A 55,224-nucleotide genomic window follows, 5' to 3' on the forward strand; every position below is an offset into this window, starting at 1 on the left:
GGCTTGCTCGCGAAAGCGGTGTATCAGTCAACATTTTTGCTGTCTGACCCACCGCTTTCGCGAGCAAGCCCGCTCCCACAGTCTCCTGCGGAGATGGCCCGGGATTTTTTTCTGTAAGTTCTGAGATTAAGGAGTGACACCATGCTGGTGATGCGCCCCGCGCAAATGGCTGATCTGGGCGAGGTACAGCGTCTGGCTGCGGACAGTCCGATTGGTGTCACTTCCTTGCCGGATGACGTTGAGCGCCTGAGCGACAAGATCGCGGCAAGCGAAGCGTCGTTCGCCGCCGAAGTGAGTTTCAACGGTGAGGAAAGCTATTTCTTCGTCCTCGAAGACTCCACCACCGGCAAGCTGGTCGGTTGCTCGGCCATCGTGGCGTCGGCCGGTTACTCCGAGCCGTTCTACAGCTTTCGCAACGAAACCTTCGTGCACGCTTCCCGCGAGCTGAAGATTCACAACAAGATTCACGTGCTCTCCCAGTGCCACGACCTGACCGGCAACAGCTTGCTGACCAGCTTCTATGTGCAGCGCGAGTTGGTGGGGTCGCCTTGGTCGGAGCTCAACTCCCGTGGCCGTTTGCTGTTCGTGGCCAGCCATCCGGAGCGTTTTGCCGATTCCGTGGTGACCGAAATCGTCGGTTACAGCGATGAAAACGGCGACTCGCCGTTCTGGGATGCCATCGGCCGCAACTTCTTCGACCTCAACTACGCCGAAGCCGAGCGTCTGTGCGGGCTGAAAAGCCGTACGTTCCTTGCCGAACTGATGCCGCATTACCCGATCTACGTGCCACTGCTGCCGGACTCCGCTCAAGAAGCCATGGGCCAGGTGCACCCGCGCGCGCAGATCACCTTCGACATTCTGATGCGCGAAGGTTTCGAGACCGATCACTACATCGACATCTTCGACGGTGGCCCGACCCTGCATGCCCGTGTCTCGGGGATCCGTTCGATCGCCCAGAGCCGTGTGGTGCCGGTGAAGATCGGTGAGCCGGTCAAAGGCGTCGGTCGCCAGTACCTGGTTGCCAATGCCCAGTTGCAGGATTACCGCGCGGTCATGCTCGAGCTCGATTACGCGCCGGGCAAACCGGTGACCCTGGACCTGGAGGCGGCCGAAGCCCTGGGTGTCGGCGAGGGTGCCAGCGTGCGCCTGGTCGCGGTTTAACAGCGACCTGGCCTGATTGCTCGTTTAGAAAGCAGCGAAGTTTCACGGGTGGCGCAAGCGGCCCGTTTGAGGAGATAGCATGATTGTTCGTCCCGTACGCAGCAGCGATTTACCCGCTCTGATCGACCTGGCCCGCAGTACCGGCACCGGCCTGACCACCTTGCCGGCCAACGAAGAGCGGCTGGCCCATCGGGTCGGCTGGGCCGAGAAGACCTTTCGCGGCGAAGCCGGGCGGGGCGACGCGGACTACCTGTTCGTGCTCGAAGATGACGACGGGCGCGTGGTGGGTATTTCCGCCATTGCCGGCGCCGTTGGCCTGCGTGAGCCCTGGTACAACTTCCGGGTCGGTCTGACGGTCAGCGCTTCGCAAGAGCTGAACATCTATCGTGAAATCCCGACGCTGTTCCTGGCCAACGACCTGACCGGCAACTCCGAGCTGTGCTCGCTGTTCCTGCACGCCGATTACCGCAGTGGCCTCAACGGTCGCATGCTGTCCAAGGCACGGATGCTGTTCATCGCCGAATTCCCGCAACTGTTCGGCAACAAGATCATTGCCGAAATGCGCGGTGTTTCCGACGAGGCCGGGCGTTCGCCGTTCTGGGAAAGCCTGGGCCGGCACTTCTTCAAGATGGAATTCAGCCAGGCTGACTACCTGACCGGCGTGGGCAACAAGGCGTTCATCGCCGAACTGATGCCGAAATTCCCGCTGTACACCTGCTTCCTGTCGCCGGATGCGCGCAACGTGATCGGTCAGGTCCACCCGGACACCGAGCCGGCGCTGGCCATGCTCAAGAGCGAAGGTTTCAGCTACCAGGGCTACGTCGATATCTTCGACGCAGGCCCGGCGATCGAATGCGAAACCGGCAAGATCCGCGCCGTGCGCGACAGCCAGGCGCTGGTGCTGGCCGTCGGCACCCCGGGTGACGATGCCACGCCATTCATCATTCACAACCGCAAGCGCGAGGACTGCCGGATCACTGCCGCGCCTGCACGTCTGGCCGCCGGCACCCTGGTGGTCGACCCGCTGACCGCCAAACGTCTTCAACTCAACGCGGGCGATCAAGTGCGCGCCGTGGCGTTGTCCGCAGCTCGGGAGTCGAAATAATGAAGTCGCTTTACATCGCAGGTGAATGGCTGGCAGGTGGGGGCGAAGCCTTCGAGTCGCTGAACCCGGTGACCCAGCAGGTGCTGTGGTCCGGCGTCGGAGCCACCGCCGGTCAGGTCGAGTCGGCTGTGCAAGCGGCGCGTCAGGCGTTCCCGGACTGGGCGCGGCGCACCCTGGAAGAGCGTATCTCGGTGCTGGAAGCCTTTGCCGCTGCGCTGAAGAGTCACGCTGACGAATTGGCTCATACCATCGGCGAAGAAACCGGCAAACCCCTGTGGGAAGCGGCGACCGAAGTCACCAGCATGGTCAACAAGATTGCCATCTCGGTGCAGAGCTACCGCGAACGTACCGGCGAGAAGAGCGGGCCGCTGGGCGATGCCACCGCTGTGCTGCGCCACAAACCCCACGGCGTGGTGGCGGTGTTCGGTCCTTACAACTTCCCGGGTCACCTGCCGAACGGCCATATCGTGCCGGCACTGTTGGCCGGTAACAGCGTGCTGTTCAAGCCAAGCGAACTGACACCGAAAGTCGCTGAGCTGACGGTCAAGTGCTGGATCGAGGCTGGCCTGCCGGCCGGTGTATTGAACCTGCTGCAAGGCGCTCGCGAAACCGGTATCGCCCTGGCGGCGAACCCGGGCATCGACGGGCTGTTCTTCACCGGTTCCAGCCGCACCGGCAATCACCTGCACCAGCAATTCGCCGGTCGTCCGGACAAGATCCTGGCGCTGGAAATGGGCGGTAACAACCCGCTGGTGGTCGATCAGGTCGCCGACCTCGATGCCGCGGTGTACACCATCATTCAGTCGGCGTTCATTTCCGCCGGCCAGCGCTGCACCTGTGCCCGTCGCTTGCTGGTGCCGCAAGGTGCCTGGGGCGACTCGTTGCTGGCGCGCCTGGTGGCGGTCAGCTCGACCCTCTCAGTCGGAGCCTTCGATCAGCAACCGGCGCCGTTCATGGGCTCGGTGGTTTCCCTTGGCGCTGCGAAAGCGTTGATGGATGCGCAAGAACATCTGCTGGCCAACGGCGCCGTGGCGCTGCTGGAAATGACTCAGCCTCAGGCTCAATCGGCCTTGCTGACCCCGGGCATCCTGGACGTGAGCGCCGTTGCCGATCGTCCTGACGAAGAGCTGTTCGGCCCGTTGCTGCAGGTGATCCGCTACGCTGATTTTGAAGCGGCGATCGCTGAAGCCAACGACACCGCCTACGGTCTGGCCGCCGGCCTGCTGTCGGACTCCGAGGCGCGTTACCAGCAGTTCTGGCTGGAAAGCCGTGCCGGTATCGTCAACTGGAACAAGCAACTGACCGGTGCCGCGAGCAGCGCGCCATTCGGCGGCGTAGGGGCATCGGGCAACCACCGCGCCAGCGCTTACTACGCGGCGGATTACTGCGCGTACCCGGTGGCCTCACTGGAAACGCCGAGCCTGGTGTTGCCGTCGGCCCTTACGCCTGGCGTGAAGATGGCGTGATGCCCATCGCGGGCAAGCCCGCTCCCACAAGGACTGCGTCGAACACAAAATTTGTGAACACTGCTGAACCTGTGGGAGCGGGCTTGCTCGCGAAGGCCGCGACCCGGTCTTACTCAATTGTTACCTGAAGCCTATAACAACAGATTCTCGTGGAGCCTCGCTGATGAAATCCTATGAAGTCAATTTTGACGGTCTAGTGGGGCCGACCCATAACTACGGCGGCCTGTCCTACGGCAACGTCGCGTCCCAGAGCAACAGCCAGCAGTCTTCCAACCCCAAGGAAGCGGCGCTGCAAGGCCTGGCAAAGATGAAAGCGCTGATGGAAATGGGTTTCCAGCAAGGCGTACTGGCACCGCAAGAGCGCCCGGATGTGGCTGCACTGCGTCGCCTGGGCTTTGGCGGCACCGACGCTCAAGTGATCGAGCGCGCTGCCAAAGAGGCGATGCCGCTGCTGGTGGCCAGTTGCTCGGCGTCGAGCATGTGGGTGGCCAACGCGGCGACCGTCAGCCCGAGCGCCGACACCGCTGATGGCCGCGTGCATTTCACCGCCGCCAACCTCAACTGCAAATACCACCGCAGCATCGAGCACCCGACCACCAGCCGCGTGCTGGGGGCGATGTTCGCTGACCAGAAACACTTCGCCCACCACGCCGCCTTGCCGGCCGTGGCGCAATTCGGTGACGAAGGCGCGGCCAACCACACGCGTTTCTGCCGTGAATACGGCGAAGCCGGTGTCGAGTTCTTCGTGTTCGGCCGCAGTGCGTTCGACATCCGCTATCCGGCACCGCAGAAGTACCCGGCGCGCCAGACCCTCGAAGCGTCCCAGGCCGTTGCCCGTTTGCATGGCTTGAGCGATGACGGCGTGGTCTACGCGCAGCAGAACCCGTCGGTGATCGATCAGGGCGTGTTCCACAACGACGTGATCGCCGTGGGTAATGGTGAAGTGCTGTTCTATCACGAGGACGCGTTCCTCGAGACCGAGAAAATGCTCGCTGAATTGCAGAGCAAACTCGCCAAAGTCGGTGGGAAATTTCAGTCTGTGTGTGTGCCACGTTCCGCCGTCAGCGTGGAAGACGCGGTTCGTTCCTACCTGTTCAACAGCCAACTGCTGTCGCGTCCTGACGGCTCCATGCTGTTGATCGTGCCGGAAGAATGCCGTGGCAACGAGCGTGTCTGGCAGTACTTGCAGGGTTTGACCAGCTCCGGCGGCCTGATCCGCGAAGTGAAAGTCTTCGATCTCAAGCAGAGCATGCAGAACGGCGGTGGCCCTGCTTGCCTTCGACTGCGTGTCGCGCTCAACGAAACCGAACTGGCGGCCGTCAACCCAGGGGTTATCATGACGGCACCGTTGTACGGCACACTGACCGAATGGGTCGAGAAGCACTATCGCGACCGCATGACCGAAAACGATCTGGCGGACCCGCAATTGCTGCTTGAGTGCCGGACGGCACTGGATGAACTGACGCAAATCCTTAAACTGGGCGCGGTTTATCCATTCCAGATCAATTGATCGACGGCGCGCCGCTTTCTACGGCAGCGCGCTGATTCATCTCAAACGAGAGCGTAAAGACATGAGCGATACCCTGCAGCTGATCCTTGAAGACACCGACGGCACGCAACTGGAAACGTCCTGCACCCGCGTCGCGGTCCTGTGGCAAGGTAAAGAGCTGTGGATCCAGCAGGACGGCCGTGGCCAGTTGCTGATCGGCGTGGACGTCGAAGAAGGCGACGCCGAGTACGCCAACCTGCTGTTGCGCCCATTGGCGACTAATCTGGTAAGTCTGCAACTGGAAATGGAACCGGCTGACCTCGGTGACGACGAGGAACACGTCCACGGTCCGGACTGCAACCACGATCACTAAGGAAACCGCTCTATGCTCGCCCTCGGCAAACTGCTTGAACTGACCCTCGCCGGCCGCGAACCGGCGGAGAAGACTCAACTGACTGTCGAAGGCGTGCGCATGCGCTGGTTGAGCGAAGGTGCGCTGGAAGTCCGGCCACCTGAAGCGCGTGACAATGGCCTGGACCTGCTGCTGTCGGCGGGGATCCACGGCAACGAAACAGCGCCGATCGAGTTGCTCGATCGCCTGTTGCACGACATTGCCCGCGGCGATCTGAAGCCGCGCGCACGTATTCTGTTCCTGTTCGGCAACCCGGAAGCGATTCGCAAGGGCGAGCGTTTCGTCGAGCAGGACGTCAATCGGCTGTTCAATGGCCGTCACGAACAAAGCAGCGGTTGCGAAGCCCTGCGCGCCTGTGAGCTGGAGCGTTTGGCTGCCAGCTTCTTCAGCCTGCCGGATCGCCAGCGCCTGCACTACGACCTGCACACGGCGATTCGTGGCTCGAAAATCGAGCAGTTCGCCTTGTACCCGTGGAAGGAAGACCGCCAGCATTCGCGTCAGCAACTGGCGCGCCTGCGTGCTGCCGGCATGGAAGCGGTGTTGCTGCAGAACAAGCCGTCCATCGTGTTCAGCTCCTATACCTACGACAAGCTGGGTGCCGAGGCCTTTACCCTGGAGTTGGGCAAGGCGCGGCCGTTCGGTCAGAACGACGGTGTCAACGTCTCGCTGCTGGAGAAGCGTCTCAAGCAGATCATCGAGGGCACCGAACCAGAACTGACTGAGGACGCGCTGGACGGTTTGCAGCTGTACAGCGTGGCGCGAGAAATCATCAAGCACAGCGACAGCTTCCGCCTGAACCTGCCGGCGGACATCGAGAACTTTTCGGAGCTGGAAGTGGGTTACCTGCTGGCGGAAGACATTGCCAACACCCGCTGGATCATCGAGGAAGAGGGCGCCCGGATCATCTTCCCGAACCCCAGGGTGAAGAATGGTTTGCGTGCCGGCATCCTGGTTGTGCCGACTACCGACGAAAACCTGGCTTGAATTCAGCATAGAACCAATGTGGGAGCGGGCTTGCTCGCGAAAACGGTGGCACATCCAGAATCGATGTGACTGTTACACCGCTTTCGCGAGCAAGTCGAATCGTCGCACCGCCACTCCCACATTTGGTTTTGAGTGAGGCCATAGACCTCACTTAGCCTTTAGACAGCTACCGCACGCGGCTCACTGCGACGCAGCGAGCGGATCTTCATCAGCGTATCCGCGCAAGTCTTCGCCGCTTCCTGGCCTTTATGCAGGAAATGCTCGAAGAAGAACTTCTGGTGCTCTTCACCGGCATGGAAGTGGTGCGGGGTCAGGGACACCGAGAACACTGGCACTTCGGTTTCCAGTTGAACCTGCATCAGGCCGCTGACCACCGACTGGGCGACGAACTCGTGACGGTAGATCCCGCCGTCCACCACCAGGGCTGCGGCGACGATGCCAGCATAACGACCGGTCTTGGCCAGCAACTTGGCGTGCAGGGGCATTTCAAAGGCGCCGCCGACTTCGAAGAAATCGATGTCGGATTCCTGATAACCCTGGGTAATCATTTCGGCGACGAAGCCTTTACGGCTCTGATCGACAATGTCCTTGTGCCAGCAGGCCTGGATGAACGCTACGCGCTCGCCCTGATGGTGTTTGCTTTTGCTGTCGATTGCGGTGGGTTGCATGTTCTGACTCCTGTTTGTGTGAAAAACAGGGCGTTATGAATCGAAGGGGATTTGAGGGTACGCACGCTCGCACGAATGCCGACGGACGGCCCTTTGTTGTCAATCCCGTTCTCTCTTCATCCGGACTATGACCGTCGGCCCCGGGATCACACCGGGTCTGCTGACCTTGCTGTCAGGCACCGCCGAAGCCGTGCTGTCACCAAGCGCTCGCGGGCTATGCGCATTGCGCGCAATTACCGCCGGTGGGGAGTTGCACCCCGCCCTGAGAACGTTTTTGCCGCCCAAATGTTTGGCGGCGCAGCGTTTTTATCACATATTTGCGGTATGCGCATGACCCCTTTTGGATGATTGTCATCGACTTTTCCGTTGGTTTAATCGGCCTTTTCCTACGCAAGGGTTGATTAATCGTCGCCATGCCCGCAGTAATTCTTTCCTGAAAGGGATTTCCCCCTGCTTACCGAGGCCAGATTCATGAGTGTTATCGATCTTCGCAGCGACACCGTCACCCAACCTTGCGCCGGCATGCTCGAGGCAATGACCAAGGCCGCCACCGGCGATGACGTGTATGGCGAAGATCCGACGGTCAATCACCTGGAAGCCGAACTGGCCAGGCGACTGGGTTTCGCCGCGGCACTGTTCGTGCCGACCGGCACCATGAGCAACCTGCTGGGGTTGATGGCCCATTGCGAGCGCGGTGACGAGTACATCGTCGGCCAGCAGGCCCACACTTATAAGTACGAAGGGGGTGGCGCGGCGGTGCTTGGCTCGATCCAGCCGCAACCGCTGGAAGTGCAGGCCGATGGTTCGCTGGACCTGGCGCAGGTCGCTGCCGCGATCAAGCCGGACGACTTCCATTTTGCCCGCAGCCGTTTGCTGGCGTTGGAAAACACCATGCAAGGCAAGGTCCTGCCACTGGAATACCTGGCACGGGCGCGCAGTTTTACCCGCGAGCATGGCTTGCAACTGCATCTTGACGGCGCACGTCTGTACAACGCGGCAGTGAAGCTGGGTGTGGATGCCCGGGAAATCACCCAGTATTTCGATTCCGTCTCGGTGTGCCTGTCCAAAGGCCTGGGCGCACCGGTCGGTTCGGTGCTGTGCGGCTCGGCCGAGCTGATCGGCAAGGCCCGGCGCCTGCGCAAGATGGTCGGTGGCGGCATGCGTCAGGCCGGGGTTCTCGCGGCGGCAGGCCTGTATGCGCTGGATAACAACGTAGAGCGCCTGGCCGATGACCATGCCAACGCGCAGTTGCTGGCCGAAGGCCTGCGCGGGGCGGGGTTCGAGGTCGAGCCGGTGCAGACCAACATGGTTTACGTGCAGATGGGCGACCAGGCCGAGGCCATCAAGGCCTTTGCCGCCAACCGCGGGATCAAGCTCAGTGCCGCCGCGCGTCTGCGCATGGTTACGCACATGGACGTCAGCCGTGCGCAAATCGAGCAGGTCGTCGCGACATTCGTCGACTTTTCGCGCAAGTGATAGCGTTAGCACTCCAATTGACCGTTTCTATCGTATAAACACGCTGTACCCCGCGCGCAGGGCCGATATAATGCGGCCCTTTGCCGTCGCTTCGTCTGTTGACGTTTCGAACAGGCCTTTGGCCGCAGCCTCCGTGGAAGAACCTAATGAAAAGCGCAGAAATCCGTGAAGCCTTCCTTCGCTTCTTCGAAGAGCAAGGCCACACCCGTGTAGCCTCCAGCTCTTTGATTCCGGGCAACGACCCAACCCTGCTGTTCACCAACGCGGGGATGAACCAGTTCAAGGACTGCTTCCTGGGCCAGGAAAAGCGCGCGTACACCCGCGCCGTCAGCAGCCAGAAATGCGTGCGCGCCGGCGGCAAGCACAACGACCTGGAAAACGTCGGTTATACCGCTCGTCACCACACCTTCTTCGAAATGCTGGGTAACTTCAGCTTCGGTGATTATTTCAAGCGTGATGCCATCAGCTACGCCTGGAACTTCCTGACTTCCGACAAGTGGCTGAACCTGCCGAAGGAAAAGCTCTGGGTCACCGTCTACGCCAGCGATGACGAGGCGTATGACATCTGGACCAAGGAAATCGGGGTTCCGGCCGAGCGTATGGTACGCATCGGTGACAACAAGGGCGCACCGTACGCCTCCGACAACTTCTGGACCATGGGCGATACCGGCCCGTGCGGTCCTTGCACCGAGATTTTCTACGATCACGGCGCCGACATCTGGGGTGGCCCACCGGGCTCGCCGGAAGAAGACGGCGACCGTTACATCGAAATCTGGAACAACGTGTTCATGCAGTTCAACCGCACCGCCGATGGCGTGTTGCACCCGCTGCCAGCGCCGTCGGTCGACACCGGCATGGGCCTGGAGCGGATCAGTGCCGTGCTGCAGCACGTTCACTCGAACTATGAAATCGACCTGTTCCAGAGCCTGCTGAGCGCTTCGGCCAAGGCCATCGGCTGCACCAACGACGCTCAGGCTTCGCTGAAGGTCGTGGCTGACCACATCCGTTCCTGCGGTTTCCTGATCGCCGACGGTGTGCTGCCGTCCAACGAAGGCCGCGGCTACGTGCTGCGCCGGATCATCCGTCGCGCCTGCCGTCACGGCAACAAGCTGGGCGCCAAGGGCAGCTTCTTCTATCAGATCGTCGCGGCCCTGGTCGCCGAGATGGGCGAAGCCTTCCCGGAACTGAAATCCCAGCAGGCGCACATCGAGCGCGTGTTGAAGGCCGAAGAAGAGCAATTCGCCAAGACCCTGGAGCAGGGCCTGAAGATCCTCGAGCAGGATCTGGCTGAGCTCAAGGGCGACGTGGTGCCGGGCGACGTGGTGTTCAAACTCTACGACACCTATGGCTTCCCGATGGACCTGACCGGCGACATCGCTCGCGAGCGCAGCCTGACCATCGACGAAGAAGGTTTCGAGCGTGAGATGGAAGCCCAGCGCGTTCGTGCCCGTTCCGCCAGTTCCTTCGGCATGGACTACAACAGCCTGGTCAAGGTTGATGTGGACACCGAATTCACCGGTTACACCGCTCACAGCGGTTCCGCCAAGATCGTTGCTCTCTATAAGGACGGGCAATCGGTCGACGTGTTGAGCGAAGGCGAAGAGGGCGTGGTCGTTCTCGATCAGACGCCGTTCTATGCGGAATCCGGTGGTCAGATTGGTGATTGCGGTTTCCTCCAGGCTGGCGCTGCGCGTTTCGACGTGCGCGACACCACCAAGACCGGCGGTGCGTTCCTGCACCACGGTGTGCTGGATTCGGGCAGCCTGATCGTTGGCTCGCCAGTTCAGGCGCAGGTGGATGCCGAGGTGCGTCACGCCACTTCGCTGAACCATTCCGCGACTCACTTGCTGCACGCAGCATTGCGTCAGGTGCTGGGCGATCACGTTCAGCAGAAAGGCTCGCTGGTCGACAGTCAGCGCCTGCGCTTCGACTTCAGCCACTTCGAAGCCATCAAGCCTGAACAACTGAAAGCGCTGGAAGACATCGTCAACGCCGAGATTCGCAAGAACTCCGAAGTTGAAACCGAAGAAACCGATATCGAAACCGCCAAGCAGAAAGGCGCCATGGCGCTGTTCGGCGAAAAATACGGCGACAACGTACGCGTACTGAGCATGGGCGATTTCTCCGTCGAGCTGTGCGGTGGTATCCACGCGAACCGTACCGGCGACATCGGCCTGCTGAAAATCATCAGCGAAGGCGGTGTGGCATCGGGCGTGCGTCGTATCGAGGCAGTCACCGGTGCGCAAGCGCTGGCTTACTTGAACGCGGCGGAAGAACAACTCAAGGAAGCGGCCAGCCTGGTCAAGGGCAGCCGCGATAACCTGATCGACAAGCTGTCGGCTGTGCTGGAGCGCAATCGTCTGCTGGAGAAGCAACTCGAGCAGTTGCAAGCCAAGGCTGCCAGTGCCGCGGGCGACGATCTGTCGGCCCAGGCGCTGGACGTCAAGGATGTGAAAGTGCTGGCCGTGCGTCTGGACGGTCAGGATGGCAAGGCGCTGCTGGCGCTGGTCGATCAACTGAAAAACAAACTCGGCCGCGCAGTGATCCTGCTCGGCAGTGTCCATGAGGAAAAGGTCGTTCTGGTTGCAGGCGTAACCAAAGACCTGACTGGCCAACTCAAAGCCGGTGATTTGATGAAGCAAGCCGCTGCGGCAGTGGGCGGGAAGGGTGGTGGTCGTCCAGACATGGCGCAAGGCGGCGGTACCGACGCTGGCGCACTGGATGCGGCACTGGCCCTGACCGTTCCGTTTGTAGAGCAGGGTCTATAAGGCAGTACTTGCGGCCCGCAGTCTAGTGGTGGGCCGCAACGCTGTTTGAGTGATTATTTGGGCGCCCTTCATGGGCAGAGGCGGCTTTGAAATGGCTTTGATCGTACAGAAATTTGGAGGCACCTCGGTCGGCACTGTCGAGAGAATCGAGCAGGTCGCCGACAAGGTTAAGAAATTCCGCGATGCCGGCGATGACCTGGTGGTTGTGCTGTCTGCAATGAGCGGCGAAACCAACCGTCTGATCGATCTGGCCAAGCAAATCAGTGGCGACGGCCAACCGGTTCCGCGCGAGCTGGACGTGATCGTTTCCACCGGTGAGCAGGTGACGATTGCCCTGTTGGCCATGGCGCTGATCAAGCGCGGCGTGCCGGCGGTGTCGTACACCGGCAACCAGGTGCGGATTCTGACGGATAGCGCGCACAATAAAGCGCGTATCTTGCAGATTGATGACCAGAAGATTCGCGGTGACCTGAAGGCAGGTCGTGTGGTGGTTGTCGCCGGTTTCCAGGGCGTCGACGAGCACGGCAACATCACCACCCTCGGTCGTGGCGGTTCCGACACCACCGGCGTGGCGCTGGCGGCAGCCCTGAAGGCTGACGAATGCCAGATCTACACCGACGTCGACGGCGTCTACACCACCGACCCGCGTGTGGTGTCCGTGGCTCAGCGCCTGGACAAGATCACCTTCGAAGAGATGCTGGAAATGGCCAGCCTCGGTTCCAAGGTGTTGCAGATCCGCGCGGTCGAGTTCGCCGGCAAGTACAACGTTCCGCTGCGCGTACTGCACAGCTTCAAGGAGGGTCCGGGCACCCTCATTACTATTGATGAAGAGGAAACCATGGAACAGCCGATCATTTCCGGTATCGCTTTCAACCGCGATGAAGCCAAGCTGACCATCCGTGGCGTGCCAGACATCCCGGGCGTTGCCTTCAAGATTCTCGGCCCGATCAGTGCCGCGAACATCGAAGTCGACATGATCGTGCAGAACGTCGCGCACGATAACACCACCGACTTCACCTTCACCGTGCACCGCAACGACTACCAGGCGGCGCAAGCCGTGCTGGAAAAAACCGCTGGCGAGCTGGGTGCCCGTGAAGTCGTGGGCGACACCAAGATCGCCAAGGTGTCGATCGTCGGCGTTGGCATGCGCTCTCACGCAGGCGTGGCCAGCCGCATGTTCGAATCCCTGGCCAAGGAAAGCATCAACATCCAGATGATCTCGACTTCGGAAATCAAAGTCTCCGTAGTGATCGAAGAGAAGTATCTGGAACTGGCTGTGCGCGCTCTGCACACGGCTTTCGAACTGGACGCACCGGCCCGCCAGGGCGAGTGATGCGTTTGCCAAAAGGCGCGGTCTGACCGCGCCTTTTGTTTTTTTGAATGGCGTGACCCCCCGAGACTGTTCTTTTGCTCGCGCTAGTCAATACTCAGGCATGTAGGGCTGCGACCGCTCCGGTTGTGGGTCGAGTGCCTTTTTTTTGCAGACTGTTGTCCCTGAAATGAAATGCGTGAGGAGAAAGGTATGCTGATTCTGACTCGTCGGTGTGCAGAAAGCCTGATTATCGGTGATGGCGAAATCACCGTGACCGTGCTCGGCGTCAAAGGAAATCAAGTGCGCATCGGTGTTAATGCCCCCAAAGAGGTAGCTGTTCACCGGGAAGAAATTTACCTGCGTATCAAGAAAGAGAAGGACGAAGAACCAAGCCATTAATTTTTATCGTTTTTTATGTTTGCAAACGGGGAAGAAGCTGGTTAATATACGCCCCGTGTTGCGGAGAGCTGGCCGAGTGGCCGAAGGCGCTCCCCTGCTAAGGGAGTACACCTCAAAAGGGTGTCGGGGGTTCGAATCCCCCGTTCTCCGCCATTATTTGCGTAGTACGTTGTAATCTGGCTTTTTCGGTAAGTTGTTGAAATTACTAGAAAAAGTGTTTGACATAGAGATTAGACGGCCTATAATGCGCGGCAACAAATGCACTCGTAGCTCAGCTGGATAGAGTACTCGGCTACGAACCGAGCGGTCACAGGTTCGAATCCTGTCGAGTGCACCATTTAAGAGTTAGTTACAGCAATGTAAGTAACTTGGCTTCAACCAGTTGTGATCTGGTATAAAAACACAAATTGCACTCGTAGCTCAGCTGGATAGAGTACTCGGCTACGAACCGAGCGGTCACAGGTTCGAATCCTGTCGAGTGCACCATACAACAGAAAGCCCGCATTTAATGCGGGCTTTTTGCCGTCCGGGATTTGGCTTTTCCTTTCGTGCATCCTCTCTCGTCGAACTCCACCTGTGCACTACGACCTCGCAGGGTGTCGTAGCGGTAGCTCGTGGCTGAATTTCGAATACTGATCCTGTCTGGCTTGCCGAGGGCGCTTTCGACGTCTTGCTGGCTCATGCCGGCGATCACTCGCTGATTGATGATTGCCTCCCGGCGCTCCCTGGCATTGATCAGGTTTCCACACTTGTCCTGCGCCTGACCGACCACGGTCGGCTCTCTGCTTCGGATTTTCATACCTGATGTTTCGCGGGGCTCGGCTGGCGGCATAAGCGCCATCGTGCTGCCAGGTGTAAAGGCGCGGGCGTCTTGAAGTGAAACATTCTCTCCCGCGGCACAACCTAGTGTGGTGAAGGTAATGCGCCCATTGGCAGCCTCACAGCGCTGAACGGTGGTGGCGACCGCCAAGGGCAGGGGGCTGAGCAGGGTGAAAACCAAAAAGAATTGAGCAACTGATGGCATCAGGCGTCCTCCGTGACGTTCCTTTTCAAGGGTAGCGGCTACAATTTTCGAAGGGGTGTGTGTTTTCTTTTCGGAATACGTCGTCGCATTTTCATGGATCAGGCCGATGCTCAGGTTTGTTGTGCAAGCGCTTGTTTCAGCCGAGATTTTTTAACGTTTAAAACCGTCAGGCGGTGTATCATTGCGCCCGTCAGCCCCGCCGGGGCTTGTGGAATACCTCCATGGACTTACCCAGTAGTTACTCAGTACCCCGTTTCACCAATCATGAATTGACTGATTGATCCTTCCGGCGTGCCCCGCTGCTGGGAGTGGAGTTCGCCTATGTCCGAAGTTGAAGTAAAGAAAACGCAGGAAAGCTTGCAGGATCGCCTGGCTCAGGTGGTTGAGTTGCTGCAGCGCCAGCGAGTTGTAGAAGACCTGACTCACCGCCAGGAAGGCCCGCATCATGACCGGGTCGAGAACCTGGTCCACCGGCAGAACCTCGTCGAGTTGCAACGCAAACTCGATGACCTGCACTCCGCCGACGTCGCCTACATCCTTGAAGCCTTGCCGCTGGACGACCGTCTGACGCTCTGGCAACTGGTCAAGGCCGATCGCGACGGCGACATCCTTCTTGAAGTATCCGATTCGGTCCGTGAATCACTGATCGCCGACATGGACGATCACGAGCTCCTGGCAGCCGCCAAGGACATGGATGCCGACGAACTCGCTGACCTGGCCTCCGAGCTGCCGCGAGACGTCGTCCATGAGCTCATGGAGACCCTCGACCAGCAACAACGCGAGCGCGTGCGTTCGGCTCTGTCCTATGACGAGGAGCAGGTCGGTGCGTTGATGGACTTCGAGATGGTGACCATCCGCGAGGATGTCAGCCTTGAAGTGGTCTTGCGTTATCTGCGCCGTCTCAAGGAGTTGCCGGGCCACACCGACAAACTGTTCGTGGTCGATTACGACGGCGTGCTCAAGGGCGTGTTGCCGATCAAGCGTTTGCTGGTCAACGATCCGGACAAACAGGTTTCCGAGGTGATGGCCAGCGATCCGGTGAGTTTCCACCCGGACGAAGACGCCTACGATGCCGCCCAGGCATTCGAGCGTTATGACTTGATCTCCGCACCCGTGGTCGACAAGAACGGCAAGCTGATCGGCCGTCTGACCATCGATGAAATGGTCGACCTGATCCGTGAAGAGAGCGAAAGCGAAGTTCTCAACATGGCGGGTCTGCGTGAAGAAGAAGACATTTTTGCGTCGGTCTGGAAATCCCTGCGTAACCGTTGGGCCTGGCTGGCGATCAACCTGATTACCGCGTTCGTGGCTTCTCGGGTCATCGGTTTGTTTGAGGGTTCGATCGAGAAGCTCGTGGCGCTTGCGGCGTTGATGCCGATCGTGGCGGGGATCGGTGGTAACTCGGGTAACCAGACCATCACCATGATTGTTCGGGCCATGGCGCTGGACCAGGTGAGCACCGGCAATACCTCGCGCCTGATGCGCAAGGAATTGGCGGTAGCGCTGATCAACGGCGTGATCTGGGGCGGGGTGATCGGCGTGGTTGCCTACCTGCTCTATGGCAGTTGGTCTTTGGGCGTGGTGATGACTGCCGCGATGACGCTCAACTTGCTACTGGCGGCGTTGATGGGGGTTCTGATCCCGATGACCCTGGCGAAGATGGGGCGCGACCCGGCGATGGGGGCCAGCGTGATGATCACGGCCATGACCGACAGCGGCGGCTTCTTCATCTTCCTGGGGCTGGCGACAATCTTCCTGCTCTGAAGCCACGTTCATCGAAAACCCGTCTTTGGCGGGTTTTTTTGTGCCCGGATTTCAGGCAAAAAAAAGCCAGCGATCAGGCTGGCTTGGGCTTACTGGCTGAATCAGGAAGCGTCGGCGGTCATTTCAGCGTCATGGGCGATCAGCGAAACCAGGGCGTTCTGCTGTCGATGGGAGAGCTGGCGGAAGCGCTGCAGCAACTCCCGTTCGTGCAAGGAAAGCTCCGGGCTGTCCAGGCGCATGCTCAACTCTTCTCCCAGTGCGCCTTCCTGAATAAGACTCTGTTCAAGGCGCGCAATGATTTCGGAGTTCATGCTGCGATGATGATTGCGAGCCACCTCGGCAATGCGTTCACGCATTCCGTCTGGCAGACGTACGACGAACTTGTCAGCCGTACGGCTGGAATAAATTGCCTGTTTCAATGGGCGCATATATTTAACCGGTTAGTTCAGGGGAGCGGTTTTCGGGATTGGCCGCAGGATGTCTGGTAGGACAAGCGCTCTGACCAAATGTTCAACCTGAATTCATAGAGGCGCGCATCATGCCTCAAAGCAGCCAGATCCTTGGCGCCAATTATGTGACAAATATTGAACTGGATAAAGGCGTTCTGCCAGCACCAATTATCAGAAATGCGGACTGGTTTGAAAAGTTCGACCAGGCCGTATCGCTTATCGCTTTCTCCACCCGACGAAAGGTTTCAGGCGGGCAGGAAAAAGTGAACTCGGACCCCGTTCCTTGTCTTTTATAGGATAGTGGCAAATTGCCGATTTACTAGGGGAAGTCGTATAGCGGGGGTGAATTCAGGATGGATGGCAGGCCCTTGCAGCGGGTCTGCCGTGTCAGGATCAACGCAGTACCGGATCAAACTTGATCTTGCGCCCAGCGATCAATGCGAGCACGAACAGCGCGCTGAATACGCCACAGGCGATCAGGGGGAGGGTGACGACCATGTCCTGGGTCAATGACAGATGGAAAATGCCGCTCAACAAGGCGAGGACGAAGAAACTCGCGGCTGATCTGGACATGCTGTGCTCCTGGTAAAGGTCATTCAAAATACCAAACGTTCGGCAGACGGAGCCGGCACCAGGATGTTTTCCTGGCCTATCTCCTGACTGACAAGGCTGTGCCGGTCGCTCGTCACTGCCAGCTGCGGCGCCTTCTGCAACTGAAGGTAGCGCGGCATACGTTGGGCAACCTGCGTAGCGCTGCTCTCGGGAACAAAATGAACGCCCGGTAAAATCGCCAGTGCGAATGCATACGAGAGTGAAAGGGCGCTCTTCATGGGACGGGCCTCGGTTGTTCTGTGAAAACAGCAGAAGCAGCTCGCATGCCAGAGTCTATCGACAATTAAATTCTTTAAAAACAATGAATTAAGTTATTTTTGGTAAAGCGCCATATTGCACTTTGCAATGATGGCTTTTTGCAGTGATGCAATTTGCATGGTAAACAAGTCCGCGCCCGGCCGAGGCGTCTGCCTACACTTAAAAAGCCTACGGACGACATGACAAAAGCCAGCCCGGCCGTTAACATGCACGCCGTCCATCGCACCGCGTATCGTCGCGGTCAACCTGTGTCTCAGTAGCTCAATTGGATAGAGCATCCCCCTCCTAAGGGGAAGGTTGGCAGTTCGAACCTGCCCTGGGACACCATATTTTTCAGCTCCCCCCGCCTGTTTCAATGCTTCCTTTTCACGACTTGTAGATAAAGTTCTGTAAATTCAGGCGCCTTGGATTTATCGAAGCCTTCAACTCTACCTTCGCGCCTTTGCGCCTCCTCTCCCACGTAGTCTGAATCTCCCATCCCGTCTGGGAGTGCGCGGGGGAGTAGGTACAGGTTGGTGCGGCAGGATTTACCGGGAACGACATCAGTCTTGCGGGCACTCAGTCCCGGGCCACCGACAAGGACGGCGAAACGGTGACGACCTACCCCCCTGAAAAGTGTGGGGCAGACCGTCTTGTATCGACTTGAAATTCAATCCAGCTCTACCCAGGCGGACTCGGTCGGTGCTTCGTTGGTGAGCCCGTGTTTGAGCGCATACATCAACAAGTCTATGCGGTTGATGAGATTTAGCTTTTGATAGATGTTGCTGAGGTGGTTGTGCACGGTGTGCTCGCTGATCCCCAGGCGCCCGGCGATGCTCACATATTTGGCGGACGGTTCGCCCACGATGGCGCGAATCAGTTCTCTCTCGCGCAGAGTCAACCGCGCCTGTTTCGCCCGCTCCAGATTGCATTTCATGGGTGTATGTCCGGACGCGGCATAGCCGGAAAGGCCGCCAGCCCAGGCTCTATCCATTGCGATGTCGCTATGGTGGACCTTGAGGATGGCCTGGATGATCGATTCCGTCGGGTCTTCCGCCAGCACGATGCCGCGAGCGCCAGCCTCTATCGCCTGGGCAGCGGGGACGACTTCGTACAGGCCCTTGAGCAGCAGCACTTTCATTTCGGCGCTACGGGTGAGTCCCGCGACGACATCCAGAGGGTTCAGCGCATCCGGAAAGAAACTGAAAAAAATGACATCGGGCCGCAGCTGATCGGCAAGATCCAGCGCCTGAGTATAGGTGGTGGCCTGTCCTGTCACTTCCATGCAGGGCATTCTGGCATTGATCAGGTCGTGAAGGCCCTTGAGTACGAGGGGGCGACAATCGATCAACATCACACCAATTGGCTCTTTTTGGTCAGTCATGATCTTCCTGACCTCCTTGAAAAACCAATGATGGCCTCCACCCGCTGGCCTTCCCGGGTCAGCAACTTGCTCACCGGGGCGCAGCGATTGAAGGATGGATTCGAACGCAGGGAGGCCGTGATGATGCCCGCCCAGGCATTGGCAACCACCGACCCCGGGGCCATTTCCATCAACAGCACTGGCACGCGGGGCGAACTTTTCCAGAAGGCAGGCAAAGCCCGGGAGAGAAGTTCAATACAAATAATTATCAGTGGTTTACGCATGATGATGTGCTCCCTCCCGCCTCTCAACTGATTCTAGGTCAGCCCGGAGCGCTGCCAACCTGTCCATCCGTCAGTCCTCGATACAAGCCCGGTGCGGACAGGCCTGAGCGATGTACTCAAGGAAGGGAGTAAGCCTCGAAAATCAAGGTATTAGGCTCGCCATGGGTGGCCAATTGCCAAGGTCTGATCCTGATTGACTTCGTCAATTAATCGACGAGTGGTGTTCACTTAGGAGCGCTAATGTCAGCTTAGTCAATTTATCGGCGACGCCTGCTGGTCAGACACCGGCATTTGCGGGTGTTCATGTATCGCTGGTGTTCATGTATCAGCACTTTTTTGTGCGCGAGGTCTCGTTTTCAGTAAGGCCTACACCTATTCAGAACGGGCGTTGGGGAAGGTTCTCAAGGGAATGCCATGGCTGGCCGATAACACGGGCAGTCAGGGACTTGTTCGTCTCTTCCGGTCGACATGGGGCGCACTCTCTATGAGAAGGTGTTTGATAGCCTAGTGCCACCAGCTATCATCAGCGCGCCAAAACAGGGGCTGCGAAGCTGAGTCCGTCCGTATATTTGCCTTTGGGTTCTTCTTCTTAAATTGCCTGGAAATCTTCGATGCTGTCGTATCACCAAAAGCGTTTTCTGATCGTCGATGATTTCTCGGACTTCCGCAGTTCGGTCAGGTCGATGTTGCGGGAACTGGGCGTCAAGGAAGTGGACACTGCCGATACCGGTGAGCAGGCGCTGAAAATGTGCTCGCAGAAGGCCTACGACTTCATCCTGCAGGACTTTCACCTGGGTGACGGCAAGAAGAACGGCCAGCAGGTGCTCGAAGACCTGATGGAAGAAAAGCTGATCAGCCATGAGGCGGTGTTCGTCATGGTCACCGCCGAAACCAGCCAGGCCATGGTGCTCAGTGCGTTGGAGCATGAGCCCGATGCCTACCTGACCAAACCCTTCAACCGTTCCAGCCTGGCCCAGCGCCTGGAGCGCCTGGAGCAGCGCAAGACTCTGCTCAAGCCGATCCTGCAGGCCCTCGATCGGGGCAAGCCGATGGAGGTGCTCAACGCCTGTATCGTCCTGTGCAAACAAGATATTCGTTACTCGCCGTTGTGCCTGCGCTATCGCGCCGATGCCCTGCGCGACCTGAATCAGAACGAAGCGCTGGAGCGCCTCTACGACGGCATCATCGCCGACCGCCCGTTGCCCTGGGCGTTTGCCGGGTTGGGCAAGTTGCTGTTCAAGCGCGGTCAGGTCGGGCAGGCCAAGGGCATTTATGAGAAAGCCCTGAAAGTCTTCCCGATGATGCCGTCGCTGTATGACGGCATGGCGGATGTATTGGTCGCCGAAGGGGATACCAAGGGGGCGCAGCGCATTCTGGAGGAGGCGATTCGCCTGTCTCCGCTGGCGGTGCGTCGGCAAGCGTTGCTGGGCAAGCTGGCGATGACCAACGAGGACTTCGACACGGCGGCCAAGGCCTATCGCCAGGCCGTGAGCCAAGGCGCCCAGTCGCGGTTCAAGGATGCCGAGAGCAACCTCGGCCTGGCCCATGCATTGATCAGCAAGGGCAGCGAACGGGGCCTGGACACGCGGACCCGCCTGGAAATCAACACCACATTGAGTGCCGTGGCCAAGGAAAACCCTTCCGATCCGGGCCTGCAAATCCGCGCGCGCCTGATGAAGGCCACCAGTCTGTTGCTCAACGACGCCGAGACGGCCGACAAGCTTACCGAGCAAGCCTTGCTGCGTCTGGACGGCATGGAGCAATTCATGAGCGCCGAAGCGGCGTTGCTGGTGGCCAAGCAACTGAAACTGCTCGGGCAGACAGAGGCCGGTACCGCGATGCTGAAAAACTGCGTGGAAATTTACGGCGACGATCCGGTGGTCATGAAGGACATCGCCAAGCAAACCGACGACCCGAGCATCCTCAATTCCGGCAACGCCGCCGCGGAACTCAACCGTCAGGGTGTGCGCGTGTACAAGACCGGCAACCTGGTGGAGGCCCGGCAGGTATTCCGCAGGGCCCTGGCGTTGCAACCGAAGAACATCAGTATCGCCCTGAACATGGCGCAGTCGTTGTTGCATGGCACCGATACCAGCGTTCCCTCGGCAGAGCTGGAGGAGTGCCAGGTTTGCCTGAAAATGGTCGGCCTGATGCCCGACACCGACGCGCGCTATCCGCGTTACCAGAAGCTGAAAAGCAAGGCGTTTGGCCAATGAACGACAACGAACCGGCACTGGATTTCTCCACGGTGATCGCCTCGACCGTGCACGACATGAAGAACTCGCTGGCCATGCTGATGCAGGCCCACAGCCAGTGGCTGGGGCGATTGCCGGAGTCGGCGCGGCAGGCGCCGGAGCAGGGTGTGATCGACTTCGAATTCGCCCACCTCAACGGCATGCTGGTGCAGTTGCTGGGGTTGTACAAGCTCGGCGTCAACCAGATGCCGCTGCAACCGGCCTACCATGAACTGGACGATTTCATCGAAGCGCAACTGGCCTGTCATCAGGAGGTGTTCGCCAGCCGCGGGATCATGGCCACCTATGAAGTGGACCCGCTGAGCCCGCTGGGTTTCTTCGACCGTGAGTTGATCGCGTCGGTATTGGCCAACTGCATCAACAACGCCATTCGCTTTGCACGGCATGCCGTTTTGATCAGTGTCAGCGACGAAGCCGGGCAACTGGTGTTGACCATCAATGACGATGGCGAGGGGTATCCGGCGCAGATGATCGAACGTCAGGCCGATTACGTGCAGGGTATCAATCAAAGCACCGGCAGCACCGGGCTGGGCCTGTACTTTGCCGGGCGAATTGCCGCGCTGCATCAGCGCAACGGCGTGGGTGGACGTACCGAAATCAGCAATGGCGGGCCGTTGGGCGGTGGGGTGTTCCGCCTTTACCTGCCCTGACAGGCAGCATTTTTTTCGACGCTGCTTGAAATTCCGAACACGTGGAGCCTATTTTGTACGGTCGCCGTTCGCGGCCCGCACAATAACAAGGATAGTGTCATGAGCACCGTTGGCCTGAGTTCACTCGCGCAGCGATTGACGGGCATTGATGAAGTTGAATGTGTCACGCCGGATTTGAATGGCGTACCACGGGGCAAAGTGATGACCTCCGAGGGGTTTCTCGACGGTCGACGTTTGCAGATGGCGCGGGGCGTGCTGCTGCAATGCATCATGGGCGGATATCCGCCGGCGCGGTTTTACGGCAGCGATGATGGCGACCTGGCGCTGATCCCGGACCCTGCACAAATCCATCGCTTGCCCTGGAGCCATCCACCGCGGGCCTTGGCCATTTGCGATGCGGATGAACTGGGCACCACCACCAGCTCCAACCTGTCGACCCGTGGTCAGCTCAAGGCAGTGATTGCCCGTTACGCGGCCCGCGGCCTGGCGCCTGTGGTGGCGACCGAGCTCGAGTTTTTTGTCTTCGCACCCAACACCGATCCGACCCTGGCTTTTCAACCGCCACTGGGGCTGGACGGTCGCCGCGAAGATGGTCAGTCGGCGTTCAGCGTCAGTTCCAACAACGGCTTGCGGCCGTTCTTCAATGAAGTCTACGAGTGCATGGCTGCGTTGGGGTTGCCTCGCGATACCTTCATGCACGAAATGGGTGTCAGCCAGTTCGAGATCAATCTGCTGCACGGTGATCCGCTGCTGCTGGCCGACCAGACATTCCTGTTCAAGCACCTGCTCAAGGAAGTGGCCCTCAAGCACGGCCTGAGCGTGGTGTGCATGGCCAAGCCGTTGGCGCATACGCCGGGCAGTTCGATGCATATCCATCAGAGCGTGGTCGAGATCGATTCCGGGCGTAACGTGTTCAGCGACGAGGCGGGGCAGGAGACGGCCACCTTCCGCCACTTCATTGCCGGTCAGCAAGCGTGCATGGCCGATTTCACTGCGTTGTTTGCGCCGAACGTGAACTCCTATCAGCGCTTGTGCCACCCTTACGCCTCACCGAATAATGCCTGTTGGTCCTACGACAACCGGGCGGCCGGCCTGCGCATTCCGGCCAGTTTGCCGGTGGCCCGTCGGGTCGAGAACCGCTTGCCGGGGGCCGATGCCAACCCGTATCTGGCGATTGCCGCAAGCCTGGCGGCGGGGTTGCATGGCATCGAGAAGACATTGGAGCCGAGCGCGCCGATCCAGGGTGAGTTCGAGGTGCCGGACAATCTTTCGTTGCCGTGTACCTTGCATGCGGCACTTGAGCGTCTGAAACGTAGCCAGTTGGCCAAGGAACTGTTCGGCGCGGAATTCATCGAAGGCTACATCGCTTCGAAGACCCTGGAACTGACCAGTTTCCATGATGAAATTACTCCCTGGGAAAGACGTGTTTTAGCAGCCCAGGCCTGACGTTCCCTCGACATCCGGCTATCGTTTAGCGATAGCCGATTCTCACTGCAAGGAGCCGCTCGGAACGCCGATGCGCCAAATCTGGAAATCCTTTCGAGCATTGTATTTCGCCTCGCTGATGATGTTGATCGGCTCGGGCCTGTTGAGTACTTACCTGGCGTTGCGCCTGGCTGCCGACCATGTCGACAGTCTGTGGGTCGGTGCGCTGATGGCTGCCAACTACTTCGGCCTGGTGCTGGGGGGCAAGATCGGTCACCGGTTGATTGCCCGGGTCGGGCATATCCGGGCCTATTCGGCGTGTGCCGGGATCGTTGGCGCGGCGGTGCTCGGCCATGGGCTGGTGGACTGGTTGCCGGCCTGGCTGTTTTTGCGGGTGATCGTCGGCCTCGGCATGATGTGCCAGTACATGGTGATCGAGAGCTGGCTCAATGAACAGGCCGATGCCAATCAGCGCGGCATGGTCTTCAGTGGCTACATGATCGCTTCGTACCTGGGATTGGTGCTGGGGCAGTTGATTCTGGTCATGCACCCAGGGCTGGGGCTTGAATTGCTGATGTTGGTCGCCCTGTGCTTCGCGCTATGCCTGGTACCCGTGGCCCTGACCCGGCGCATTCACCCGGCACCCTTGCACCCGGCACCGATGGAGCCACGGTTCTTTATCAAGCGCGTGCCGCAGTCACTGAGCACGGTGCTCGGAGCGGGCCTGATCGTCGGTTCGTTCTACGGTCTGGCACCGCTGTATGCCTCGCAGCAAGGGTTGTCCACCGAGCAGGTCGGTCTGTTCATGGGTAGCTGCATTTTTGCCGGGCTGCTGGTGCAGTGGCCGTTGGGCTGGTTGTCCGACCGCTACGATCGGGCCGTGCTGATCCGCAGTTTCGCGTTCAGCCTGGCACTGGCTGCACTGCCGCTGGCGATCATGCCGCAGGTGCCGCTGGAGGTATTGTTCATCGCCGGGTTCCTCTGTTCGCTGGTGCAGTTCTGCCTGTATCCGTTGGCGGTGGCGTTCTCCAATGACCACGTCGAAGGTGATCGCCGGGTGTCCCTGACGGCGATGTTGCTGGTCACCTATGGCGTGGGTGCGAGTATCGGGCCGCTGGTGGCAGGTGTGCTGATGAAGCTGTTCGGCAGCCAGATGCTCTATGCGTTCTTCAGTTTCTTTGCGTTGGTGCTGGTATGGCGGATTCGCCCGAAAGCAGTGACCAACCTGCATCAGGTCGACGACGCACCGCTGCATCACGTGGCCATGCCGGACAATATGACGAGTTCGCCACTGGTGGCCTGCCTCGATCCGCGTGTTGACGAGCAGGTGGTGCAGGATCAGATGCACAGTCCGGTGAATACCGGGCCAGAGCCTGAATCAGAACCTGTCACCGAAACTGAAACCGATCAGCCGCCGCAAGACCCTGATACAGGGCGGGACCCTAACTTCAGCGAGGCCAGGCCTTAAAACCGGGGCACAAAAAAACGGGCAGTCACCGCAAGGGACTGCCCGTTTTTTGTTGACGCGCTATCAGATGTCGTCTTTGTCGAAGCGACGCGCTTCGCGTTGCAACTGGTAGACGAAGCGTTCGACCTGACGCTGCACCAGCCCGCTCATGTTGTGGAAGCGAACGCCGGCGAAGGTGGTGGAAATCCTTTCTTCGAAGTGCAGATAACGCAACTCGACCGGCGCGGTCATCTTGCCGAAGGGCAGGTCGGCGTTGAAACGGTCGTAAACCTGACCCAGTTGCAGGCTGCCGGTGATGTCGCCGTCGAAGCGCAGTTTGCACCCGGTGGCGGAAATATCCAGCAGCTTGCCGCTGATGGGCGCCTTGAGTTTTTCGCCGTCGAGGTTGACGTTGACCAGTTGTGCCAGCTTCAGCGCGGCGCGGAAGGCATTGCGGCGCTGGTGGTACACCACTTCATCGGGCATGGGGCCGCGATAGCAGCGGCTGCCACCGGATTCGTCGATGTTCAACTGGCCGTTGCTTTCCCAGGCAATGCGTACGCCTTCGTGGAAGCCTTCGACCCTGAATGGTTCGCCCGCCAGCAGGTAACGCTCGCCGTCACGGGGAATCATTTCGTCCAGGGAAATCATGTTGCTGTTACGGTCCAGGTCCACCAGGTAGCTCTGGAAGCGCTGGCTGCGCTCGTGGAACGTGATGATCAGCGGGTCATGGCTTTCGAGCAGCTGGCGCAGGTTGCTGGAGATTTCCAAGGGCGTGGAGAGCACCTTGGGTGGCTGCGGAGCATCATCCACGGATAAGGCATTGGACACGGTTAATCAATCTCCAGACAAAATTTGACTACGACTGGCTAGCAGTTTGCCAGTATGTTGCGCGTCTTGATAGAGCGGGGGCATTGACCGGCTCATGCCTGGCTGAGCGGGCGCGGCTTGGCAAGCTTGGAGAATGTTCCGCTGGCATCGTAAAGCGCCGGGGTTTCACCGCCGTTGAGGATTTTCAGCTGGGTGGCTGTAGCGGCCTGCTGAGTGAGGATCGACTGGCCGTTGTTGGCATTGATGGCCTGGCACTGGGTCAGCAGATCGGTCAGCACGTCACTTTGCGCCAGCAACTGGTCACCAAGGCTCGACTGGCTGGCCAATTGCTCCAGGCCGGTACGGTTGGTCGGCAGGTTGAGGCTGGCGAGGATTTCACTGCGCTTGCGGCCATGCTGTTCGAGCAAAACAACCAATGCCTGTTTCTGCGCCAGGATGTTCTCGAGCAATGGCATGTCGCGGCCATGCAATGCGAGGGATTCGGTCTGCAGTAACTCCAGCAGGTGTTGCGCTGGGGCAAAGTCGTCGGTGATCAGTTGCAGTAAATGAGTGTCGTGCATGGCTGGCCTTGGGTTTTAAGCGTCCAAAAGCCTGGCGCCGGCGGTGGCCTAGCGCTGGGCTTCGAAGTTGAGCAGTTTGCTGGCTACACGGTTGCTGTCGACTTTATAGCTGCCATCGGCAATCGCTGCTTTCAATTCGGCCACGCGGGCTTTGTCGACGGCAGGCTGATCGCGCAGCTGTTCAGTGACCTTCTGCAACTGTTGAGCCTCATCGCTGAGATGTACCGATTCCCCGCTTTTGACGGTACCGGCCTGTTCGGCCGCGGACTCCAGCGGCGCGGATTTGCCGGCCTCGGCACTTTCCTTGCTGGCGCTGGTACGTGTACTGCCCGTCAGGGACGAGGAGCTGTTCAAACGGCTGAAATCGATGACCATGATAAAAAACCTCTGGGAATTTGGACGCTTGCCATGGTTTCGGCCATTCCCTGGAAAACTTTAGACTCATTTATCAATGAACCTTGCGCGCGTCAGCGCATGCCCTGCATGGAGCACAGTCTAGGGAACAGCCGCGGCAAGCGCCACATTCTGATGAACAGAGCGAATTACATGGACACTTCCACCTGCCCCGGCGCCATGACTTGCGCCTTGATGACTCGTTGGGAGTTGAGGTTTTTCACCCGGATCTGCTCGCTCAGGCTGCCGTTTGACAGGGCTTCGCCCGGCATGCGCACGCTGAGGGTACCGCTGCGGGCGGTTATCACCACCTGATCACCCTTGCGGATGACTTCGGCCTGTTCGATATGCACCAGGGTAATCACCTGGTCGGCGACCATTGGTCGGGTCAGTCGCTGCCCGATCGCCTGATCGAGGGCGGTCAGGTAGCCCTGGCCGATGAGGCTGATATCGCGCTCGCGCAGGACCACATCCCCAGGCTCGACAATGGCGGCACGGCGCAGTGGCCGGGCGCTGGTCACGACATCGCGAAACAGGCGGATTTGAGCGGGTACGAACACCGTCCAGGGGGAAGCGCCCTCGCAGCGAACCTTGACCGTAACCCGTCCCAGCGGCTTGGGACTCTCGAGTGTTGCTGTCAATTCCCTGTCACACATGGGCATGTGCATGCGCGGATCGAGCTGGTTGACCTGGATCTCGTAGCGACCCTCCGTTTGACTGGTCGCCAGATAGTCTTCTACGGTGAATTCAAGAAAGCCCTGAGTGACGCCGATAAGCATGTCAGGCAAGGTAACCGCGTCAGCAAGGGCAGGGCTGCCAGCGTTGAACAGGCAAACAGCCGCCAGCACGCCGAGCAATTTGCGGTACGGTGTAGTCAGGCGTCGAAAAAATGTCGGTTTTGTGTTCATAACGATTAAAAAAGCAAGCGCCGTGCCGTTTAGTGATGAAGGCGCGTCGCAACAACACTTGGCGTTGGCGTAGGAGTCTGGCATGGCTGGTGTAATGGATTCGGTAAACCAGCGCACGCAACTGGTGGGGCAGAATCGCCTTGAGCTGTTGTTGTTCCGTCTCGACGGCCAGCAACTGTACGGGATCAACGTGTTCAAGGTGCGGGAGGTGCTGCAATGCCCCAAACTGACGCTGATGCCCAAATCCAGTCCTGTCGTGTGCGGTGTGGCGAACATCCGGGGGGCGACCATACCGATCCTTGATCTGGCAATGGCGACCGGCTCCGGTGCTTTGAAGGACAAGAACAACCCCTTCGTGATCATCACGGAGTACAACACCAAGACCCAGGGTTTCCTGGTCCGCTCGGTGGAACGCATCGTCAACATGAACTGGGAGGAGATCCATCCGCCGCCCAAGGGCACCGGGCGCGATCACTACCTGACGGCAGTGACGCGGGTCGACAATCAGTTGGTCGAAATCATCGACGTCGAGAAAGTGCTGGCGGAAGTGGCACCGACACCGGAGGCGATTTCCGTCGGCGTGGTGGATGTCGAAACCCAGCACAAGGCGCTTTCGTTGCGCGTGCTGACGGTCGACGACTCGTCGGTGGCGCGCAAGCAGGTCACGCGTTGCCTGCAAACGGTCGGCGTCGAAGTGGTGGCGTTGAACGACGGTCGGCAAGCGCTGGACTACCTGCGCAAACTGGTCGACGAGGGCAAGAAGCCGGAAGAAGAGTTCCTGATGATGATCTCCGACATCGAGATGCCGGAGATGGACGGGTATACCCTGACGGCGGAAATCCGCAACGACCCGCGCATGCAAAAGCTTCATATCATCCTGCATACTTCGTTGTCGGGGGTTTTCAATCAGGCGATGGTCAAGAAGGTCGGTGCCGATGATTTCCTGGCCAAATTCCGTCCTGATGACCTGGCATCCCGGGTAGTCGACCGGATCAAGGCAGCAGATATCAGCTAGGGGCCTGCGCCCCTGGCAGTCAACACGATTTAAGAGGCGGCATCATTGTCTACGGGTAATTTGGATTTCGAACAGTTCCGGGTGTTCCTGGAAAAAGCCTGTGGCATTTTGCTCGGTGAAAACAAGCAGTACCTGGTCTCCAGCCGTCTCAACAAACTGATGGAACAGCAAGGCATCAAGTCTTTGGGGGAACTGGTTCAGCGCATGCAGACCCAGCCGCGCAGCGGTTTGCGCGAGCAGGTGGTGGATGCCATGACCACCAACGAAACCCTGTGGTTTCGCGACACCTACCCGTTTGAAGTCTTGAAGAACAAGGTGCTGCCCGAAGCGATCAAGGCCAGTCCCGGTCAGCGTCTGCGCATCTGGTCGGCAGCATGCTCGTCGGGCCAGGAACCGTATTCGCTGTCGATGTCCATCGACGAGTTCGAGCGGGTCAACATGGGCCAGTTGAGGATGGGCGTACAGATTGTTGCCACCGACCTGTCCGGTACCATGCTGAACAACTGCAAGACCGGCGAGTACGACAGCCTGGCCATCGGCCGCGGCCTGTCGCCTGAGCGCCTGCAGCGTTATTTCGACCCGAAAGGGCCGGGGCGCTGGGCGATCAAGGCGCCGATCAAGAGCCGGGTGGAATTCCGTTCCTTCAACCTGCTGGACAGCTACGCGAGCCTCGGCAAATTCGACATCGTGTTTTGCCGCAATGTGTTGATCTACTTCTCCGCTGAGGTGAAGAAGGACATCCTGTTGCGTATCCACAGTACGTTGAAGCCGGGGGGGTACCTGTTCCTCGGTGCTTCCGAAGCGCTGAACGGTTTGCCGGATCATTACCAGATGGTCCAGTGCAGCCCGGGGATCATTTACCAGGCGAAGTGAATTTGCTGGTGTTGTCAAAAAAACGGGAGTCCTCTGGGGGCTCCCGTTTTTTTTGTCCGAAATATCTCTCCCACAGTTGTTCGGTGGTGTTGGTGAGATGGGTGCCAAGCGGCAGAAAAGCGGCATCCGGCGGAAAACCGTTGCCGCTTTTCTGGCATTGCCGTGTTGCCATGGCCTGCAAGGCCCCGGTTTCCGGGGTTTTTTGAATTGGCATGGGGCTTGCTAAGTTGATCCTACGAAAAATCAGGTCACCCAAAGGTTTCCCGACATGAGCATCAGCTTCGATAAAGCGCTCGGTATCCACGAACAAGCCCTGGGCTTCCGAGCCCAGCGTGCCGAAGTCCTGGCCAACAACATCGCCAACGCCGATACCCCGAACTACAAGGCTCGGGACCTGGACTTCTCGAAAGTGCTCGCCGAGCAGAACGAGAAAACCAAAAGCGGCACTTTCGCCTTGAACATGACCAACAGCCGTCATATCGAGGCTGAAGGCCTGGGCAATGGCGACGAGTCGTTGCTGTATCGCACGCCGATGCAACCGTCGATTGACCAGAACACCGTGGACGCCCAGCTGGAGCAGTCGAACTACGCGGAAAACGCGATCGGCTTCCAGGCCAGCTTCACCCTGCTCAACAGCAAATTCAAAGGGCTGGTGTCAGCCCTGCGCGGAGAGTAAGCCATGTCTCTATCCAGTGTTTTCAACATTGCCGGTAGCGGCATGAGTGCGCAGACCACGCGTTTGAACACCGTCGCTTCGAACATTGCCAACGCCGAAACGGTCTCGTCGAGCATCGACCAGACCTACCGTGCGCGTCACCCGGTATTCGCCACCATGTTCCAGGGCGGGCAGAGCGGCGGCAGCGATTCGCTGTTCCAGAGCCAGGACGCCGCCGGTCAGGGTGTTCAGGTGCTGGGTGTAGTCGAAGACCAGAGCAATCTTGACGCGCGCTACGAGCCGAACCATCCGGCGGCCGATGCCAAGGGTTACGTCTACTACCCGAACGTCAACGTGGTGGAGGAAATGGCCGACATGATTTCCGCAAGCCGTTCGTTCCAGACCAACGCCGAAATGATGAACACCGCCAAAACCATGATGCAGAAGGTCCTGACCCTCGGTCAGTGATAAGGGGCGACTCAGATGAGTGTTACCGATTCCACCAGTGGTTTGAGCCTCAACGATATCCTGGCCAACTCTTCGATCAAGACCACCACGACTGATGGCCTGGCATCGGCAACCGGCAGCGCCACGGGCAGCAAGGCCCTGGGCAAGGATGCATTCCTGCAGTTGCTGGTGACCCAGCTGAAAAACCAGAACCCGCTGGAGCCGCAGGACAACGGCGCTTTCGTGGCCCAGTTGGCGCAGTTCAGCAGCCTGGAAGGCATTACCACGCTCAACGACACCGTGAGCGGTCTGGCCAGCAACTACAACTCGTCCCAGGCATTGCAGGCTTCGTCGTTGGTGGGGCGTTCGGTCATTGCACCCGGTGACAAGGCTGTGGTCGACACGTCGAAGAGCCTCAGCGGTACGGTGGTGGTGCCATCGTCGGTGGCCGCCGCCACCCTGAAGATCACTGATGCGGACGGCAAGACCGTACGCACCATCGACCTCGGCGCTCAGAAAGCAGGCAACGCCAGCTTCATCTGGGACGGCAAGAATGACGCGGGCGAAACGGTAGCAGCAGGTACTTACACCTTCGGCGCTACCAGCACGATCGATGGGCAGTCCGTGGCGCTGATCACCAACCTGCCAGCGACCGTCAACAGCGTGACCATCAGCCAGACTGGCGGTGAGTTGATGCTCAATCTGGCCGGGCTGGGCACCATCGCTCTGTCCAAAGTACAAACCATTGGTATGTAAAGCCGACTAACCCGGCACAAAGGAGTGGATTATGTCTTTTAATATCGGCCTTAGCGGTCTCTTTGCATCCAACAAACAACTGGACGTGACCGGCAACAACATCGCCAACGTCGCGACCACCGGTTTCAAATCGTCCCGCGCAGAATTCGAAGACGTGTACTCGGCGACCCGCCTGGGCACCGGCAGCAAGACCGTCGGCAACGGCGTGCGCCTGGCCAACGTTTCCCAGCAGTTCGGCCAGGGTGACGTGAGCAACACTGGCAACGTGCTCGACATGGGTATCCAGGGCAATGGCTTCTTCGTTCTGAGCAACAACGGTTCGCTGACCTACACCCGTGCCGGTACGTTCAAGACCGACAAGGACGGCTATGTCACCAACAGCGACGGTACTGCCCGCCTGCAAGGTTACGGTGTGGATTCCAACGGCAAGATCGTCAATGGCGTGCTGACCGACCTGCGGATCGACACCTCCAACCTGGCGCCGAAATCCACCAGCACTGTTTCGTCGACGATCAACCTGAACTCTACGGCAGCGGAGATTGACCAGTCGGTCGCCACCAACAAATTCGATCCGTCCAAACAGGAAACTTTCACCAAGCAGTTCAGTACCCCGATTTTCGACACTCAGGGTAACCAGCACACCATGGATCAATACATGGTCAAGACTGGGGCGAACACCTGGGATACCTATACCCTGATCGACGGTCGCAACCCGGACGGTTCCTCGCCTACCGGTACGGGTGCAGTTGATCCAATTGCTTCGACAATGACATTTGATACATCCGGCAAACTGGTTTCGGTCAGCACTCCAGTGACGCCGCCGACGACCCCGCCAACATCGACCATCAGCAATGAACTGAAAATCAGCAACTGGACTCCGGGTACCGTCACCAATGGTGTCTGGGCAGCCAACGGCGCGGCAGCCGATCCGGCGGGCGTGACCATCGCCATGGGCAGTACCACCCAGTTCAACGCCGACACCGCGCGTTCGATTCCATCGCAGAATGGCTATGCCACTGGCCAGATCACCAACCTGACCATCGACGGCAGCGGCGTACTTCTGGCCAACTTCAGCAACAACCAGACCAAGCCCATCGGCCAGATTTCGTTGGCCAGTTTTACCAACGAACAAGGTCTGCAGCCGGTAGGTGGCACCAGCTGGAAAGAAACCTACACCTCGGGTATTCCGGGCTACGATGCGCCGGAGACTGGCACCCTGGGTTCGATCGTTTCCAACTCCCTGGAAGAGTCCAACGTCAACCTGACCAACGAACTGGTCGACCTGATCAAGGCGCAGAGCAACTACCAGGCGAACGCCAAGACCATCTCCACCCAGAGCACCATCATGCAGACCACCATTCAGATGACTTGATGCCGGTTGGCTGAACATGCTGAACAAGGAGCCCTTCGCAAGAGGGGCTTTTTTGTGCTCGCCGAAAGCCTGTAGGAGCGAGCTTGCTCGCGATGGATTCAAGAACACCAGGTTTCGCCAGTAAGCACGCGTTATCGTTTACGACCATCGCGAGCAGGCTCGCTCCTACAGGCAGGCAAAAGAAAACCCCCGACCCGCCAGAGGCTGATCGGGGGTTTCGAGCAAGCACCTTTGGGTGCTTGCTGGCTCAGCTTATTGGCAAGCTTCGCAATCCGGCTCGTCGATGGCGCAAGCCTTTGGCACTGGAGCGGGACCTGCAGGCGCAGCCAGGACCGAGTCGTCACCGTGGTTGCCGCCGCTGGAAACTGCGTTCAGCTTGCCGGTGTTGATGGTCGACTTCTCGGTGCTGGTCGCAGCCAGGGCACGGAGGTAGTAAGTGGTTTTCAGGCCACGGTACCAGGCCATGCGGTAGGTCACGTCCAGTTTCTTGCCCGAAGCGCCAGCGATGTACAGGTTCAGCGACTGAGCCTGGTCGATCCACTTCTGACGACGGCTGGCGGCATCAACGATCCACTTGGTGTCCACTTCGAAGGCAGTCGCGTAGAGCTCTTTGAGTTCTTGCGGGATGCGCTCGATCTGCTGCACCGAACCGTCGTAGTACTTCAGGTCGTTGATCATGACCGAGTCCCACAGACCGCGAGCCTTCAGGTCGCGAACCAGGTACGGGTTGATCACGGTGAACTCGCCCGACAGGTTCGATTTCACATACAGGTTCTGGTAGGTCGGCTCGATCGACTGCGATACGCCAGTAATGTTGGCGATGGTTGCGGTCGGTGCGATGGCCATGATGTTGGAGTTACGGATACCTTTCTGCACGCGGGCGCGAACCGGTGCCCAGTCCAGGGATTCCTTCAGGTCGACATCGATGTACTTCTGGCCACGGGCTTCGATCAGGATTTGTTGTGAGTCCAGCGGCAGGATGCCTTTGGACCACAGCGAGCCCTGGAAGGTCTCGTAGGCGCCACGCTCATCAGCCAGGTCGCAGGAAGCCTGGATCGCGTAGTAGCTGACCGCTTCCATCGACTTGTCGGCGAACTCGACGGCAGCGTCGGAACCGTAAGGAATGTGCTGCAGGTACAGCGCATCCTGGAAGCCCATGATGCCCAGGCCGACCGGACGGTGCTTGAAGTTGGAGTTCTTCGCTTGCGGCACCGAGTAGTAGTTGATGTCGATAACGTTATCGAGCATGCGCACGGCAGTGTTCACGGTGCGTTCCAGCTTGGCGGTGTCCAGCTTGCCGTCGACGATGTGGTTCGGCAGGTTGATCGAGCCCAGGTTGCAAACGGCGATCTCGTCCTTGTTGGTGTTCAAGGTGATCTCGGTGCACAGGTTCGAGCTGTGGACCACGCCCACGTGCTGCTGCGGGCTGCGCAGGTTGCACGGGTCCTTGAAGGTCAGCCATGGGTGGCCGGTTTCGAACAGCATGGACAGCATCTTGCGCCACAGGTCTTTGGCCTGGATGGTCTTGAACAGCTTGACCTTGCCCGGGTACTCGGTCAGGGCTTCGTAGTACTCATAACGCTCTTCGAAGGCCTTGCCGGTCAGGTCGTGCAGATCCGGCACTTCGGATGGCGAGAACAGGGTCCACTTGCCGTCATCGAAGACACGCTTCATGAACAGGTCAGGGATCCAGTTGGCGGTGTTCATGTCGTGGGTACGACGGCGATCATCACCAGTGTTCTTGCGCAGTTCGATGAACTCTTCGATGTCCATGTGCCAGGTTTCCAGGTAGGCACATACAGCGCCTTTGCGCTTGCCACCCTGGTTAACGGCGACGGCGGTGTCGTTCACTACTTTGAGGAACGGTACAACGCCCTGGGACTTGCCGTTGGTGCCCTTGATGTACGAACCCAGTGCACGGACTGGCGTCCAGTCGTTGCCCAGGCCGCCGGCGAATTTGGACAGCATGGCGTTGTCGTGGATCGCGTGGTAGATGCCCGACAGGTCATCCGGCACAGTGGTCAGGTAGCAGCTCGACAGCTGTGGACGCAGGGTACCGGCGTTGAACAGGGTCGGGGTCGACGACATGTAGTCGAAGGACGACAACAGGTTGTAGAACTCGATGGCACGGGCTTCGCGGTCTTTCTCTTCGATCGCCAGGCCCATGGCCACGCGCATGAAGAACACCTGCGGCAGTTCGAAACGGATACCGTCCTTGTGGATGAAGTAACGGTCGTACAGGGTTTGCAGGCCCAGGTAGGTGAACTGCTGGTCGCGCTCGTGGTTGATCGCCTTGCCGAGTTTTTCCAGGTCGAAATTGGCCAGCTCAGGGTTCAGCAGCTCGTATTCGATACCCTTGGCGATGTAGGCCGGCAGCGCCTTGGCGTACAGGTCGACCATCTCGTGGTGAGTGGCGCTCTCGGCTACACCGAGGAAGCCCAGGCCTTCGGCACGCAGGGTGTCCATCAGCAGGCGCGCGGTCACGAACGAGTAGTTCGGCTCGCGTTCAACCAGGGTGCGGGCAGTCATTACCAGGGCGGTGTTGACGTCGGTCAGGGCCACGCCGTCGTACAGGTTCTTCAGGGTTTCGCGCTGGATCAGGTCGCCGTCGACTTCTTCCAGGCCTTCGCACGCTTCGGTGACGATGGTGTTCAGGCGACCCATGTCCAGTGGCGCCAGGCTGCCGTCGGCGCGGGTGATGCGGATCGACGGGTGAGCGTTGACCGCTTCCTCGGCCGGGGCGTGGGCAGCGCGTTCTTTCGAACGACCGTCACGGTAGATTACGTAGTCGCGGGCGACTTTCTGCTCGCCGGCACGCATCAGGGCCAGTTCGACCTGGTCCTGGATTTCTTCGATGTGGATGGTGCCGCCTGATGGCATGCGACGCTTGAAGGTCGCGGTGACCTGTTCGGTCAGGCGGGCAACGGTGTCGTGGATTCGCGACGAGGCAGCGGCGGTGCCGCCTTCAACTGCGAGAAACGCTTTGGTGATGGCGACGGTGATTTTGTCATCGGTGTAGGGAACGACAGTGCCGTTACGCTTGATCACACGCAGTTGGCCTGGCGCGGTGGCGGACAGATCCGAATTCGAATCAGCGGCCTGCGGCAAGGTGCCCTGCGGGTTCTCGCGAGTTGTGTCGGTTTGCATGGGGGGGTGTCTCCACATTCTCTATGTTTGTTTGGGCACCATCACGGTGCCCACCGTTCCGTCCTGAAGCACTACAACCGGCGAGCGCCGGGCATAACAACTTCGGGACAGTAGGAAGGGGGCTATAGGGCGCCGCTTCCATGCCGAAGTCTTTGGTCTCACGCCTTGGGCCTGAGACCGGAGTCCTTTGAGGGTGACAGTTGGGACTGCAACACCCGTACCGTTTTGACCACTCGGGGCCGAAATACAGTAGCCATCCGCACGCGCGGTTTGGTCTTTCAAAAATACGTATGGTTCAACCGGACAGAGGCAATAAAAGCGCTTGAAATTGGTGTCTGGTTTGTGTTTGGTTTTTCGCGCAAAACCCTACATCTAGGGGTTTTTTAGCGCCGGGGTACAAGATAATGCGTTTTGGGGGGCGATTGCAACGTACAGCCTGTGGATAAACCTGTGCGTAAATTGTGTGTGAAAGAGGTAACCGGCGTGTAGGCCGCGACGCTGCTGGACCGGACCTTTTTTCAGCGATTTTCAACCATCGAAAACGCTCGGGCGGATTTTTAAGGGCGCGAACCCTATCACAAAAAACCCTGTTGTCCGAACGCATTTACCCGCTTGTGTTCTCGACGGGCGGCGTTTATACAATCGGCCCAGTGTGTATACATATTTATCCCCCCGAATCATTACAAAAAGAGGGGCGGATCCTTCCTTATTAGTGTTTTTGGCAAGCAGAGGTTACCCGTGGAGCAAGAAGCCTGGCAGGTATTGATTGTGGAGGACGACCAGCGACTGGCCGAACTGACCCGCGATTACCTGGAAGCCAATGGCCTGCGTGTATCGATCGAAGGCAATGGTGCGCTCGCTGCGAATCGCATCATCAAGGAACAACCGGACCTGGTGATCCTCGACCTGATGCTCCCCGGTGAAGATGGCCTGAGCATTTGCCGCAAGGTCCGCGCCCGATATGACGGCCCGATCCTGATGCTCACTGCCCGCACCGATGACACCGACCAGATTCTCGGCCTGGACCTGGGGGCTGACGACTACGTCTGCAAACCGGTACGCCCGCGCCTGCTGCTGGCGCGCATCCAGGCACTGCTGCGCCGTAGCGAAACGCCCGAAGTCGCCCCGGAAAAACAGCGGCGTCTACAGTTCGGCCCGCTGATCGTCGATAACGCCTTGCGCGAAGCCTGGCTGCAGGGCAACGGCATCGAGCTGACCAGCGCCGAATTCGACCTGCTCTGGCTACTGGTGGCCAATGCCGGGCGTATCCTCTCCCGGGAAGAGATCTTCACCGCGCTGCGGGGCATTGGCTATGACGGTCAGGACCGCTCCATCGATGTGCGCATCTCGCGCATCCGCCCGAAGATCGGCGATGACCCGGAGCATCCACGGCTGATCAAGACCGTGCGCAGCAAAGGCTATCTGTTCGTTCCCGAGGCTTGCGTAGATCCGTCCCTGTGAACTCTATCTTCCTGCGTATCTATGGCGGCATGTGCGCCGCGCTGATTCTGGTGGCGGTACTCGGTGTGCTGGCGTTGCACCTGCTGAATGAGGTGCGCAGCGAGCAATACCGCGAGCGCCTGGCCCACGGCACGTTCTCGCTGATGGCCGACAACCTGCAACCGATGAACCAGACCGAACGACATCGGGCCTTGCTGGTGTGGGAGCGGCTGCTGGGGATTCCGCTGGCGCTGAAAACCTTTGCCGAGACCGACCTCGACCTGACCCAGCGCACCCGTGTGTTGCGCGGTCAGGCACTGGTGGAACAGACCGGGCCGCACGCAGCGAAGGTCTACAAGCTGGTCAGCGACAAGGAACAGTTGATGCTCACCGGGGAAGTGCAGCAGATCAGCGAGCAACTGGCCCGGGCGACCATCTACCTGTTGACCGATGAACTGGTGCGCACCCCGGTCGCCGACCAACCCTTGCGCCTGGCGCAATTGAAGGAAAGCAAGGGTTTCGGCTTCGACCTGCGCCTGGTCACGGTTGACGAGGCGGACATGGATGAAGACCAGAGCCGTCGGGTATCCGAGGGCGACACGGTGATGGCGCTGGGCAAGGGGGGGGATTCGATCCGGGTATTTGCCGGCATGGTGGGCACGCCGTGGGTCCTGGAAATCGGCCCTTTGTATCAGATGAATCCTTATCCGCCGGAGTGGTTGGTGTTGATCGCCGCGCTGGGCCTGACGCTGATCGGTTTGATCGTCTATCTGTTGGTGCGTCAGCTGGAGCGACGCTTGCGTGGCCTGGAAGCCGCCGCCACGCGCATTGCCAAAGGCAGCCTGGAAACCCGTGTGCCGGCGCGCGGCGCGGACTCGGTGGGACGGCTGGCCTCGGCGTTCAACGGCATGGCCGAACACTTGCAGCAGTTGCTGGCGATCCAGCGCGAACTGGTGCGTGCGGTGTCCCACGAATTGCGCACGCCGGTGGCACGCCTGCGCTTTGGCCTGGAGATGATCGGCTCGGCCACCACACCGCAAGCCCTGGAAAAATACTGCCAGGGCATGGACCACGACATCGAGGACCTCGACCGGCTGGTGGACGAGATGCTGACTTACGCGCGGTTGGAGCAGGGCTCGCCGGCACTGAACTTTCAGCGGATCGATCTGGATGCCTTGGTCGATCAGGTGATCGAAGAACTGGCGCCGTTGCGCGCCGACGTCACGGTGCAACGGGGCTTGTGTCTATCGGCTGCCGATAACGACGACGCCTGGGTCGAGGCTGAACCGCGCTATCTGCATCGGGCGATCCAGAACCTGGTGACTAATGCCATGCGCCACGCGCAATCACGGGTAACCATCAGCTATCAAGTGGGGCAGCAGCGATGCCGAGTGGATATCGAGGATGACGGGCCAGGTGTGCCGGAGTCGGCGTGGGAAAAGATCTTTACGCCGTTCCTGCGTCTCGACGACAGCCGTACCCGCGCGTCTGGAGGCCATGGGTTAGGCCTGTCCATTGTGCGGCGCATCATCCATTGGCATGGCGGGCGCGCGTTGATCGGCAAGAGCAAGAGCCTGGGTGGGGCGTGCTTTAGCCTGAGTTGGCCGAGGAATCAGGAGAAGCGCTGAGATTCTCGGTGAATGTTCAACCGCTTTCGCGAGCAAGCCCGCTCCCACACTGGATCGGTGGTGTTCACAAAGCCCAATGTGGGAGCGGGCTTGCTCGCGAAGGGGGCCCGCCATGCGCCAAAAAGCTTCAGGCCTTGATGCTGACTAGACTCAGCAACTGCCCGTCCTTGACCCCGAACTGCGCATCCAGCTCGGTGCCATTGCGCCATTCGCTGGACAGATCAGTGAGCAATCGCAACCGCACCTCACCCGACTCACGCCACTCCAGCACTTCGGCGTGTTCGAAATAAAAGCGTTGCTGAACGATCGGATAGAGCGCCTTGAACAGGCTTTCCTTGACCGAGAACGTCAGGGTGACCAGCAACGCCCGTTGATCGTGATCACCGGCCGTCATGCGCTGTAGCTCCGGCGGATTGAGGATTTCCCCGGCAAGGCGTTCGGCCCGTTCGGCATTGAGCAGGTTTTCCAGGTCCATGCCCAGGCCGCGCCAATGGCTTTTGTTCGCCACGATCGCTGCGGCCCGGCCAGTGCTGTGGGTGATCGAGCCAGTGATATGAGCAGGCCAGACCGGTGCCCGGTCTTCACCGATGGCCGGAATGAAACTCAAGCCTTCCAGTCGCTGTAACGCGGCCCGGGCACACACTCGCCCGGCGAGAAATTCCGCCTGCCGTTTGGCCACCGAGCGCTGGATGCTCGCCGGCGCTTCGACAGCGCTGCGCAGAAAGTCATCGCTGTCCAGTCGGGCGCTATCGAAATGAGTACTCAGCAGGACCGTATCGGGCAGCACAAACGGCAGCGGCCAATGGTCATCGAGGGGCGTGCAGCAGACGGGCAGGGCGGGGGTTGAGTTCATATCCGGCATTTTGCCGGGTTGGCTTGAGGCTGGGTAGTGCAAAGCTTCTGACGTGTTGGTAGTTGGTGCCCGTCTTGTCCATTGCATGGTCGGATCTGCTGTTGAAACGTGTCGAAATATTCGGGACGGGTCGGTTCAGCCCAGGTTCAGGGTGCGTTCAGGGGGAGTTCAGGGCGCGGTGCGTAACCTTGCCTCGTACCCAAAAAACAATCGGCACATGAGGAAACTCCCCAATGACTGGATTCAAAAAACTGCTTCTGGCATTCACGGTTCTGAGCGCAAGCACCGCGGCTTTCGCGTCCGACGACAACTTCGCCAGCCTTACTCTTGGACAGACCAGCGACAAGGTTAAAAAATCCCACGCCCTGAACGACAACCTCAATCACCCGAACGCCGATGGCGTAATCGGCAAGGACACCACCTGGGGTGTTCGTCTGGGCCAGCAAAACACCAAGGGCCGCTACTACGCCACTTACGACAATGTGTCGGGCTCGCACAACGGCATTAAACTGCGTCAGGAAAATCTCCTGGGCAGCTACGATCTGTTCTACCCGGTGGGCGCTAGCACCAGGCTGTTCGGTGGCGCCACGGCCGGCCTGACCAAAATGACTCAGGAGTCGCCAGGCTTCAGCCGCGACAGTGATATCGGCTACGCCATCGGTGGTCAGGTGGGTGTGCTGCAACAGGTTTCGCAAAACACCTCGGTTGAACTGGGTTACCGTTACCTGCGCAGCAACGCCAGCACAGAGATGAGTGAGCGCGGCGGCAGCAAGCAGGGTTCGCTGGACTTGACCAGCAGCGCCCAGACTTACCTGTCCGCCAACTACGCTTTCTGACAAGCGTTTCGTGAACGGCCTGCGCCGGATCAGCCCGAGTGACTGATCCGGCGTTGCCATGTTAGCTCTTGAGGTGCGACGTTGCGCCTCTGGAGATGTTGATTTGCCCGGGAGAGCAATATGAAATTGCTGGTCGTCGAAGATGAAGCGCTGCTGCGTCATCACCTGCAAACCCGCCTGACGGAGAGCGGCCACGTGGTCGAGTCCGTGGCCAACGCCGAGGAGGCGCTGTACCAGACAGCGCAGTTCAACTTTGACCTGGCGGTGATCGACCTCGGTCTGCCGGGCATGAGCGGGCTCGACCTGATCCGGCAGTTGCGCTCAGGTGGCAAAACCTTCCCGATCCTGATCCTCACTGCGCGCGGTAACTGGCAGGACAAGGTCGAAGGCCTGGCCGCCGGCGCCGATGATTATCTGGTCAAGCCGTTTCAGTTCGAAGAACTGGAGGCCCGCCTGAATGCCTTGTTGCGACGCTCCAGCGGTTTCACCCAGTCGACCATCGTCGCTGGCCCGCTACTGCTGGATCTGAATCGCAAGCAGGCGTCCCTCGACGAACAGCCGCTGGCACTGACCGCGTATGAGTACCGCATTCTCGAATACCTGATGCGTCACCATCAGCAAGTGGTGCCCAAGGATCGCTTGATGGAACAGCTCTACCCGGATGACGACGAGCGTGATCCGAATGTGATCGAGGTGCTGGTCGGCCGTCTGCGCCGCAAACTGGAGGGGCCGGGCGGGTTCAAACCGATCGACACCGTGCGCGGCCTGGGCTACCTGTTCAACGAGCGTTGCACTTGATCCGTTCGCTGCGCATACGCTTGATGCTCGCCGCCACGCTGTTGGCGGTGTTGTTCATGCTGGCGTTGCTGCCTGCGATGCAGGGTGCCTTCAGCCTGGCGCTGCAGGACTCCATCGAGCAGCGTCTGGCATCCGACGTGACCACGCTGATCTCGGCCGCCCGGGTGGAGAACAACAGCCTGCAGATGCCAGCGCAATTGCCCGACGAGCGCTTCAACCTCACCGACAGCCGATTGCTCGGCTATATCTATGACCGTGAAGGGCAACTGGTCTGGCGTTCGAAGGCGACCCAGGAAGAACGCATCAACTACAAACCGCGCTACGACGGACGTGGCAGCGAGTTTGCGCGGATCCGCGAAGCCAATGGCCAGGAGTTCTTCGTCTACGACGTCGAGGTCAAGTTGCTCGGCGGCAAAAGTGCAGCCTTCAGTATCGTGGCGTTGCAGCCGGTTCGCGAGTACGAACTGACCCTCGAAGGCCTGCGGGAAAATCTCTATCTGGGTTTTGGCGCGGCACTGCTGGTGCTGCTGGCGTTGCTGTGGATCGGCCTGACCTGGGGCTTGCAGGCATTGCGGCGCTTGAGCCAGGAACTGGACCAGATCGAAGGTGGCACCCGCGAAAGCCTCAGTGAGGAACATCCCCGGGAATTGCTGCGCCTGACCGGTTCCCTCAACCGTTTGCTGCATAGTGAGCGTGAGCAGCGCAGTCGCTATCGTGATTCCCTCGACGACCTGGCTCATAGCCTGAAAACGCCCTTGGCGGTGTTGCAAGGCGTCAGTGAAGACATGGCCCAGCGTCCCGAGGATCGCGATCAGGCCTGGGTGCTGCAAGCCCAGATCGAACGCATGAGCCAGCAGATCAGCTACCAGTTGCAGCGCGCCAGTCTGCGCAAAAGCGGCCTGGTACGTCATCAGGTGCATTTGCGGCCGGTACTGAAAAGCTTGTGCGACACGCTGGACAAGGTTTATCGCGACAAGCGCGTGCACGTCGCGTTCGATTTGCCCGACCCATGTTACGTACCGATCGAGCAGGGTGCTCTGCTGGAAATGATGGGCAATCTGCTGGAAAACGCCTATCGCCTGTGCCTGGGCGAAATACGCATCAGTGTGCGTGAAACCCTCAGCGGCACGCAGTTGTGTGTCGAGGACGACGGCCCTGGCGTACCACAGGATCAGCGCGCACGGATTCTCGAGCGCGGAGAACGCCTGGACCGCCAGCACCCGGGACAGGGTATCGGCCTGGCGGTGGTCAAGGACATCATCGAGAGCTACCACGCCCAGCTGACCCTGGGGGATTCGCCGATGGGCGGGGCTGCGTTCCGGATTCACTTCCCGGTGGTTTAGCGGTGTTTTATCGGACGTCATCGCGAGCAGGCTCGCGATGAAATCAGTGAGTTCACTTGGTAGCTGAGCCTTGAACCTCAGTGTTCCTGCGCCCGATAAGCCCCCGGCGTCAGCCCCGTCCATTTCTTGAACGCCCGGTGAAACGCCGACGGCTCGGAAAACCCCAACTGCTCGGCGATCTGTTGCAACGACAGGTCAGCGCGGCTCAGGTGATAAATCGCGATGTCCCGGCGCAACTGGTCCTTCAATTCCTGAAAGCTGGAACCCTCTTCCCGCAAATGCCGGCGCAAGGTCTGCGGGCTGATGTGCAGGTGGGCGGCCACGGCTTCCAGGTCGGGCCAGTGTGAACTGTCGCGACTGAGCAAGCGCCGCAGGCGGCTGCTCAAGCTGTCGCCATCGTCCGGGCGCGAGAGCAGGTCGGCGGGGGAGCGTTCGAGGAAATGCTTGAGGGTGCGTTCATCCTGCAACAACGGCATGGCCAGGTAGCGGCTGTGAAACAACAGGCTGCTCTGGGGCCTGGAAAACTCAAGCGGACAGGAAAACAGCAGGTCGTACTCGGCGCCGTGTTCCGGCCGGGGGTAGCTGAACGTGGCCTGTTCCAGGCGAATGCGCTGGCCGATCAGCCAGCTGCCGAAACGGTGCCAGATCACCAGCAGGCTTTCACTGAGGAAATGATCCGGGTCCCAGAGCTGCGAGTCGTCCAGGCTCAGGCGCACCCATTCATCTTCGCGGCTCAGGGTCAAACGCGGCGCCCCGGGGAACAGGCTGTAAAACAACAAGCCGCGATGGAGTGCCTTATCCAGGCTGCGGCAGTGAATCACGGCATGGCACATCATTGCGAAGCTGCCCGGCCTGCTTGGGGCTTGCCCGAACCCGAGGTACTCGTCGTCCAGTGCCAGCCATAACGCCTGGATCAGTTGGGTGAATTGCTCCGGAGCGATGCGTGCCCGGGGTTCGTCCAGCAACTCGGGGCTGATTCCCAGTTGCTGTAGCAGGCCCGAATAGTCGTAGCCGTGCCGACGCGCACCACCCAGGGCGGCGCGGGCGAAGTGACTGGCGATGGTACGTTCGCGCATGGCAGCAGATCTGACCGTTGATCGACGGATGTTAGCTGCGCGCCGCGGGCGTGAACAGGGCGGATATCCGCCAAATTGCAGGACGACTTTCAGTGCAGGGGCGGAAATCCGCCACATGTTTGTAGCCGTTCGGTGACAGGGAATTCGCTGCAACCCCATATATAAAAAGGCTTGCAGGGGGTTTTACGGAAGGTGGCACGGGCCTTGCGATACAACGAGCAGATGCCTGCCGTTGCGCAGCTCGAAAAAACAAATCCCTCCAGTGCAGGAGGGTTCGCAATCGCGGTGTTGCGGGCAACAGCTGGATGTTGTCACCGGGCACCTTTGAGGAACTTTGCAATGACGACTCGTCAGCCACTGTACAAATCCCTGTATTTCCAGGTGATCGTTGCAATTGTCATCGGTATCGCGCTCGGTCACTACTATCCACAGCTCGGTGTGGCTGTTAAACCACTGGGTGACGGGTTCATCAAACTGATCAAAATGATCATCGCCCCGATCATCTTCTGTACCGTTGTCAGCGGTATCGCCGGCATGCAGAACATGAAATCGGTCGGCAAGACAGGCGGCTACGCGCTGCTGTACTTCGAGATCGTTTCGACCATCGCCCTGCTGGTCGGTCTGGTCGTGGTCAACATCGTGCAGCCGGGCAATGGCATGCATATCGACGTTGCCACCCTCGATGCCTCAAAGGTTGCCGCTTATGTGGCGGCCGGTGCTGACCAAAGCGTCGTCGGCTTCCTGCTGAACGTGATCCCGAGCACCATCGTCGGTGCCTTCGCCACCGGCGACATCCTGCAAGTGCTGATGTTCTCGGTGATCTTCGGTTTCGCCTTGCATCGCCTGGGTGCCTACGGCAAGCCGCTGCTGGACTTCATCGATCGCTTCGCTCACGTGATGTTCAACATCATCAACATGATCATGAAGCTCGCGCCAATCGGTGCCTTCGGTGCCATGGCTTTCACCATCGGTGCCTACGGTGTCGGCTCGCTGGTGCAATTGGGTCAGTTGATGGCTTGCTTCTACATCACTTGCCTGCTGTTCATCCTGATCGTGCTGGGCGGCATTGCCCGCATGCACGGCTTCAGTGTTGTGAAAATGATCCGCTACATCCGTGAAGAACTGCTGATCGTGCTCGGTACTTCTTCTTCGGAATCGGTGCTGCCACGCATGCTGATCAAGATGGAGCGTCTGGGCGCGCAGAAATCTGTCGTGGGTCTGGTGATCCCGACCGGTTACTCGTTCAACCTCGACGGTACCGCCATCTATCTGACCATGGCTGCGGTGTTCATTGCCCAGGCAACCGACACCCCCATGGACATCACGCACCAGATCACCCTGCTGGTGGTGTTGCTGCTGTCGTCCAAGGGCGCTGCGGGCGTGACCGGTAGCGGTTTCATCGTACTGGCTGCCACCCTGTCCGCCGTGGGCCACCTGCCGGTTGCCGGCTTGGCGCTGATCCTCGGTATCGACCGCTTCATGTCCGAAGCCCGTGCCCTGACCAACCTGGTTGGTAACGCCGTTGCCACCATCGTTGTGGCCAAGTGGGTCAAGGAACTGGACACCGACGTGCTGCAAGCCGAACTGGCTTCTGGCGGTCGTGGCATCGCCGACGAACGAGAAGAAGACGACTTGGGCGTGGCCGAAGGCCCAACTCCAAGCAACGTCAGGTAAGCCACTGCGTTATGAAAAACCCGCTTCGGCGGGTTTTTTCATGCCCGGTGTTTGAGCGTAACGGTCACTGCACGTGGCGTATAAGGTGATTGCTGCAAAGCGATCGGCTGCCTAGGCTGTGGACATCGTCAAGGGAGAACGCTCATGCTCGGTCCACTGGCATCACTCAAGGTTCTTGATTTCTCGACACTGCTACCGGGGCCGTTCGCCTCGTTGCTGCTGGCGGACATGGGCGCCGAAGTGCTGCGCATCGAATCGCCGACCCGCATGGATTTGCTGCGGGTGTTGCCGCCCCACGATCAAGGTGTATCAGCCAGTCATGCCTATCTCAATCGCAACAAGCGCAGCCTGGCCCTGGATCTCAAGCAGCCTGAGGCTCTGGAGGTGATCAGGTCGTTGCTGCAGGACTACGACATTGTGCTCGAGCAGTTCCGTCCGGGTGTCATGGAGCGTCTGGGCCTGGGTTACGAAGCCCTGAAGGCGATCAATCCGAGACTGATTTATGTGTCGATCACCGGCTATGGCCAGACGGGCCCCTACAAGGACCGCGCCGGTCATGACATCAACTACCTGGCCCTGTCCGGGCTGGCGAGTTACACCGGCCGTGCCGACACTGGGCCGTTGCCGTTGGGCATGCAGGTGGCGGATGTCGCCGGTGGTTCGCTGCACGGGGTGATTGGCTTGCTGGCGGCAGTCATCGCCCGACAGCAAACCGGGCAGGGCCAGCACCTGGATGTCAGCATGACCGACTGCGCGTTCAGCCTCAATGCGATGGCGGGTGCCGGGTATCTGGCCTGTGGCGTCGAGCCGGGTCCGGAAAACCAGGTGCTCAACGGCGGTAGCTTCTACGACTACTATCGCTCCCGGGATGGGCGCTGGCTGTCGGTGGGCAGCCTGGAACCGGCCTTCATGAAACAGTTATGCACGGCATTGGGGCTGGAGGAGCTGGCCGGCCTCGGCCTGTCACCGCAACTGGCGCATCAGCAACAGCTTAAGGACGCGCTGAAGGTCGAATTCGAAAAGCATGACTTTGCCGAGTTGCGCGCGCTGTTCGCAGAGCTGGATGCGTGTGTCGAGCCAGTGTTGAGCCTGGGAGAAGCGCTGTGTCATCCGCAGCTGCAGGCACGGGAGCTGGTGGCGCAAGTGCCGCGGGGCGATGGATCAAGCCAGGCGCAGATGGTGTGCCCGCTGAAGTTTTCGCAAGGTTTGCCTGAGCCCCGGCATATTGGCGCGGCGCTGGGGCAGCATACGGATCAGGTGTTGGGAGAGTTGGGGTTCAGTGCTGAGCGGATCGAGCAGTTGCGGCGGGCCAAGGTGATTCTTTAGTGCCTGTCAGGCCGCCATCGCGAGCAAGCTCGCTTCCACACTGGGTTTGTGTCACGCCACAGATTCCCTGTGGGAGCGAGCTTGCTCGCGATGGCGGCAGCACAAACACCGAAAATCCAACTACTCGACCCGCATCTCGCCACTGAACACCAACGTATTGCGGCACCGCCGACACAAATACCGCCGTCCCTGCCGAACCAGGCTGTGGCGCTGTGCCGAAAACGGGAAGTCGCTGTCGACGCACGGGCACTTGTAGATGTAGCGGGTCACGCTGCGGCGTTTGACGTCATAGGTGTGGCAGCGGTTGGGCGGCAGTTCGTACACGCCGCGCATGATCAGTTGCCACTCTTCACCATGGGGCTGGATGCGGTCGCCGAACAGTTGGTGGGCGATCAGGTGCGCGACTTCATGGGCCACGGTCTGCTTGAGGAAATCTTCGGTGTTTTCCCGGTACAGCTGCGGGTTGAAGCGCAGCAGGTTCTCGTGCAAATGCGCGACACCGGCTTTTTGCCCGCGCAGCTTGAGGCTCACCACGGGGCGCTTGAAAGGTCGTTTGAAAAAGGATTCGGCTAGTTGGAAACAGTCTTCGACGCGGGTATTGAGTTGCTCGGGCATGCTTGATGGATCTCCAGAGCGGTCGAGTATGCCGCAACCCTCGGACCTTGCGAATCACCAGGTTGCCGAATGGTCGTGTGCGTTCTCGTTGCTGAAGAATGAAAAGACCGCCTTGCGGCGGCCTTTGTCGGCAGTTCTGATTTTCAGTGATGAGCGGCTAACTGGTGTAGACCGGGCCCACGCCGAGTCCCCAGACAATTACTGTGAACGCCATGATGGCGACCAGCACCACCAGGCCTACGGCGAGCACCGAACTTGAAAACAGGAAGCCCTCGTCAGATGGAATGTTCATGAATGTCGGCAAGCCCACATACAGCAAGTACACCGTGTAGCAGATCGCTGCGGTACCGACGATCATCCCTAGCCACAGGTGTGGGTACAAGGCGGCGAGACCGCCGATGAACAGCGGTGTAGCGGTGTAGGTGGCAAACGCAATGCAGCGGGCCAGGCTTGGGTTGGCGTCATAGGTGCGGGCCATCCAGTGGATGAAGGCGCCCATTACGGCCACACCACCGAGCATCGCCAGGTACGACATGACCGTCATCCATATTGCGCTTTCTACGGTCAGCATTACGGGAGGTCGATTGCCGATGACCCAGCCGACCTGTGTGGTGCCAATAAAGGCAGACACGGCGGGGATCGCCGCCAGGATCAGCGTATGGGTCAGGTACATGTGGCTGATGCTTTCCTCCTGGTCGCCACGGATTTCTTTCCATTCTTGGTCAGGGTGGGTGAAGAGCCCCACTACGTGATGGATCATGCCAGTCACTCCTCTTGTTTTTACCGTCGCCCCCCAGTGGAGCGCCTACGGGCCAATGCGGCCAAGCAAGTCATAGGTCTGAATTTGTATGTGACCTTATGTCGCAGTATAGGGAGGAGTTTCCCCAGAGGGAGTAAGGGCTTTAGAGCAAATCGCGCTGTAAACGCAGTTGTTAATCGCCGCAGGGTCTGTGGCGAACAGCCCTTTTGGCGAGGCACTTCGCCCCTGAGGCGTTTTTGCGTAAAATGCCGGCCTTTCGTCACACCTCACGGATTTCGCGTCATGGGCACTCTCACGGTCAACCAGAACAAACTGCAAAAGCGCCTTCGCCGACTGGCCGGTGAGGCAGTTGCCGATTTCAACATGATTGAAGACGGCGACAAGGTCATGGTCTGCCTGTCCGGTGGCAAGGACAGCTACACCATGCTCGATGTGCTGATGCACTTGCAGAAGGTCGCGCCGATCAAGTTCGAGATCGTGGCCGTGAACATGGACCAGAAGCAGCCGGGTTTCCCGGAGCACGTGCTGCCGGCCTACCTCAAGGAACTGGGGATCGAGTACCACATCGTCGAGAAAGACACTTACTCGGTGGTCAAGGAACTGATCCCGGAAGGCAAGACCACCTGCTCGCTGTGCTCGCGCCTGCGTCGCGGCACGCTCTACACCTTCGCCGATGAAATCGGCGCGACCAAGATGGCCCTCGGTCACCATCGCGACGACATCGTCGAAACGTTCTTCCTGAACATGTTCTTCAACGGTTCGCTCAAGGCCATGCCGCCGAAACTGCGCGCCGACGATGGTCGTAATGTGGTGATCCGCCCGCTGGCCTACTGCAACGAAAAAGACATCCAGGCCTACTCGGACTTCAAGCAATTCCCGATCATTCCGTGCAACCTCTGCGGTTCCCAGGAGAACCTGCAGCGTCAGGTGGTCAAGGAAATGCTGCTGGACTGGGAACGCAAGACCCCGGGCCGTACCGAGAGCATTTTCCGTAGCCTGCAGAACGTGATCCCGTCCCAACTGGCGGATCGCAACCTGTTCGACTTCACCAGCCTCAAGATCGACGAAAGCGCCGCATCGCGCTTCGTCAATGTGGTCAACCTCTGACCAAACTGTGGGAGCGGGCTTGCTCGCGAAAGCGGTGTGTCTTCAGCATTGAAGTTGGCTGACACTACGTCTTCGCGAGCAAGCCCGCTCCCACAGGTTTTTCGTTTACCTCAGGAGAGGGCATGCGCGATTACAAGTGGCTGAATGAGTACTGCTTGAACCGCTTCGGTTCGGCGGCTGAACTGGAAGCCCATCTGCCCGTTCCCAAGACTCCCGCGCAACTGCGCAAGATCAGCGACGATCGCTACCTCTCGACGATGGCGCTACGGGTGTTCCGCGCCGGGCTCAAGCACAGCCTGGTGGATGCCAAGTGGCCGGCCTTCGAAGAAGTGTTCTTCAGGTTCGACCCGGAAAAAGTCGTGCTGATGAGCGCCGAGCACCTTGAGCGCCTGATGCAGGACACGCGGATCATCCGTCACCTGGGCAAGCTCAAGAGCGTGCCGCGCAATGCGCAGTTCATACTGGACGTGGCCCATGAAAAGGGCAGCTTCGGCACGCTCATCGCCGACTGGCCGGTGACCGATATCGTCGGGCTCTGGACCTTCCTGAAAAAACGTGGACATCAGTTGGGCGGGCTGTCAGCCCCGCGCTTCTTGCGGATGATCGGCAAGGACACCTTTGTACCGAGCTATGACGTGGTGGCGGCGCTGAATGCGCAGGACATCATCGACAAGGTGCCGAGCAGTCTGCGCGACCTGGCGTTGGTGCAGGACGTGTTCAATCAGTGGCATGAGGAAAGCGGCGGGCGGCCGATGAGCCAGATTTCGATGATGTTGGCTTATACCGTCAATCATTAACACCGAGTCGCCTCATTCGCGAGCAAGCCCGCTCCCACATTTGATCGCATTTCAAATGTGGGAGCGGGCTTGCTCGCGAAGGCGTCAGGTCAGGCGATAGAAATCTCGCCCTCGCCAGCCAGCTTGCGATTCAACTGATACCGCCAGCGCACATACAACAACGCCGAGCAAAACACCGCCAGACTCGCGCCCATCTCCAGCAAGCCGAAGACTTGCCGGTTCGGGTCATAGGCGGCCAATGCGCCCTTGATGAAGTACAGGTTCACCACAAAGCACATCCACGAATGCCCGCGAGGGCTGCCGACGATCATCCCCGGTGCCAGAATCAGCAGTGGCACCAGTTCGATCAACAGGATCACCCAGGGGCGTGCCCCATGCAGATCGGCAATCGCCAGGTAGTAAACACACAGCAGTCCCACCAGGCCGAAAAAGCACAGCAGGCTGATGACGCGCATCGCCTTGACGCGTGGTTCGAGCCATTCGAGGGCGGGCAGGATCTTCGGCTTCTTCGCCACCTCAGCTCTCCAGTTTCTGTGCGGTCTTGGCCAGGCGCAGACCCAGCGCGCGACACAACGCCACTTCATGGGCATCCAGACCGCTTTTGCCGTCGGCGCCGGCGTGGTGGCTGGCGCCGTATGGCGTACCGCCGCCCTGGGTTTCCAGCAGTGCCGACTCGCTGTAGGGCAGGCCGGTGATCAGCATGCCGTGGTGCAGCAACGGCAGCATCATCGACAGCAGCGTGGTCTCCTGGCCGCCGTGCAGGCTCGCGGTGGAGGTGAACACGCCCGCCGGTTTTCCCACCAGGGCGCCGGTCAGCCACAGGTTGCTGGTGCCGTCGAGGAAATACTTCAGTGGTGCCGCCATGTTGCCGAAGCGGGTCGGACTGCCGAGTGCCAGGCCGGCACAGTTCTTCAGGTCGTCGAGGCTGGCATACAGCGCGCCTTCGTCGGGAATCTCCGGCGAAACGGCTTCGCACTCGCTGGAAATCGCCGGCACCGTGCGCAGGCGGGCCTCAAGCCCGGCCTGTTCGACACCACGGGCGATCTGCCGGGCCATTTCGTTGGTCGAGCCGCTGCGGCTGTAGTACAGAACCAGAATGTACGGTGCACTCATGGCAACAGTTCCAGGATCTGCTCCGGTGGGCGGCCGATGATGGCCTTGTTGCCGACTTCGAGAATCGGTCGTTCCATCAGTTTCGGGTGGGCGGCGATGGCAGAGATCAATTGCGCTTCGCTCAGGCTGCTGTCGGCCAGGTCAAGGGTCTTGTACTCGTCCTCGCCGGTGCGCAGCAGTTGCCGGGCGCTGATCCCGAGTTTACCCAGCAGGCTCTGGATCTGCGCGGCGTCCAGCGGGGTTTCCAGGTAGCGGACCACGGTCGGGGTCAGGCCACGGGCTTCAAGCAGTTCGAGCGCACCGCGGGATTTCGAGCAGCGCGGATTGTGATAAAGCGTCAGATCGGTCATGAGCGGGTCGCATCTTGCGTAAGGTGGCGGCTATTCTAACTGTGCAGCGCGCAATCCAGAACCGTAAGAGGCGATGGGTCGCAGGTGCATTCAATTTTTGACAAGGAACACGACATGACAAGGCGACTGGCAGCAGCATTGGCGATCATCGGAGCGTTGATGCTGGGGGGCTGCGGTAATGACTATGGCATCGACCAGGACGGCCACAAGATCGCCGCCGACCGACTGGACGGCAAATGGCTGGTCCTCAACTACTGGGCAGAATGGTGCGGGCCTTGCCGTACCGAGATACCGGAGTTGAATGCCTTGGCTGAGCAGCTCAAGGACAAGAAAATCGGTGTGTTCGGGGTCAACTTCGACAATGTCCAGGGGCAAGAGCTGAAGGACGCGAGCGAGAAACTTGGGATCAGGTTCACCGTGCTGGCCCAGGACCCTTCCGAACTGTTCGAGCTGCCGCGCAGCGAAGCATTGCCGGTGACCTACATCGTCGATAACAAGGGCAAGGTGCGTGAGCAGTTGATGGGTGAACAGACGGCGGCGGGGGTGATGGCGAAGCTTGAGGCGTTGCAGGCGAAGAATTGATCAGATGATCGTTTTCATTGTGGTCAGGGGCTTTTTGTGGGGAGGGGGCTTGCCCCCTCGCCACAGGTTTCACCGCGCTGAAAGGGCGATCAACCCTCCTCGAGCCACCAACGCAACGGCTTGCCTTCGGCTGGCCAGAAGCGTATCTGCTCGATCGGGGAGACGTCCCAGCGCTGGACGTTTTCCAGGGCCTGAAGGAAGCGTTTTTCCTGTTCCATCAGTGCTGGCGCGCACAATTTGCGGGTGCTGCCGATTTTGCCGAAGGTCAGTTTGTCGCCATCGAGGGTGTACGGCGCAAACCAGTGGTTGCAGCCGCCATTGCCGTAGGCCCGGCCGTCTTCGTCGAGGGTGACGGTCAGGTGGCTGTAGTCCATCAACGGCCGCTCGCCGATCCACTCCAGAATGTAGCTGCGGTTCTGTTGCAGTTGCACCGGCTCGGCGGCGCAGCCCAGCAGGCCGGCACCGACCATGGCGGTCAGAGCGAGGCCTTTCATCACGCAGGCTCCTGGCATGTCGGGCACAGGTGTTTCTCGCCAACGCTGGTCCAGCCCAGCTCGGCGATCCGCGCGGTGGCGGCAGGCTTTTCGGCCTTGTTGCCCAGCTTGGCATCGACGGCAAACTCGAAGCTCAGCTCTTTGGCACAGCTGTCACAGTTCACTTGCCAGGTGTGGATGGCCAGTTCGCCGAACACCGGGCCACTGGCTACCGCGACCCATTGGCCGGGCGGGTTGATCAGGTGGCGAACCGTTTCGACGGTCAGGCGCATGGACAAATCCTTGGCACCCTTGAGGGTCACAACCAGCACGTCATTGTTGCGAATCGAACCACCGTTGCCAGTGACTTGATAGCGCCCCGGCACCAGGGCGCGGCATTCAGTGAGGGTGTGTTGCGGGTTCATCAGGCTGTAGCGGAAATCGTGTTCGACCATGGGTCCTCCAAATATGCGCGATATGCTAGCACGGGCTTGTACGCCGCATCGCGCAGGTAGATGACCTTCGATCCGTTTCAGTCTCCCGTCACCAGGTTTTCCGGGGTGCCCGCCGTCCAGGCTGCAATGTTGTGTAATGTTGTGGCGGCAATCGCGTCCAGCGCTTCGCGGGTCAGGAAGGCCTGGTGTGCGGTGACGATCACGTTGGGGAAGGTCAGCAGCCTGGCCAGCACATCGTCTTGCAGCGGCAGGTCGGAGCGGTCCTCGAAGAACAACTGCGCTTCCTCCTCATACACATCCAGCCCCAGGTAACCCAGGCGACCGTCTTTCAGGGCATCGATCAGTGCCGGGGTGTCCACCAGGCCGCCACGTCCGGTATTGATCAACATCGCGCCCGGTTGCATGTGCGCCAGGGACTCGCGGTTGATCAAGTGCTTGCTCTGCTCGTTGAGCGGGCAGTGCAGGCTGATGATCTGCGATTCGGCCAGCAATTGCGGCAGGCTCAGGTAGCGAGCGCCGAGGGCTTCGACCTGCGGGTCGGGGTAGGGGTCATAGGCCAGCAACCGGCAGCCAAATCCACTCATGATTTTGGCGAAGGTGGCACCAATCTGACCGGTGCCGACCACGCCGACGGTCTTGCCCACCAGATCGAATCCGGTCAGCCCTTGTAGTCTGAAATCCCCTTCGCGAGTGCGGTTGTAGGCGCGGGGCAAACGGCGGTTGAGTGCGAGGATCAGCGCTACTGCATGTTCGGCAACGGCGTGGGGCGAATAGGCCGGGACACGCACGATGGCCAGTCCCAGGCGTTTTGCTGTCGGCAAGTCGACATGGTTGTAACCGGCCGAGCGCAGGGCGATCAGGCGTGTGCCTCCAGCGGCCAGGCGCTCGAGTACCGCAGCGCCAAGGTCATCATTGATGAACGCGCAGACCGCTTCATACCCTTGGGCGAGCGCTACCGTGTCGAGGCTCAGGCGCGCAGTCTGAAATTGCAGCTCGATGCCGGCCGGTTGCCCGGCCGCGAGAAAGCTGTCGCGGTCGTAGTTCTGGCTGCTGAAAAGAATCGTACGCATGCGGTGCTCCTTGAAGGTGGCCTGCGCCGTTGAGCAAGCCGGCATTCGACAGTCCTCAGGTTAACTCGCCGGCAGCCCTTCGCGATTGCGCTGCATCAAGCATTGATGCGCGCCTGGGCTGCCAGGCGATTGATTGCCCGGTCGAGCTCATCCAGTGCCAGGCTGGCTTTCGGGTCCTGCTGCTTGAGCAGGGTTTCGCTGCGTTGGCAGGCCGCACGCAATTGCGGTACACCGCAGTAACGCGTCGCGCCATGCAGGCGATGGACCCGTTCGACCAGAGCGTTGTGTTCATTGCTTTGCCGAGCCAGTCGGATGGCTTCGCGGTCAGCCTCCAGTGACGCCAGCAGCATCGCCAGCATGTCCGCGGCCAGATCGGCCTTGCCGGCAGCCAGGCGCAATCCTTCCTCGTGGTCGAGCACCAACAGGTCATGGGTGCCAGCATGCCCATCGCCGGAGCGCTCCGGGCTGTGATTGCGCAGCGCCAGGCCGCTCCACTTCAGCACCACTTGCGCCAATTGCCGTTCGCTGATCGGTTTGGTCAGGTAGTCGTCCATGCCGCTTTGCAGCAGCGCGCGTTTTTCGTTGGCCATGGCGTGGGCAGTGAGGGCCACGATCGGCAGCGGCGTGCAATGGCGTTCGCTTTCCCACTGGCGGATCGCCTCGGTGCTCTGGCGACCGTCCATGCCGGGCATCTGCACGTCCATCAACACCAGATCGAATGTCTCGTTCTGCACCGCCTTGACGGCGGCATAACCGCTTTCCACCGCGAGTACCTTGGCGCCCATGTCTTCGAGCAGGGTTTGCACCAGCATCAGGTTGGCCGGATTGTCGTCGACGCAAAGCACCTTCGGGGCACGGCTGGATACCGGTTCGCCCGGCTCGCTGCGCATAGACCGCGGGTTGACCAGGTCAGACAGGGAGCGTCGCAGCTTGCGGGTGCAGGCCGGTTTAGCCTGGAGCTGGCTGTGGGGGTTGGGCACGGAAAGATGGAACAGCGTCTGTTCCGTGGTCGGGCACAGCACCAGCACTTTGCAGCCAAGATGCTCGAGGTCCCAGATGTGCTGGTTGAGGCGTTCCGGCGGCATGTCGTTACTGGTGATACCGAGTACGGCGAGGTCGATCGCCTGGTCGGTCTGGTGGGCGGCGGTGACGCCATTGGTCAGGCTTTCCAGGGTATTGAACGGTGTGGTGCTGAGGCCGCAGTCTTCCAGTTGATGCTGC

At 59.7% G+C, this 55,224-nt stretch carries 56 protein-coding genes, 4 tRNA genes and 1 riboswitch (1 of these 61 only partly in view); of the genes, 36 read left to right on the forward strand and 24 right to left on the reverse strand.

Annotated features, from left to right (window positions below; translation table 11 throughout):
- Positions 1-141 precede the first annotated feature (141 nt).
- The 6 genes from aruF (at position 142) to astE (ending at position 6,617) form a co-directional block, all read left to right on the forward strand.
- The gene (aruF, locus tag KGA98_RS15080; RefSeq protein WP_150812126.1) at positions 142-1,161 is read left to right on the forward strand and encodes an arginine/ornithine succinyltransferase subunit alpha; all 1,020 of its coding nucleotides are present in this window, start codon (positions 142-144) and stop codon (positions 1,159-1,161) included.
- A 79-nt stretch (positions 1,162-1,240) separates the two neighbouring features.
- Positions 1,241-2,266 carry an arginine N-succinyltransferase gene (astA, locus tag KGA98_RS15085; RefSeq protein ID WP_057713611.1) on the forward strand — a complete coding sequence of 342 codons (1,026 nt, stop codon included), beginning with the start codon at positions 1,241-1,243 and terminating at the stop codon, positions 2,264-2,266.
- Positions 2,263-3,732 carry a succinylglutamate-semialdehyde dehydrogenase gene (gene astD / locus KGA98_RS15090; protein ID WP_223502764.1) on the forward strand — a complete coding sequence of 490 codons (1,470 nt, stop codon included), beginning with the start codon at positions 2,263-2,265 and terminating at the stop codon, positions 3,730-3,732. The genes astA and astD overlap by 4 nt, the downstream gene beginning before the upstream one ends.
- A gap of 163 nt (positions 3,733-3,895) precedes the next feature.
- On the forward strand, positions 3,896-5,242 hold the full coding sequence (gene astB / locus KGA98_RS15095; protein WP_223502711.1) for an N-succinylarginine dihydrolase: 1,347 nt from the start codon (positions 3,896-3,898) through the stop codon (positions 5,240-5,242).
- A 61-nt stretch (positions 5,243-5,303) separates the two neighbouring features.
- A complete protein-coding gene (locus KGA98_RS15100) occupies positions 5,304-5,594 on the forward strand; it encodes a topoisomerase II (protein ID WP_090457332.1) in 291 nt (96 codons plus the stop codon).
- Positions 5,595-5,606: 12 nt separating this feature from the next.
- The gene (gene astE / locus KGA98_RS15105) at positions 5,607-6,617 is read left to right on the forward strand and encodes a succinylglutamate desuccinylase (protein ID WP_150812129.1); all 1,011 of its coding nucleotides are present in this window, start codon (positions 5,607-5,609) and stop codon (positions 6,615-6,617) included.
- Between the two features lie 158 nt (positions 6,618-6,775).
- Here astE and KGA98_RS15110 read toward each other — a convergent pair whose 3' ends face one another.
- A complete protein-coding gene (locus tag KGA98_RS15110; RefSeq protein ID WP_150812130.1) occupies positions 6,776-7,285 on the reverse strand; it encodes a 6,7-dimethyl-8-ribityllumazine synthase in 510 nt (169 codons plus the stop codon).
- Positions 7,286-7,388: 103 nt separating this feature from the next.
- Positions 7,389-7,559, reverse strand: a riboswitch (FMN riboswitch).
- 197 nt (positions 7,560-7,756) lie between these two features.
- Between KGA98_RS15110 and ltaE the strand changes: the two genes are divergently transcribed.
- The 7 genes from ltaE (at position 7,757) to KGA98_RS15145 (ending at position 13,726) form a co-directional block, all read left to right on the forward strand.
- The gene (gene ltaE / locus KGA98_RS15115) at positions 7,757-8,761 is read left to right on the forward strand and encodes a low-specificity L-threonine aldolase (RefSeq protein WP_223502712.1); all 1,005 of its coding nucleotides are present in this window, start codon (positions 7,757-7,759) and stop codon (positions 8,759-8,761) included.
- Positions 8,762-8,907: 146 nt separating this feature from the next.
- Complete coding sequence (gene alaS, locus KGA98_RS15120) at positions 8,908-11,529, forward strand: alanine--tRNA ligase (RefSeq protein ID WP_057713617.1); 2,622 nt, start codon at positions 8,908-8,910, stop codon at positions 11,527-11,529.
- Positions 11,530-11,620: 91 nt separating this feature from the next.
- Positions 11,621-12,862 (forward strand): aspartate kinase, encoded by a 1,242-nt coding sequence (locus tag KGA98_RS15125; RefSeq protein WP_007971040.1) that lies wholly within the window; start codon positions 11,621-11,623, stop codon positions 12,860-12,862.
- A gap of 189 nt (positions 12,863-13,051) precedes the next feature.
- On the forward strand, positions 13,052-13,240 hold the full coding sequence (gene csrA, locus KGA98_RS15130; protein WP_002554426.1) for a carbon storage regulator CsrA: 189 nt from the start codon (positions 13,052-13,054) through the stop codon (positions 13,238-13,240).
- Positions 13,241-13,302: 62 nt separating this feature from the next.
- Positions 13,303-13,393: transfer RNA gene (locus KGA98_RS15135), tRNA-Ser, on the forward strand.
- 107 nt (positions 13,394-13,500) lie between these two features.
- Positions 13,501-13,577 (forward strand) — tRNA-Arg (locus tag KGA98_RS15140).
- 72 nt (positions 13,578-13,649) lie between these two features.
- Positions 13,650-13,726 (forward strand) — tRNA-Arg (locus tag KGA98_RS15145).
- Between the two features lie 19 nt (positions 13,727-13,745).
- Here KGA98_RS15145 and KGA98_RS15150 read toward each other — a convergent pair.
- On the reverse strand, positions 13,746-14,264 hold the full coding sequence (locus KGA98_RS15150; protein WP_154860376.1) for a cell envelope protein SmpA: 519 nt from the start codon (positions 14,262-14,264) through the stop codon (positions 13,746-13,748).
- Positions 14,265-14,585: 321 nt separating this feature from the next.
- On the opposite strand from KGA98_RS15150, the gene mgtE reads away from it, so the two are divergent.
- Positions 14,586-16,028 carry a magnesium transporter gene (gene mgtE / locus KGA98_RS15155; protein WP_007971042.1) on the forward strand — a complete coding sequence of 481 codons (1,443 nt, stop codon included), beginning with the start codon at positions 14,586-14,588 and terminating at the stop codon, positions 16,026-16,028.
- Between the two features lie 101 nt (positions 16,029-16,129).
- On the opposite strand, the gene KGA98_RS15160 is transcribed toward mgtE, so the two are convergent.
- The gene (locus tag KGA98_RS15160; protein WP_008066583.1) at positions 16,130-16,456 is read right to left on the reverse strand and encodes an Arc family DNA-binding protein; all 327 of its coding nucleotides are present in this window, start codon (positions 16,454-16,456) and stop codon (positions 16,130-16,132) included.
- A gap of 110 nt (positions 16,457-16,566) precedes the next feature.
- On the opposite strand from KGA98_RS15160, the gene KGA98_RS15165 reads away from it, so the two are divergent.
- Positions 16,567-16,773 carry a hypothetical protein gene (locus KGA98_RS15165; RefSeq protein WP_150812133.1) on the forward strand — a complete coding sequence of 69 codons (207 nt, stop codon included), beginning with the start codon at positions 16,567-16,569 and terminating at the stop codon, positions 16,771-16,773.
- A gap of 97 nt (positions 16,774-16,870) precedes the next feature.
- Here KGA98_RS15165 and KGA98_RS15170 read toward each other — a convergent pair whose 3' ends face one another.
- The gene (locus KGA98_RS15170; protein ID WP_007992795.1) at positions 16,871-17,050 is read right to left on the reverse strand and encodes a PA3371 family protein; all 180 of its coding nucleotides are present in this window, start codon (positions 17,048-17,050) and stop codon (positions 16,871-16,873) included.
- A 23-nt stretch (positions 17,051-17,073) separates the two neighbouring features.
- Positions 17,074-17,307: a hypothetical protein gene (locus tag KGA98_RS15175; RefSeq protein ID WP_150812134.1), complete on the reverse strand. Its 234-nt coding sequence runs from the start codon at positions 17,305-17,307 to the stop codon at positions 17,074-17,076.
- Positions 17,308-17,597: 290 nt separating this feature from the next.
- Here KGA98_RS15175 and KGA98_RS15180 point away from each other — a divergent pair.
- Positions 17,598-17,674 (forward strand) — tRNA-Arg (locus tag KGA98_RS15180).
- 322 nt (positions 17,675-17,996) lie between these two features.
- On the opposite strand, the gene KGA98_RS15185 is transcribed toward KGA98_RS15180, so the two are convergent.
- Entirely contained in the window at positions 17,997-18,710 is a 714-nt protein-coding gene (locus tag KGA98_RS15185) for a response regulator transcription factor (RefSeq protein ID WP_150812135.1), read from the reverse strand.
- Positions 18,707-18,973: a hypothetical protein gene (locus KGA98_RS15190; protein WP_223502713.1), complete on the reverse strand. Its 267-nt coding sequence runs from the start codon at positions 18,971-18,973 to the stop codon at positions 18,707-18,709. The genes KGA98_RS15185 and KGA98_RS15190 overlap by 4 nt, the downstream gene beginning before the upstream one ends.
- 611 nt (positions 18,974-19,584) lie before the next feature.
- Between KGA98_RS15190 and KGA98_RS15195 the strand changes: the two genes are divergently transcribed.
- From KGA98_RS15195 to KGA98_RS15210, 4 genes are all read left to right on the forward strand, one after another.
- A complete protein-coding gene (locus KGA98_RS15195; RefSeq protein ID WP_223502714.1) occupies positions 19,585-21,189 on the forward strand; it encodes a tetratricopeptide repeat-containing response regulator in 1,605 nt (534 codons plus the stop codon).
- A complete protein-coding gene (locus KGA98_RS15200; protein WP_150812138.1) occupies positions 21,186-21,878 on the forward strand; it encodes a sensor histidine kinase in 693 nt (230 codons plus the stop codon). Before KGA98_RS15195 ends, KGA98_RS15200 begins: the two co-directional genes overlap by 4 nt.
- A gap of 201 nt (positions 21,879-22,079) precedes the next feature.
- A complete protein-coding gene (locus KGA98_RS15205; RefSeq protein WP_223502765.1) occupies positions 22,080-23,324 on the forward strand; it encodes a glutamine synthetase family protein in 1,245 nt (414 codons plus the stop codon).
- Between the two features lie 70 nt (positions 23,325-23,394).
- Complete coding sequence (locus KGA98_RS15210; RefSeq protein ID WP_223502715.1) at positions 23,395-24,771, forward strand: MFS transporter; 1,377 nt, start codon at positions 23,395-23,397, stop codon at positions 24,769-24,771.
- Positions 24,772-24,834: 63 nt separating this feature from the next.
- Here the strand turns inward: KGA98_RS15210 and KGA98_RS15215 are convergent, their stop codons facing one another.
- From KGA98_RS15215 to flgA, 4 genes are all read right to left on the reverse strand, one after another.
- Positions 24,835-25,581: a flagellar brake protein gene (locus KGA98_RS15215; protein WP_223502716.1), complete on the reverse strand. Its 747-nt coding sequence runs from the start codon at positions 25,579-25,581 to the stop codon at positions 24,835-24,837.
- Positions 25,582-25,673: 92 nt separating this feature from the next.
- Positions 25,674-26,141: a flagella synthesis protein FlgN gene (locus KGA98_RS15220; protein WP_223502717.1), complete on the reverse strand. Its 468-nt coding sequence runs from the start codon at positions 26,139-26,141 to the stop codon at positions 25,674-25,676.
- Positions 26,142-26,189: 48 nt separating this feature from the next.
- A complete protein-coding gene (gene flgM / locus KGA98_RS15225; RefSeq protein WP_057713629.1) occupies positions 26,190-26,516 on the reverse strand; it encodes a flagellar biosynthesis anti-sigma factor FlgM in 327 nt (108 codons plus the stop codon).
- A gap of 167 nt (positions 26,517-26,683) precedes the next feature.
- On the reverse strand, positions 26,684-27,442 hold the full coding sequence (gene flgA, locus KGA98_RS15230; RefSeq protein ID WP_223502718.1) for a flagellar basal body P-ring formation chaperone FlgA: 759 nt from the start codon (positions 27,440-27,442) through the stop codon (positions 26,684-26,686).
- A gap of 82 nt (positions 27,443-27,524) precedes the next feature.
- Here flgA and KGA98_RS15235 point away from each other — a divergent pair, with 82 nt between their 5' ends.
- Both KGA98_RS15235 and cheR read left to right on the forward strand, forming a co-directional pair.
- Positions 27,525-28,457: a chemotaxis protein CheV gene (locus KGA98_RS15235; protein WP_007980130.1), complete on the forward strand. Its 933-nt coding sequence runs from the start codon at positions 27,525-27,527 to the stop codon at positions 28,455-28,457.
- 45 nt (positions 28,458-28,502) lie between these two features.
- Complete coding sequence (gene cheR, locus KGA98_RS15240) at positions 28,503-29,330, forward strand: protein-glutamate O-methyltransferase CheR (protein WP_007980127.1); 828 nt, start codon at positions 28,503-28,505, stop codon at positions 29,328-29,330.
- Here cheR and KGA98_RS15245 read toward each other — a convergent pair.
- Entirely contained in the window at positions 29,311-29,544 is a 234-nt protein-coding gene (locus KGA98_RS15245; RefSeq protein ID WP_223502719.1) for a hypothetical protein, read from the reverse strand. The two genes, cheR and KGA98_RS15245, sit on opposite strands and share 20 nt — an antisense overlap.
- 54 nt (positions 29,545-29,598) lie before the next feature.
- Here KGA98_RS15245 and flgB point away from each other — a divergent pair, with 54 nt between their 5' ends.
- The 4 genes from flgB to flgE are packed head-to-tail and all read left to right on the forward strand — an operon-like array spanning position 29,599 to position 32,560.
- Positions 29,599-30,006, forward strand: a complete 408-nt coding sequence (gene flgB / locus KGA98_RS15250) for a flagellar basal body rod protein FlgB (RefSeq protein WP_008051530.1) — start codon at positions 29,599-29,601, stop codon at positions 30,004-30,006.
- Positions 30,007-30,009: 3 nt separating this feature from the next.
- Positions 30,010-30,453, forward strand: a complete 444-nt coding sequence (flgC, locus tag KGA98_RS15255; RefSeq protein ID WP_057713632.1) for a flagellar basal body rod protein FlgC — start codon at positions 30,010-30,012, stop codon at positions 30,451-30,453.
- A 15-nt stretch (positions 30,454-30,468) separates the two neighbouring features.
- Complete coding sequence (gene flgD / locus KGA98_RS15260) at positions 30,469-31,188, forward strand: flagellar hook assembly protein FlgD (protein WP_223502720.1); 720 nt, start codon at positions 30,469-30,471, stop codon at positions 31,186-31,188.
- A 31-nt stretch (positions 31,189-31,219) separates the two neighbouring features.
- Positions 31,220-32,560 (forward strand): flagellar hook protein FlgE, encoded by a 1,341-nt coding sequence (gene flgE / locus KGA98_RS15265; protein ID WP_154909349.1) that lies wholly within the window; start codon positions 31,220-31,222, stop codon positions 32,558-32,560.
- Between the two features lie 252 nt (positions 32,561-32,812).
- On the opposite strand, the gene KGA98_RS15270 is transcribed toward flgE, so the two are convergent.
- Entirely contained in the window at positions 32,813-35,707 is a 2,895-nt protein-coding gene (locus KGA98_RS15270) for a ribonucleoside-diphosphate reductase subunit alpha (protein WP_057713635.1), read from the reverse strand.
- Positions 35,708-36,445: 738 nt separating this feature from the next.
- On the opposite strand from KGA98_RS15270, the gene KGA98_RS15275 reads away from it, so the two are divergent.
- The gene (locus tag KGA98_RS15275; RefSeq protein ID WP_008051517.1) at positions 36,446-37,168 is read left to right on the forward strand and encodes a response regulator; all 723 of its coding nucleotides are present in this window, start codon (positions 36,446-36,448) and stop codon (positions 37,166-37,168) included.
- Positions 37,165-38,775 carry an ATP-binding protein gene (locus KGA98_RS15280; RefSeq protein ID WP_057713636.1) on the forward strand — a complete coding sequence of 537 codons (1,611 nt, stop codon included), beginning with the start codon at positions 37,165-37,167 and terminating at the stop codon, positions 38,773-38,775. Before KGA98_RS15275 ends, KGA98_RS15280 begins: the two co-directional genes overlap by 4 nt.
- 127 nt (positions 38,776-38,902) lie before the next feature.
- On the opposite strand, the gene KGA98_RS15285 is transcribed toward KGA98_RS15280, so the two are convergent.
- Positions 38,903-39,628: a 4'-phosphopantetheinyl transferase gene (locus tag KGA98_RS15285; protein WP_223502721.1), complete on the reverse strand. Its 726-nt coding sequence runs from the start codon at positions 39,626-39,628 to the stop codon at positions 38,903-38,905.
- Positions 39,629-39,861: 233 nt separating this feature from the next.
- On the opposite strand from KGA98_RS15285, the gene KGA98_RS15290 reads away from it, so the two are divergent.
- From KGA98_RS15290 to KGA98_RS15300, 3 genes are all read left to right on the forward strand, one after another.
- Entirely contained in the window at positions 39,862-40,464 is a 603-nt protein-coding gene (locus tag KGA98_RS15290; protein WP_057713637.1) for a hypothetical protein, read from the forward strand.
- A gap of 120 nt (positions 40,465-40,584) precedes the next feature.
- The gene (locus tag KGA98_RS15295) at positions 40,585-41,262 is read left to right on the forward strand and encodes a response regulator transcription factor (RefSeq protein WP_046043028.1); all 678 of its coding nucleotides are present in this window, start codon (positions 40,585-40,587) and stop codon (positions 41,260-41,262) included.
- Entirely contained in the window at positions 41,259-42,605 is a 1,347-nt protein-coding gene (locus KGA98_RS15300) for an ATP-binding protein (protein ID WP_223502722.1), read from the forward strand. The genes KGA98_RS15295 and KGA98_RS15300 overlap by 4 nt, the downstream gene beginning before the upstream one ends.
- Positions 42,606-42,682: 77 nt before the next feature.
- Here the strand turns inward: KGA98_RS15300 and KGA98_RS15305 are convergent, their stop codons facing one another.
- Positions 42,683-43,681, reverse strand: a complete 999-nt coding sequence (locus KGA98_RS15305; RefSeq protein ID WP_223502723.1) for an AraC family transcriptional regulator — start codon at positions 43,679-43,681, stop codon at positions 42,683-42,685.
- A 339-nt stretch (positions 43,682-44,020) separates the two neighbouring features.
- Between KGA98_RS15305 and KGA98_RS15310 the strand changes: the two genes are divergently transcribed.
- Positions 44,021-45,355: a dicarboxylate/amino acid:cation symporter gene (locus KGA98_RS15310; RefSeq protein WP_223502724.1), complete on the forward strand. Its 1,335-nt coding sequence runs from the start codon at positions 44,021-44,023 to the stop codon at positions 45,353-45,355.
- A 144-nt stretch (positions 45,356-45,499) separates the two neighbouring features.
- Positions 45,500-46,681, forward strand: coding sequence for a CaiB/BaiF CoA transferase family protein (locus tag KGA98_RS15315; RefSeq protein ID WP_223502725.1), 1,182 nt, complete (start codon positions 45,500-45,502; stop codon positions 46,679-46,681).
- Between the two features lie 120 nt (positions 46,682-46,801).
- Here KGA98_RS15315 and KGA98_RS15320 read toward each other — a convergent pair whose 3' ends face one another.
- Both KGA98_RS15320 and KGA98_RS15325 read right to left on the reverse strand, forming a co-directional pair.
- Positions 46,802-47,296 (reverse strand): SprT family zinc-dependent metalloprotease, encoded by a 495-nt coding sequence (locus tag KGA98_RS15320; RefSeq protein WP_057713644.1) that lies wholly within the window; start codon positions 47,294-47,296, stop codon positions 46,802-46,804.
- 157 nt (positions 47,297-47,453) lie between these two features.
- Positions 47,454-48,056, reverse strand: coding sequence for a Yip1 family protein (locus KGA98_RS15325; protein ID WP_007988750.1), 603 nt, complete (start codon positions 48,054-48,056; stop codon positions 47,454-47,456).
- Between the two features lie 282 nt (positions 48,057-48,338).
- Here KGA98_RS15325 and ttcA point away from each other — a divergent pair, with 282 nt between their 5' ends.
- Together ttcA and KGA98_RS15335 are read left to right on the forward strand one after the other, a co-directional pair.
- Positions 48,339-49,163 (forward strand): tRNA 2-thiocytidine(32) synthetase TtcA, encoded by an 825-nt coding sequence (ttcA, locus tag KGA98_RS15330; protein ID WP_008051493.1) that lies wholly within the window; start codon positions 48,339-48,341, stop codon positions 49,161-49,163.
- Positions 49,164-49,285: 122 nt separating this feature from the next.
- Entirely contained in the window at positions 49,286-49,960 is a 675-nt protein-coding gene (locus KGA98_RS15335) for a DNA-3-methyladenine glycosylase I (protein WP_223502726.1), read from the forward strand.
- Between the two features lie 89 nt (positions 49,961-50,049).
- Here KGA98_RS15335 and KGA98_RS15340 read toward each other — a convergent pair whose 3' ends face one another.
- The 3 genes from KGA98_RS15340 to arsC are packed head-to-tail and all read right to left on the reverse strand — an operon-like array spanning position 50,050 to position 51,423.
- Positions 50,050-50,475, reverse strand: coding sequence for a DUF2069 domain-containing protein (locus KGA98_RS15340; protein ID WP_223502727.1), 426 nt, complete (start codon positions 50,473-50,475; stop codon positions 50,050-50,052).
- Between the two features lies 1 nt (position 50,476).
- Entirely contained in the window at positions 50,477-51,073 is a 597-nt protein-coding gene (wrbA, locus tag KGA98_RS15345; RefSeq protein ID WP_057713647.1) for an NAD(P)H:quinone oxidoreductase, read from the reverse strand.
- Positions 51,070-51,423, reverse strand: a complete 354-nt coding sequence (arsC, locus tag KGA98_RS15350; RefSeq protein WP_102669950.1) for an arsenate reductase (glutaredoxin) — start codon at positions 51,421-51,423, stop codon at positions 51,070-51,072. Before arsC ends, wrbA begins: the two co-directional genes overlap by 4 nt.
- Before the next feature lie 114 nt (positions 51,424-51,537).
- On the opposite strand from arsC, the gene KGA98_RS15355 reads away from it, so the two are divergent.
- A complete protein-coding gene (locus KGA98_RS15355) occupies positions 51,538-52,005 on the forward strand; it encodes a TlpA disulfide reductase family protein (RefSeq protein WP_154860364.1) in 468 nt (155 codons plus the stop codon).
- 89 nt (positions 52,006-52,094) lie between these two features.
- Here KGA98_RS15355 and KGA98_RS15360 read toward each other — a convergent pair whose 3' ends face one another.
- The 4 genes from KGA98_RS15360 to KGA98_RS15375 form a co-directional block, all read right to left on the reverse strand.
- Positions 52,095-52,499: an META domain-containing protein gene (locus tag KGA98_RS15360; RefSeq protein WP_057713650.1), complete on the reverse strand. Its 405-nt coding sequence runs from the start codon at positions 52,497-52,499 to the stop codon at positions 52,095-52,097.
- Positions 52,499-52,933, reverse strand: a complete 435-nt coding sequence (locus KGA98_RS15365; protein WP_223502728.1) for a hypothetical protein — start codon at positions 52,931-52,933, stop codon at positions 52,499-52,501. Before KGA98_RS15365 ends, KGA98_RS15360 begins: the two co-directional genes overlap by 1 nt.
- Before the next feature lie 77 nt (positions 52,934-53,010).
- Positions 53,011-54,003: a 2-hydroxyacid dehydrogenase gene (locus KGA98_RS15370; RefSeq protein ID WP_057713651.1), complete on the reverse strand. Its 993-nt coding sequence runs from the start codon at positions 54,001-54,003 to the stop codon at positions 53,011-53,013.
- Positions 54,004-54,098: 95 nt separating this feature from the next.
- A protein-coding gene (locus KGA98_RS15375) for a response regulator (protein WP_223502729.1) crosses the window boundary here: on the reverse strand, positions 54,099-55,224 show its 3' portion. 1,628 nt of this gene lie beyond the right edge of the window; only the last 1,126 of its 2,754 coding nucleotides appear in the window; its start codon lies beyond the right edge, outside the window; it ends in the stop codon at positions 54,099-54,101.

The organism is Pseudomonas sp. BF-R-24, assembly GCF_019947335.1.
GTDB classification, from domain to species: Bacteria; Pseudomonadota; Gammaproteobacteria; order Pseudomonadales; family Pseudomonadaceae; genus Aquipseudomonas; species Aquipseudomonas jessenii.

Excerpts from the sequence above, each read along its gene's own strand:
- aruF (WP_150812126.1), top strand. The coding sequence starts at position 142 with ATGCTGGTGATGCGCCCCGCGCAAATGGCTGATCTGGGCGAGGTACAG.
- astA (WP_057713611.1), top strand. The coding sequence starts at position 1,241 with ATGATTGTTCGTCCCGTACGCAGCAGCGATTTACCCGCTCTGATCGAC.
- astB (WP_223502711.1), top strand. The coding sequence starts at position 3,896 with ATGAAATCCTATGAAGTCAATTTTGACGGTCTAGTGGGGCCGACCCAT.
- KGA98_RS15100 (WP_090457332.1), top strand. The coding sequence starts at position 5,304 with ATGAGCGATACCCTGCAGCTGATCCTTGAAGACACCGACGGCACGCAA.
- astE (WP_150812129.1), top strand. The coding sequence starts at position 5,607 with ATGCTCGCCCTCGGCAAACTGCTTGAACTGACCCTCGCCGGCCGCGAA.
- KGA98_RS15110 (WP_150812130.1), bottom strand. The coding sequence starts at position 7,285 with ATGCAACCCACCGCAATCGACAGCAAAAGCAAACACCATCAGGGCGAG.
- ltaE (WP_223502712.1), top strand. The coding sequence starts at position 7,757 with ATGAGTGTTATCGATCTTCGCAGCGACACCGTCACCCAACCTTGCGCC.
- alaS (WP_057713617.1), top strand. The coding sequence starts at position 8,908 with ATGAAAAGCGCAGAAATCCGTGAAGCCTTCCTTCGCTTCTTCGAAGAG.
- KGA98_RS15125 (WP_007971040.1), top strand. The coding sequence starts at position 11,621 with ATGGCTTTGATCGTACAGAAATTTGGAGGCACCTCGGTCGGCACTGTC.
- csrA (WP_002554426.1), top strand. The coding sequence starts at position 13,052 with ATGCTGATTCTGACTCGTCGGTGTGCAGAAAGCCTGATTATCGGTGAT.
- KGA98_RS15150 (WP_154860376.1), bottom strand. The coding sequence starts at position 14,264 with ATGCCATCAGTTGCTCAATTCTTTTTGGTTTTCACCCTGCTCAGCCCC.
- mgtE (WP_007971042.1), top strand. The coding sequence starts at position 14,586 with ATGTCCGAAGTTGAAGTAAAGAAAACGCAGGAAAGCTTGCAGGATCGC.
- KGA98_RS15160 (WP_008066583.1), bottom strand. The coding sequence starts at position 16,456 with ATGCGCCCATTGAAACAGGCAATTTATTCCAGCCGTACGGCTGACAAG.
- KGA98_RS15165 (WP_150812133.1), top strand. The coding sequence starts at position 16,567 with ATGCCTCAAAGCAGCCAGATCCTTGGCGCCAATTATGTGACAAATATT.
- KGA98_RS15170 (WP_007992795.1), bottom strand. The coding sequence starts at position 17,050 with ATGTCCAGATCAGCCGCGAGTTTCTTCGTCCTCGCCTTGTTGAGCGGC.
- KGA98_RS15175 (WP_150812134.1), bottom strand. The coding sequence starts at position 17,307 with ATGAAGAGCGCCCTTTCACTCTCGTATGCATTCGCACTGGCGATTTTA.
- KGA98_RS15185 (WP_150812135.1), bottom strand. The coding sequence starts at position 18,710 with ATGACTGACCAAAAAGAGCCAATTGGTGTGATGTTGATCGATTGTCGC.
- KGA98_RS15190 (WP_223502713.1), bottom strand. The coding sequence starts at position 18,973 with ATGCGTAAACCACTGATAATTATTTGTATTGAACTTCTCTCCCGGGCT.
- KGA98_RS15195 (WP_223502714.1), top strand. The coding sequence starts at position 19,585 with ATGCTGTCGTATCACCAAAAGCGTTTTCTGATCGTCGATGATTTCTCG.
- KGA98_RS15200 (WP_150812138.1), top strand. The coding sequence starts at position 21,186 with ATGAACGACAACGAACCGGCACTGGATTTCTCCACGGTGATCGCCTCG.
- KGA98_RS15205 (WP_223502765.1), top strand. The coding sequence starts at position 22,080 with ATGACCTCCGAGGGGTTTCTCGACGGTCGACGTTTGCAGATGGCGCGG.
- KGA98_RS15210 (WP_223502715.1), top strand. The coding sequence starts at position 23,395 with ATGCGCCAAATCTGGAAATCCTTTCGAGCATTGTATTTCGCCTCGCTG.
- KGA98_RS15220 (WP_223502717.1), bottom strand. The coding sequence starts at position 26,141 with ATGCACGACACTCATTTACTGCAACTGATCACCGACGACTTTGCCCCA.
- flgM (WP_057713629.1), bottom strand. The coding sequence starts at position 26,516 with ATGGTCATCGATTTCAGCCGTTTGAACAGCTCCTCGTCCCTGACGGGC.
- flgA (WP_223502718.1), bottom strand. The coding sequence starts at position 27,442 with ATGAACACAAAACCGACATTTTTTCGACGCCTGACTACACCGTACCGC.
- KGA98_RS15235 (WP_007980130.1), top strand. The coding sequence starts at position 27,525 with ATGGCTGGTGTAATGGATTCGGTAAACCAGCGCACGCAACTGGTGGGG.
- KGA98_RS15245 (WP_223502719.1), bottom strand. The coding sequence starts at position 29,544 with ATGCCAATTCAAAAAACCCCGGAAACCGGGGCCTTGCAGGCCATGGCA.
- flgB (WP_008051530.1), top strand. The coding sequence starts at position 29,599 with ATGAGCATCAGCTTCGATAAAGCGCTCGGTATCCACGAACAAGCCCTG.
- flgC (WP_057713632.1), top strand. The coding sequence starts at position 30,010 with ATGTCTCTATCCAGTGTTTTCAACATTGCCGGTAGCGGCATGAGTGCG.
- flgD (WP_223502720.1), top strand. The coding sequence starts at position 30,469 with ATGAGTGTTACCGATTCCACCAGTGGTTTGAGCCTCAACGATATCCTG.
- flgE (WP_154909349.1), top strand. The coding sequence starts at position 31,220 with ATGTCTTTTAATATCGGCCTTAGCGGTCTCTTTGCATCCAACAAACAA.
- KGA98_RS15270 (WP_057713635.1), bottom strand. The coding sequence starts at position 35,707 with ATGCAAACCGACACAACTCGCGAGAACCCGCAGGGCACCTTGCCGCAG.
- KGA98_RS15285 (WP_223502721.1), bottom strand. The coding sequence starts at position 39,628 with ATGAACTCAACCCCCGCCCTGCCCGTCTGCTGCACGCCCCTCGATGAC.
- KGA98_RS15290 (WP_057713637.1), top strand. The coding sequence starts at position 39,862 with ATGACTGGATTCAAAAAACTGCTTCTGGCATTCACGGTTCTGAGCGCA.
- KGA98_RS15295 (WP_046043028.1), top strand. The coding sequence starts at position 40,585 with ATGAAATTGCTGGTCGTCGAAGATGAAGCGCTGCTGCGTCATCACCTG.
- KGA98_RS15305 (WP_223502723.1), bottom strand. The coding sequence starts at position 43,681 with ATGCGCGAACGTACCATCGCCAGTCACTTCGCCCGCGCCGCCCTGGGT.
- KGA98_RS15310 (WP_223502724.1), top strand. The coding sequence starts at position 44,021 with ATGACGACTCGTCAGCCACTGTACAAATCCCTGTATTTCCAGGTGATC.
- KGA98_RS15315 (WP_223502725.1), top strand. The coding sequence starts at position 45,500 with ATGCTCGGTCCACTGGCATCACTCAAGGTTCTTGATTTCTCGACACTG.
- KGA98_RS15320 (WP_057713644.1), bottom strand. The coding sequence starts at position 47,296 with ATGCCCGAGCAACTCAATACCCGCGTCGAAGACTGTTTCCAACTAGCC.
- KGA98_RS15325 (WP_007988750.1), bottom strand. The coding sequence starts at position 48,056 with ATGATCCATCACGTAGTGGGGCTCTTCACCCACCCTGACCAAGAATGG.
- ttcA (WP_008051493.1), top strand. The coding sequence starts at position 48,339 with ATGGGCACTCTCACGGTCAACCAGAACAAACTGCAAAAGCGCCTTCGC.
- KGA98_RS15335 (WP_223502726.1), top strand. The coding sequence starts at position 49,286 with ATGCGCGATTACAAGTGGCTGAATGAGTACTGCTTGAACCGCTTCGGT.
- wrbA (WP_057713647.1), bottom strand. The coding sequence starts at position 51,073 with ATGAGTGCACCGTACATTCTGGTTCTGTACTACAGCCGCAGCGGCTCG.
- arsC (WP_102669950.1), bottom strand. The coding sequence starts at position 51,423 with ATGACCGATCTGACGCTTTATCACAATCCGCGCTGCTCGAAATCCCGC.
- KGA98_RS15355 (WP_154860364.1), top strand. The coding sequence starts at position 51,538 with ATGACAAGGCGACTGGCAGCAGCATTGGCGATCATCGGAGCGTTGATG.
- KGA98_RS15360 (WP_057713650.1), bottom strand. The coding sequence starts at position 52,499 with ATGAAAGGCCTCGCTCTGACCGCCATGGTCGGTGCCGGCCTGCTGGGC.
- KGA98_RS15365 (WP_223502728.1), bottom strand. The coding sequence starts at position 52,933 with ATGGTCGAACACGATTTCCGCTACAGCCTGATGAACCCGCAACACACC.
- KGA98_RS15370 (WP_057713651.1), bottom strand. The coding sequence starts at position 54,003 with ATGCGTACGATTCTTTTCAGCAGCCAGAACTACGACCGCGACAGCTTT.